This window comes from Taklimakanibacter deserti, assembly GCA_003574785.1.
In genome coordinates, this window is sequence record QORU01000029.1 from 1 (window position 1) to 48,588 (window position 48,588).

At 63.1% G+C, this 48,588-nt stretch carries 58 protein-coding genes; 44 read left to right on the forward strand and 14 right to left on the reverse strand.

Annotated elements, in window-relative coordinates; translation table 11 throughout:
• Nucleotides 1-155: 155 nt before the first annotated feature.
• Complete coding sequence (locus tag DS839_RS34970) at nt 156-1,073, forward strand: alpha/beta fold hydrolase (RefSeq protein WP_368912099.1); 918 nt, start codon at nt 156-158, stop codon at nt 1,071-1,073.
• Here DS839_RS34970 and DS839_RS34975 read toward each other — a convergent pair.
• The 3 genes from DS839_RS34975 to DS839_RS34985 all read right to left on the reverse strand — a co-directional run bounded on the left by DS839_RS34975 (nt 1,053) and on the right by DS839_RS34985 (nt 3,832).
• Nucleotides 1,053-1,763 (reverse strand): glycoside hydrolase family 25 protein, encoded by a 711-nt coding sequence (locus DS839_RS34975; protein ID WP_368912100.1) that lies wholly within the window; start codon nt 1,761-1,763, stop codon nt 1,053-1,055. The genes DS839_RS34970 and DS839_RS34975 overlap by 21 nt on opposite strands.
• Before the next feature lie 335 nt (nt 1,764-2,098).
• On the reverse strand, nt 2,099-2,416 hold the full coding sequence (locus DS839_RS34980; protein ID WP_162919009.1) for a hypothetical protein: 318 nt from the start codon (nt 2,414-2,416) through the stop codon (nt 2,099-2,101).
• A gap of 72 nt (nt 2,417-2,488) precedes the next feature.
• A complete protein-coding gene (locus DS839_RS34985; RefSeq protein ID WP_119275192.1) occupies nt 2,489-3,832 on the reverse strand; it encodes an amidohydrolase family protein in 1,344 nt (447 codons plus the stop codon).
• 1,082 nt (nt 3,833-4,914) lie between these two features.
• Between DS839_RS34985 and DS839_RS34995 the strand changes: the two genes are divergently transcribed.
• From DS839_RS34995 to DS839_RS35025, 10 genes are all read left to right on the forward strand, one after another.
• The gene (locus DS839_RS34995) at nt 4,915-5,151 is read left to right on the forward strand and encodes a hypothetical protein (RefSeq protein WP_119275194.1); all 237 of its coding nucleotides are present in this window, start codon (nt 4,915-4,917) and stop codon (nt 5,149-5,151) included.
• Nucleotides 5,152-5,252: 101 nt separating this feature from the next.
• Nucleotides 5,253-5,378 (forward strand): hypothetical protein, encoded by a 126-nt coding sequence (locus tag DS839_RS37110; protein ID WP_368912101.1) that lies wholly within the window; start codon nt 5,253-5,255, stop codon nt 5,376-5,378.
• A 132-nt stretch (nt 5,379-5,510) separates the two neighbouring features.
• On the forward strand, nt 5,511-5,756 hold the full coding sequence (locus DS839_RS36800; RefSeq protein ID WP_162919010.1) for a hypothetical protein: 246 nt from the start codon (nt 5,511-5,513) through the stop codon (nt 5,754-5,756).
• A gap of 208 nt (nt 5,757-5,964) precedes the next feature.
• Entirely contained in the window at nt 5,965-6,591 is a 627-nt protein-coding gene (locus DS839_RS35000; protein ID WP_119275195.1) for a hypothetical protein, read from the forward strand.
• A gap of 10 nt (nt 6,592-6,601) precedes the next feature.
• Nucleotides 6,602-6,733 carry a hypothetical protein gene (locus DS839_RS37115; protein ID WP_368912102.1) on the forward strand — a complete coding sequence of 44 codons (132 nt, stop codon included), beginning with the start codon at nt 6,602-6,604 and terminating at the stop codon, nt 6,731-6,733.
• Nucleotides 6,734-6,975: 242 nt separating this feature from the next.
• Nucleotides 6,976-7,236: a hypothetical protein gene (locus DS839_RS35005; protein WP_119275196.1), complete on the forward strand. Its 261-nt coding sequence runs from the start codon at nt 6,976-6,978 to the stop codon at nt 7,234-7,236.
• 62 nt (nt 7,237-7,298) lie between these two features.
• Complete coding sequence (locus tag DS839_RS35010; protein WP_119275197.1) at nt 7,299-7,487, forward strand: hypothetical protein; 189 nt, start codon at nt 7,299-7,301, stop codon at nt 7,485-7,487.
• Between the two features lie 35 nt (nt 7,488-7,522).
• Entirely contained in the window at nt 7,523-8,596 is a 1,074-nt protein-coding gene (locus DS839_RS35015) for an ROK family protein (RefSeq protein WP_119275198.1), read from the forward strand.
• Nucleotides 8,596-8,895 carry a hypothetical protein gene (locus DS839_RS35020; protein ID WP_119275199.1) on the forward strand — a complete coding sequence of 100 codons (300 nt, stop codon included), beginning with the start codon at nt 8,596-8,598 and terminating at the stop codon, nt 8,893-8,895. The genes DS839_RS35015 and DS839_RS35020 overlap by 1 nt, the downstream gene beginning before the upstream one ends.
• Before the next feature lie 78 nt (nt 8,896-8,973).
• Entirely contained in the window at nt 8,974-10,122 is a 1,149-nt protein-coding gene (locus tag DS839_RS35025; RefSeq protein WP_119275244.1) for an AAA family ATPase, read from the forward strand.
• 13 nt (nt 10,123-10,135) lie between these two features.
• On the opposite strand, the gene rnk is transcribed toward DS839_RS35025, so the two are convergent.
• Nucleotides 10,136-10,537, reverse strand: a complete 402-nt coding sequence (rnk, locus tag DS839_RS35030; RefSeq protein ID WP_119275200.1) for a nucleoside diphosphate kinase regulator — start codon at nt 10,535-10,537, stop codon at nt 10,136-10,138.
• Between the two features lie 354 nt (nt 10,538-10,891).
• Here rnk and DS839_RS35035 point away from each other — a divergent pair, with 354 nt between their 5' ends.
• From DS839_RS35035 to DS839_RS35045, 3 genes are all read left to right on the forward strand, one after another.
• A complete protein-coding gene (locus DS839_RS35035; protein ID WP_119275201.1) occupies nt 10,892-11,194 on the forward strand; it encodes a hypothetical protein in 303 nt (100 codons plus the stop codon).
• Between the two features lie 89 nt (nt 11,195-11,283).
• Nucleotides 11,284-12,150: a phosphotransferase family protein gene (locus tag DS839_RS35040; protein WP_119275202.1), complete on the forward strand. Its 867-nt coding sequence runs from the start codon at nt 11,284-11,286 to the stop codon at nt 12,148-12,150.
• A gap of 168 nt (nt 12,151-12,318) precedes the next feature.
• Nucleotides 12,319-12,981 carry an outer membrane protein gene (locus tag DS839_RS35045; RefSeq protein WP_119275203.1) on the forward strand — a complete coding sequence of 221 codons (663 nt, stop codon included), beginning with the start codon at nt 12,319-12,321 and terminating at the stop codon, nt 12,979-12,981.
• Nucleotides 12,982-13,043: 62 nt separating this feature from the next.
• Here the strand turns inward: DS839_RS35045 and DS839_RS35050 are convergent, their stop codons facing one another.
• Complete coding sequence (locus DS839_RS35050; RefSeq protein WP_162919011.1) at nt 13,044-14,072, reverse strand: tetratricopeptide repeat protein; 1,029 nt, start codon at nt 14,070-14,072, stop codon at nt 13,044-13,046.
• A gap of 126 nt (nt 14,073-14,198) precedes the next feature.
• On the opposite strand from DS839_RS35050, the gene DS839_RS35055 reads away from it, so the two are divergent.
• The 4 genes from DS839_RS35055 (at nt 14,199) to DS839_RS35070 (ending at nt 18,216) form a co-directional block, all read left to right on the forward strand.
• Nucleotides 14,199-15,407 (forward strand): lytic murein transglycosylase, encoded by a 1,209-nt coding sequence (locus tag DS839_RS35055; RefSeq protein ID WP_368912103.1) that lies wholly within the window; start codon nt 14,199-14,201, stop codon nt 15,405-15,407.
• An 18-nt stretch (nt 15,408-15,425) separates the two neighbouring features.
• Nucleotides 15,426-16,457: an Ldh family oxidoreductase gene (locus DS839_RS35060; RefSeq protein ID WP_119275206.1), complete on the forward strand. Its 1,032-nt coding sequence runs from the start codon at nt 15,426-15,428 to the stop codon at nt 16,455-16,457.
• 83 nt (nt 16,458-16,540) lie between these two features.
• Nucleotides 16,541-17,461, forward strand: a complete 921-nt coding sequence (locus DS839_RS35065; RefSeq protein WP_119275207.1) for a DMT family transporter — start codon at nt 16,541-16,543, stop codon at nt 17,459-17,461.
• Nucleotides 17,458-18,216, forward strand: coding sequence for a class II aldolase/adducin family protein (locus DS839_RS35070; RefSeq protein WP_119275208.1), 759 nt, complete (start codon nt 17,458-17,460; stop codon nt 18,214-18,216). The genes DS839_RS35065 and DS839_RS35070 overlap by 4 nt, the downstream gene beginning before the upstream one ends.
• Here DS839_RS35070 and DS839_RS35075 read toward each other — a convergent pair whose 3' ends face one another.
• Nucleotides 18,217-18,627: a DUF2000 family protein gene (locus DS839_RS35075; protein ID WP_119275209.1), complete on the reverse strand. Its 411-nt coding sequence runs from the start codon at nt 18,625-18,627 to the stop codon at nt 18,217-18,219. It lies immediately after the preceding gene.
• Here DS839_RS35075 and DS839_RS35080 point away from each other — a divergent pair.
• From DS839_RS35080 to DS839_RS35125, 10 genes are all read left to right on the forward strand, one after another.
• Entirely contained in the window at nt 18,626-19,486 is an 861-nt protein-coding gene (locus DS839_RS35080) for an AraC family transcriptional regulator (RefSeq protein ID WP_119275210.1), read from the forward strand. The genes DS839_RS35075 and DS839_RS35080 overlap by 2 nt on opposite strands.
• Nucleotides 19,487-19,552: 66 nt before the next feature.
• The gene (locus DS839_RS35085; protein WP_162919012.1) at nt 19,553-19,975 is read left to right on the forward strand and encodes a nuclear transport factor 2 family protein; all 423 of its coding nucleotides are present in this window, start codon (nt 19,553-19,555) and stop codon (nt 19,973-19,975) included.
• 74 nt (nt 19,976-20,049) lie between these two features.
• Nucleotides 20,050-21,024 carry a DMT family transporter gene (locus DS839_RS35090; protein WP_119275212.1) on the forward strand — a complete coding sequence of 325 codons (975 nt, stop codon included), beginning with the start codon at nt 20,050-20,052 and terminating at the stop codon, nt 21,022-21,024.
• Between the two features lie 66 nt (nt 21,025-21,090).
• Entirely contained in the window at nt 21,091-22,302 is a 1,212-nt protein-coding gene (locus DS839_RS35095) for an ROK family transcriptional regulator (protein ID WP_119275213.1), read from the forward strand.
• On the forward strand, nt 22,299-23,564 hold the full coding sequence (locus tag DS839_RS35100; protein WP_119275214.1) for a M20 family metallopeptidase: 1,266 nt from the start codon (nt 22,299-22,301) through the stop codon (nt 23,562-23,564). Before DS839_RS35095 ends, DS839_RS35100 begins: the two co-directional genes overlap by 4 nt.
• A gap of 39 nt (nt 23,565-23,603) precedes the next feature.
• The gene (locus DS839_RS35105; RefSeq protein WP_119275215.1) at nt 23,604-24,671 is read left to right on the forward strand and encodes a substrate-binding domain-containing protein; all 1,068 of its coding nucleotides are present in this window, start codon (nt 23,604-23,606) and stop codon (nt 24,669-24,671) included.
• A 10-nt stretch (nt 24,672-24,681) separates the two neighbouring features.
• Nucleotides 24,682-25,734, forward strand: a complete 1,053-nt coding sequence (locus tag DS839_RS35110; RefSeq protein ID WP_119275216.1) for a substrate-binding domain-containing protein — start codon at nt 24,682-24,684, stop codon at nt 25,732-25,734.
• Nucleotides 25,734-26,702, forward strand: a complete 969-nt coding sequence (locus tag DS839_RS35115; protein WP_119275217.1) for an ABC transporter permease — start codon at nt 25,734-25,736, stop codon at nt 26,700-26,702. The genes DS839_RS35110 and DS839_RS35115 overlap by 1 nt, the downstream gene beginning before the upstream one ends.
• A gap of 22 nt (nt 26,703-26,724) precedes the next feature.
• Nucleotides 26,725-27,924 carry an alanine racemase gene (locus DS839_RS35120; RefSeq protein ID WP_119275218.1) on the forward strand — a complete coding sequence of 400 codons (1,200 nt, stop codon included), beginning with the start codon at nt 26,725-26,727 and terminating at the stop codon, nt 27,922-27,924.
• Between the two features lie 5 nt (nt 27,925-27,929).
• Nucleotides 27,930-28,682 carry an ATP-binding cassette domain-containing protein gene (locus DS839_RS35125; RefSeq protein ID WP_438816562.1) on the forward strand — a complete coding sequence of 251 codons (753 nt, stop codon included), beginning with the start codon at nt 27,930-27,932 and terminating at the stop codon, nt 28,680-28,682.
• Between the two features lie 227 nt (nt 28,683-28,909).
• Here the strand turns inward: DS839_RS35125 and DS839_RS35130 are convergent, their stop codons facing one another.
• The 3 genes from DS839_RS35130 to DS839_RS35140 all read right to left on the reverse strand — a co-directional run bounded on the left by DS839_RS35130 (nt 28,910) and on the right by DS839_RS35140 (nt 30,424).
• Nucleotides 28,910-29,272 (reverse strand): nuclear transport factor 2 family protein, encoded by a 363-nt coding sequence (locus tag DS839_RS35130; RefSeq protein ID WP_119275220.1) that lies wholly within the window; start codon nt 29,270-29,272, stop codon nt 28,910-28,912.
• A 16-nt stretch (nt 29,273-29,288) separates the two neighbouring features.
• Entirely contained in the window at nt 29,289-29,759 is a 471-nt protein-coding gene (locus tag DS839_RS35135; protein ID WP_119275221.1) for an MGMT family protein, read from the reverse strand.
• Nucleotides 29,760-29,833: 74 nt separating this feature from the next.
• On the reverse strand, nt 29,834-30,424 hold the full coding sequence (locus DS839_RS35140) for a TetR/AcrR family transcriptional regulator (protein ID WP_119275222.1): 591 nt from the start codon (nt 30,422-30,424) through the stop codon (nt 29,834-29,836).
• An 89-nt stretch (nt 30,425-30,513) separates the two neighbouring features.
• Between DS839_RS35140 and DS839_RS35145 the strand changes: the two genes are divergently transcribed.
• Both DS839_RS35145 and DS839_RS35150 read left to right on the forward strand, forming a co-directional pair.
• Nucleotides 30,514-31,680: an enolase C-terminal domain-like protein gene (locus DS839_RS35145; RefSeq protein ID WP_119275223.1), complete on the forward strand. Its 1,167-nt coding sequence runs from the start codon at nt 30,514-30,516 to the stop codon at nt 31,678-31,680.
• 21 nt (nt 31,681-31,701) lie between these two features.
• Entirely contained in the window at nt 31,702-32,130 is a 429-nt protein-coding gene (locus tag DS839_RS35150; protein WP_119275224.1) for a GFA family protein, read from the forward strand.
• Nucleotides 32,131-32,135: 5 nt separating this feature from the next.
• Here DS839_RS35150 and DS839_RS35155 read toward each other — a convergent pair whose 3' ends face one another.
• Both DS839_RS35155 and DS839_RS35160 read right to left on the reverse strand, forming a co-directional pair.
• Nucleotides 32,136-32,894, reverse strand: a complete 759-nt coding sequence (locus DS839_RS35155; RefSeq protein WP_119275225.1) for a DUF2182 domain-containing protein — start codon at nt 32,892-32,894, stop codon at nt 32,136-32,138.
• Between the two features lie 9 nt (nt 32,895-32,903).
• A complete protein-coding gene (locus tag DS839_RS35160) occupies nt 32,904-33,539 on the reverse strand; it encodes a DUF1326 domain-containing protein (protein ID WP_119275226.1) in 636 nt (211 codons plus the stop codon).
• Between the two features lie 107 nt (nt 33,540-33,646).
• Here DS839_RS35160 and DS839_RS35165 point away from each other — a divergent pair, with 107 nt between their 5' ends.
• The 3 genes from DS839_RS35165 to DS839_RS35175 all read left to right on the forward strand — a co-directional run bounded on the left by DS839_RS35165 (nt 33,647) and on the right by DS839_RS35175 (nt 35,879).
• Nucleotides 33,647-33,955, forward strand: a complete 309-nt coding sequence (locus DS839_RS35165; RefSeq protein ID WP_119275227.1) for an ArsR/SmtB family transcription factor — start codon at nt 33,647-33,649, stop codon at nt 33,953-33,955.
• On the forward strand, nt 33,952-34,422 hold the full coding sequence (locus DS839_RS35170) for an SRPBCC family protein (RefSeq protein ID WP_119275228.1): 471 nt from the start codon (nt 33,952-33,954) through the stop codon (nt 34,420-34,422). The genes DS839_RS35165 and DS839_RS35170 overlap by 4 nt, the downstream gene beginning before the upstream one ends.
• An 86-nt stretch (nt 34,423-34,508) precedes the next feature.
• Complete coding sequence (locus tag DS839_RS35175) at nt 34,509-35,879, forward strand: cytochrome P450 (RefSeq protein WP_119275229.1); 1,371 nt, start codon at nt 34,509-34,511, stop codon at nt 35,877-35,879.
• Between the two features lie 8 nt (nt 35,880-35,887).
• Here the strand turns inward: DS839_RS35175 and DS839_RS35180 are convergent, their stop codons facing one another.
• A complete protein-coding gene (locus DS839_RS35180) occupies nt 35,888-36,508 on the reverse strand; it encodes a helix-turn-helix domain-containing protein (protein ID WP_119275230.1) in 621 nt (206 codons plus the stop codon).
• A 170-nt stretch (nt 36,509-36,678) separates the two neighbouring features.
• Here DS839_RS35180 and DS839_RS35185 point away from each other — a divergent pair, with 170 nt between their 5' ends.
• The 9 genes from DS839_RS35185 to DS839_RS35225 all read left to right on the forward strand — a co-directional run bounded on the left by DS839_RS35185 (nt 36,679) and on the right by DS839_RS35225 (nt 43,483).
• Nucleotides 36,679-36,993 carry a 2Fe-2S iron-sulfur cluster-binding protein gene (locus DS839_RS35185; protein WP_119275231.1) on the forward strand — a complete coding sequence of 105 codons (315 nt, stop codon included), beginning with the start codon at nt 36,679-36,681 and terminating at the stop codon, nt 36,991-36,993.
• 12 nt (nt 36,994-37,005) lie between these two features.
• A complete protein-coding gene (gene cysG, locus DS839_RS35190; RefSeq protein WP_119275232.1) occupies nt 37,006-38,421 on the forward strand; it encodes a siroheme synthase CysG in 1,416 nt (471 codons plus the stop codon).
• Nucleotides 38,418-38,762 carry a DUF2849 domain-containing protein gene (locus tag DS839_RS35195; RefSeq protein ID WP_119275233.1) on the forward strand — a complete coding sequence of 115 codons (345 nt, stop codon included), beginning with the start codon at nt 38,418-38,420 and terminating at the stop codon, nt 38,760-38,762. Before cysG ends, DS839_RS35195 begins: the two co-directional genes overlap by 4 nt.
• 2 nt (nt 38,763-38,764) lie before the next feature.
• On the forward strand, nt 38,765-40,420 hold the full coding sequence (locus DS839_RS35200) for a nitrite/sulfite reductase (RefSeq protein WP_119275234.1): 1,656 nt from the start codon (nt 38,765-38,767) through the stop codon (nt 40,418-40,420).
• Nucleotides 40,407-40,937: a DUF934 domain-containing protein gene (locus DS839_RS35205; protein ID WP_119275235.1), complete on the forward strand. Its 531-nt coding sequence runs from the start codon at nt 40,407-40,409 to the stop codon at nt 40,935-40,937. Before DS839_RS35200 ends, DS839_RS35205 begins: the two co-directional genes overlap by 14 nt.
• Nucleotides 40,938-40,945: 8 nt before the next feature.
• A complete protein-coding gene (locus tag DS839_RS35210; protein ID WP_119275236.1) occupies nt 40,946-41,653 on the forward strand; it encodes a phosphoadenylyl-sulfate reductase in 708 nt (235 codons plus the stop codon).
• A 28-nt stretch (nt 41,654-41,681) separates the two neighbouring features.
• Nucleotides 41,682-42,530, forward strand: coding sequence for a sulfite exporter TauE/SafE family protein (locus DS839_RS35215; protein ID WP_368912104.1), 849 nt, complete (start codon nt 41,682-41,684; stop codon nt 42,528-42,530).
• A 104-nt stretch (nt 42,531-42,634) separates the two neighbouring features.
• Complete coding sequence (locus DS839_RS35220; RefSeq protein ID WP_119275237.1) at nt 42,635-42,955, forward strand: hypothetical protein; 321 nt, start codon at nt 42,635-42,637, stop codon at nt 42,953-42,955.
• Between the two features lie 99 nt (nt 42,956-43,054).
• Nucleotides 43,055-43,483, forward strand: a complete 429-nt coding sequence (locus DS839_RS35225) for an anthrone oxygenase family protein (RefSeq protein ID WP_119275238.1) — start codon at nt 43,055-43,057, stop codon at nt 43,481-43,483.
• Here the strand turns inward: DS839_RS35225 and metZ are convergent, their stop codons facing one another.
• Together metZ and DS839_RS35235 are read right to left on the reverse strand one after the other, a co-directional pair.
• Nucleotides 43,484-44,683 carry an O-succinylhomoserine sulfhydrylase gene (gene metZ / locus DS839_RS35230; protein WP_119275239.1) on the reverse strand — a complete coding sequence of 400 codons (1,200 nt, stop codon included), beginning with the start codon at nt 44,681-44,683 and terminating at the stop codon, nt 43,484-43,486.
• Nucleotides 44,683-45,084, reverse strand: a complete 402-nt coding sequence (locus tag DS839_RS35235) for a rhodanese-like domain-containing protein (protein WP_119275240.1) — start codon at nt 45,082-45,084, stop codon at nt 44,683-44,685. Before DS839_RS35235 ends, metZ begins: the two co-directional genes overlap by 1 nt.
• A gap of 233 nt (nt 45,085-45,317) precedes the next feature.
• Between DS839_RS35235 and DS839_RS35240 the strand changes: the two genes are divergently transcribed.
• Both DS839_RS35240 and DS839_RS35245 read left to right on the forward strand, forming a co-directional pair.
• Nucleotides 45,318-47,777, forward strand: a complete 2,460-nt coding sequence (locus tag DS839_RS35240; protein ID WP_119275241.1) for a GcvT family protein — start codon at nt 45,318-45,320, stop codon at nt 47,775-47,777.
• Nucleotides 47,778-47,780: 3 nt separating this feature from the next.
• On the forward strand, nt 47,781-48,401 hold the full coding sequence (locus DS839_RS35245) for a class I SAM-dependent methyltransferase (RefSeq protein WP_119275242.1): 621 nt from the start codon (nt 47,781-47,783) through the stop codon (nt 48,399-48,401).
• The last annotated feature ends 187 nt before the right edge of the window (nt 48,402-48,588 follow it).

Below are 48,588 nucleotides of genomic sequence, written 5' to 3' on the forward strand. Positions count from 1 at the left end.
TGCCACGCGCTACGAAAAGACCGACAGATGCTTTGCTGGCTTCATCAATATCGTCGCAGCCTTCCTCGCATCCAGTGATTGTAAACAAGCCTTAGTCCTTTGACTTCTCGCGGAAGCGGGGCAAGGCTGAACCAGCGGAACCAGGAGATGAGCCTGTGACTGAGCCAATCGCGACAAAGACAATTGCGACCCCGGATGGCCGCGTGCTCGCCTATGTTGAAGTCGGCGTTCCCGCGGGTCCCCTCGTCATCCACAATCACGGCGGACCGAGCAGCAGGCTCGAGGCGCTGCTCTTTGCGGATGCGGCAGCGAATCATGGATTGCGGTTCGTGGGCGTCGACCGGCCCGGCATGGGGCAATCGAGCCCGCAAACAGCGCGCAGCTATGAAGGCTGGGCCGACGACATGACACGCCTTGCCGACGCGCTCGGATATGATGAATTCGGTGTGACCGGGTGGTCGGAGGGTGGCCCTTGGGCACTTGCCGCGGCAGCCTATATCGATCCGAAGCGCCTGATCCATGTGACCAGCATTGCCGGGGGAAGTTATGGCGCGTTCGGCGACAACTGGGCTGCGCAATATCTCTCCAAGGCCGATGCGCTGGGCGGATTTCTTGCCCTGCATTTCAAGCCGGGCTTCCGCCTCATGTATGAGGCCATCGGCCTGACCGCTGCACACTTCCGCAAGAGCTTCTACAGGGAATTGCAGAAGGCCGTGAACGACTATGACCGGCAGGTGCTGCTTCACAGCGGTTTCGAGGAAGCCTTTTGCGCGTCCTGTGCCGAATGCTTCGCGCAAGGCAGCGAAGGCCTGGTGCGCGACAGCGAGCTCCTCTACCGGCGCTGGGCGTTCGATGTCGCGACCATCGAGCGGCCCGTCCATATGTGGCAGGGTCTCGGCGACACGCTGGTGCCTGCTCCCATAAACAGGGAAATCGCCGACAAGATGCCGGGAGCGATATGGCACGCGGTGGAAAAGGCGGGCCACTTCGTGGCGGTTGGCGCGGTCGACCAGGTTCTCGGTATTGTCGCGAAAGACCTCGGCGCTTCGAAATTAGTCGTTCGAAGACACTGATTCTGTGGTCTTGCAAATGCAGCCCTTCTTCAGCACGCGCTGCCAATCGGCGCGCGTACCGTTGAAGCTGTTGCGGTCGACCGGGCCTGCGACGCCGTGCACCCGCCCGGTGGTGGTGAACTGCCAGAACGCCCAGTCGCGCTCCCGGTACTTCGCTTCCGGCTTCGCCGCCACCGAGCGCAGCCAGAAATCATGATCGGGAAACTCGCCTTCGAGGACCTCGCGGTGGAATTTCGGGTCGGTGTAGATGATCGGGCGCTTTCCGCTATGCGCTTCCATCGCCTCGAGCATGACTTTGATCTTGGCGATGGCGGCGTCGCGCTTGAGGCGCTTCGGGCAGGTCTTGGAGTGGAAGTTCCACTCCACATCGAGCACCGGCGGTAGCGCGTCGCCGTCTTCCGGCACGTGCCGCTTGAACCACGACGCCTGCTGACTCGCGGCCCGGCACCAATACATGAAATGATAAGCGCCGCGGGCGATGCCGGCCTTCTTTGCCGCCTGCCAATTGTCGAGAAATTTCGGGTCGACGCGATCGCCCCCTTCGGTCGCCTTGATGTAGGCGAAATGGATCCCCGAATCGCCGACCTTTTGCCAGTCGATGTCGCCCTGCCAATAGGAGACGTCGATGCCCTGGACCGGCATCTTGTGGGCCGCGGCGACACCGTTATGCGGCTTCTTGTCCGCGAGCATGCGGGAAAATGCGGCCCCCGCGCCCAAGCTTGCGGCAAATACTCCCACAGCGACGGCAATGACTGCCATGCGGCGTCGATCAAGCACCATAGGTGAAGTCCCGAATTATCCTAGCGTCAAATCTTGTCTGATCGAAGTTTAGAGCTTTCTTGCCTCAAGGCAACCCCACTGTGATGGCTCGCCGAATGGAACCCGCCGGTCGTGCGGACAGGCCTTAACCATCTCCGGTCGATTGCTGGCGCATGATCCGGAAAAGTGGATACCGGTTTTCCGAAAAGATCATGTGCAAACAGAAAGCTGAAGCGCGATGGCGCTCGATGTAAGGCCATCGCGCTTTAGCGGTATCCCGCCAGTTCGCTGACGTTCCAAGCGGCAACACAAAATACGATAAAGATGACTCCCCCAATGATGTACTGGGGAATCACTGTTTTTTCTTCCCTAAGGTTGCTTGTCCTCGCCTCTTTCTCAAGCAAGAGATCCGGCTTTGCCACGGCCGCGGCAGTCTTGATGGCCGACATGGCGATACCCAGAACGACAACCCAGAAAGTCCAGGAATAGGCATGGAGAAAGTACAAGGTCAGACTTATGGCTACGACAGCAAAGGTGGTCAAAGACGGTTCCCGGATGCGTATCCATTCTCTTCCGTAAGCCATCTGCTGCCAATCCCTAGCTGTTCAGGCGAATAACATCGGCTACCCGTCGAGCAATCGCGCTATCGACCGAACTCAATTGGGCAGCGCGTCCTTGTAGATATTGCCATCCTTCATGATGATCGGAAAGTTTTTGGGGTCGGCAACGAGCTCGATATTTTCCAGAGGATTGCCATCGACCAGCAGCAGGTCTGCAAGGGCGCCTTCTTCCACGACACCGAGCTTGCCGGGATAGGGATTGCGCTTGCCGGACAGCGCCAGCAGGTCGGCATTTGTCGATGTCGCCATGATCAGGACCTCGGCGGGTGTGTACCAGCGGGCAAGCGAGGCCAGGATGGCTCCTTGTTGCTGCGCCAGCGCTTGCGAGAACAGCACATCGGTGCCCCATGCCGTCTTGAGCTTGTATTTCTTCGCCAACTCGTAGGTCCTGGCTATGCCGGGCCAGACCTCTTCCGCCTTGGCGCGCTGGACCGAACCAACCGGAAAGCCAAGCTTCAAGGCTTCGGGGAGCGGCTGCATGCTCAGCCAAATCCCCTTCTCGGCCATCAGTTTGGCGGTTGCTTCGTCCATCAACATGCCGTGTTCGATGCATTTCACACCGGCGGCAATGGACCGCTGGATCGCAGCCGGCGTGAAGGCATGCGCGGCGACGTAAGTACCCCAGTTCTCGGCCGCTTCGACCGCGGCGCGCAGCTCGGGCTCGGTGAAGGTGCTCACGTCGATTGGACTGAAGGGTGACGACACGCCGCCGCCCGCCGTCAGCTTGACCTGGGAGGCGCCCTGCATGAGCTGTTCGCGCGTGCGCACGCGCACCTCGTCAGGGGTGTCCGCAACCATGGCGCCACCGACCACCTCCATGCGGGACAGCGTGCCGATCGCCCGCGGCAGTTCGGTCAGCTGACGGAAATCCCCGTGCCCGCTCGTGATCGTGATCACGGCGCCGGACGGATAGATGCGCGGGCCCTTGGCGATGCCCGCATCGATGGCGCGCTTGAGACCGAATACCGGCCCGCCCACGTCGCGAACGGTGGTGAAGCCGCGCATCAGGGTGTCCGCCGCTTCGGCGCCGGCCACGAGATTGTTGTAACCGACATCACCGAACGACTCTGCCGGGGTCGGGCGCACCAGCATCGCGTGCCAATGCGCATCGATGAGGCCGGGCATCAGCACGCGCCCGTCCGTCTTGATAATGCGGACGTCGGCGCCCGCCTCGACCGTGATCGGGTCCACCGAAATGCGCGCGATGGTGTTCCCTCTGACCAGCACATTGGAGGGCGGCGACAAGGCGGCGCTCTTGCCGTCGAATATGCGGACGTTCTCAAAAAGCGTCGCCGCGCCGGGCGGCGCCTCGGTTTGGGCAAGGCTCGCCTGCCCAAACCCGGCCAAGAGCAGCGCAACCACCAACGATCGACAGCGCATGAGTCTGAACGGCTGTAGCATTGTCAGACCAGTCAATTTGCTCCGCCAATCCGCTATCTGACAGCCCATCTTAAACTCCGAATATTGTCGCTGAGTTCAATCGCGTAAGCGGAATGGTCACGCCAGTCGGAGCCAACGAACATCGGCAACGCGTCCGTTGCGTGAATCGACGGCGATTTCCCAACGGCTCCCTCGACGTGTTCCCCGATATATGAAATATCGGCCACTACAATTCCGTCGGCTGACATTTCGAAAACCGCGGTCACGCAACAGTCGTTCACCCCGAGAACAGCTGATCCGGCGGCCAACGCTGATATTGGTGCCGATGTTGATATCAATACTGACCCGGGCTTCGGCTTCGGTTGGTATCGCTAGCGGACTGACCGCCAATCCAATCAAGAGACTCAAGCACGCCATCGAAGTTCTTAGCGCTCGTGCCATTCAATCCTCCTATGGTTAAATGCAATCGAAGTCACTCCCAGTCCTGGCGCTTAAAGGATCGCCAGGATGCTGTGACGACCCCACGCAAGGCTACAACGAACTGAGATTCCCATCTCAAGATTAAATTGAACGGCACTTTGGGACAGGAAATGGCCACGCGATAGTTGGACCTAGGACCATCATCGGGCCGAGTTTGCGGGCCGAATGTCCGCCAATTGGTTGATTATGCGCGGCCGCAGGGCTCCCAGAACCTCCCCGCGACGAGGAAATCGTCGTTTTCGCCTCTTGTCGGAACAAGCGATAGGAATAAGAGTTTTCGTTGCGTGAGTGGAGTTTGGAGCCGCCGGTCGGCGGCGCCCAGGAGGGCCTGCAGGATTGGGCGGCGACGGTCCTGTGGGCTCTCCGATGGTGCGGCGGTCATCATCTTGGATCTTTGCTTGAAAGCAACGGCTGCACGGTGGCGGCCGAAAAGGAACCCGCCACGGGGACGGCACTACCGTGACGGGCTCCCCGCATCCGCACACCTTGCGACAGGAGCGGATTGCAACCTGATGATTGCCCAAAAGCGTTCGGGCAACAATATCGGCACTTAAAAAAAGCTGTCCCGAAATGATGCGCCGCTGGCGAAACGGCCGCCTCGCATGTTGGAACCCTTCAAGGGAAGTGGAGCATTGATCGGCATGGTTGCCAGTATCAGCAAGCTATTGAAGAAGGTCGATGATCTGCGCGCCACTGCGCTCGCCGCCAGGGCGTTGGCCGAGCACTTCGCCGGCGATGAGAGGCAAAGCATCCTCGAGCTTGCAAAAGACTGGGACGCTCAGGCAAAGGATGAAGAAGACCGGATTAATGAGTTTTCGGCCGAAGCTGAGGGGCGATAGGAGCCCGCACGTCGCGTGCTTGTTTTGCGGAACATTTCCGGTGCATTATGGCGAATGTGTTGGATCGCCAAGCCAAGCGACCGCTACCAGGGAGAATGCCCGTGTCCAAGCCCCCGCTAAGACCAGAACACACAGCCGATGAAGATACAGAGGTTGGGAAGGCTGAAAAGCTCGGTGACGAATACAAGAAGCCGTCGGCCAAGCCGGAAAAGAAAGAGAAGGAATAAGCCCCCGCTAGGACGTAGATCGCGTCACTTCGACGACCGCTGGCAGGGCGGTTGCGCGCACGCTACAATTTTGAGTCCAAAGCAACTACCAGAGGTAATCACCGCTTAACAGCGCCGTGCTATCGTGCCTCCATGAAATTTCCCGTCTTCGGCCGCAGACCGGCGCCGGCCCGACCCACCTCCCCTTCCGCTCTTTCGGGGCACGGCGCTGTGCTCGATCATCTGCGCAGGGTCGAGACGGAGCAACCATTCGCCCGCCCATCGCTCGTCGGCCGTCTGCTGTTCGATATGACCCGCAAGATGATCGCCACCGATCGCGGCGCGCGCCTGGAAGATCTGCTTGCGATCCTCGCATCGACCGGCGGCTTCGTCAGATGAGCGCAAGCACCGGCTCCCTACCGGGAGCGCACATAGGCCCCACAATGCCGCTCACCCCTGCCGTCCAGCCCTAACGCAGTATTCTTTAAAGACGCAGTTCATTGTTCCCGGTCCGCTATCCGGCATGCTCTGTAAAAATTTGTTAGATTACTTGAGGGAACATGTGAACGAGATGCGCTTTCTCCTTTGCAAGAAAGGAGATTCTTCCATGAGAGGTATTTTTACGACAACCGCGCTCGCATCGGCACTCCTGTTGGGAACCCTTGCCACGGCGACGATCGGCAAGGCACAGGACGCCCAGCCGACAACCAAGGAATGCATGGGCGAAAACTGCCCGGGCGGCGCCATGCAGGGCGGTAGCGATCAGGCCGTTCCCAACAAGAAGCGTATGCGCCCGCCGCCGCAGGGCGACCAGCAAGATGGTCAAGCCGAGGACCAGTCGGGCGACCAGGTCATGCCGCGCAAGAAACGGATGCAGAGCCAGCAGGACACTGACGTCGATGTCGATGTCCGTACCCGCACCAAGGTCAGCGAAGGCAAGTGGCGGTTCGATTCGAGCCGGCATCAGCGTCGCAACCGCAAGAGCGCCACCTTCCGCTTCTACTATGGCGGCTACTGGTATCCCGAGCCCTATTGGGAAGTTTATAGTGTCCGGCCGCGCTATCGCATCAGTTGCGGTGAAGGCCGCAGCATCGTGGCCGAGCGCTTCAACCGCGTTCGCGTGGTCGAGTGCAATGGCGGCACCTACACCTATATAGGCCGCGCCCAGGGCGATACCTGGCGGGTCCTCTTGAACGCGCGTAACGGGCGCATTGTCGGACGCGCTCCTATCTAGGTTGGTGACTGTGTCCTTCCCTCACAAGCGCGACACCCGGCTTGATCGGTCGTTCCTGATGTGGGTGCTCGTCGGCCTGGTCGCCGCCAGCGTTGCCGCAGCCGTTGTGGCGGGCGCTGTGGTGCTGGCGATACAGGGCTGATGATAGAGATGGTCATCGGTCAAAGGAAATGACCGATGACCGCTATTTCGCCGGCGGCTTTGATGGGGGCTGCGGGCTGGGAAGCGGATCATGCGGCGGAACCGGACGCGGTTCCGGACCAGGCGGGGTGGGCGGTTCGGGTGTGGGAATGGTTGCCATGCGACATCAACACATGGCGGTGATCATTGTTCCCGCGCGAACGGGACACCGGAACATGGCGGCGAGCTGGGCGTTTTTTGCTCATGAACCGGCGTGACCAGATCAAGCTCGCCCTGGAGCGGATCAAGGTGACGAAAAGTCTTGTCGCCAACCAGGTCGAATTCATGTCCCTCGCCAAGGCGATCGGCTACGAGCCTGTCCATGCACCGGCGACGGTCCAGAGATTGCGCGCGCAATTGTCGGACGCGCGCCGGTCGCTCGTCCGTCTGACGAGGAGTGGCCAGAATAAATTCACCCGGCCGGCAAGAGCCACCCCGTTTGTCGAAGACAAGGCGGCTGCCTAAGCACGTGCCATGGAACCGGGGTGCCTTTCTCGGCGTTGCCAAGGACCCGGAAGGCATGATGCATGAAGGACAAGCGAAATCTCTCGCCGAAGACTCTCAGATCCGATTCGCGCATCGGGCGCGCCAGGAAGCTCGCGGATGCTTCTCTGCCGCTCGTGGCCGACCTCTATCTGGCCCATCTGCGGGCCTGCGCGACAAATCGGGATGACGAGACGAAGCGAAGGCGCCGCAAGAAGCCCGCTTCGCAATGATCGCCCCACAATGAACGCATAATCTCGGGACCGTCATGAGCAAGACCGATGCCGCTCAGAGCGATCTTGACCTGCCGGCGCATGGCGCAGCGACCCTGCCCGGCGTCACGGTCGACAGCTACAATATCGAGATCGAGGACGATGATGGATTCGTCGGCGATCAGGCCAGCAAGCGCGCCTTCTGGGCGCTCATGGACAAATGGCGCAAGCCATGGCGAAAAACCGGCAAGGACCCGCTGGGCAAGGAACCGAGCGAGAAGATCGGCAGGCAGAAGCTCGCCGAGCTGCTCGCCGATGGGGATCCCGAGGCGGCGGCAGTGGTGGCGAGCGCCATCGACGATTACGCCCACGGGCTCGCCAGTGTCATTCGCCGCTATTCGCGCTTGAAGGAATGGCGCAAGACTGAATACCTCGTTATCGGCGGCGGCTTCAGCGCCAGCCGTCTCGGAAAGCTCGCCATCGCCAGGACGGAGCTCTTGCTGCGCGAAGACGGCTTCAATCTCGATCTCGACATCATCCACAACGATCCCGACGAGGCAGGCCTCATCGGTGCGGTTCACCTGCTGCCGACCTGGATGCTCAGAGGGCATGATGCGATGCTGGCCATCGATATCGGCGGCACGAATATCCGCGCCGGTGTGGTCAGGTTCGGGAAGCGCCCGGCCGATCTGGCGAAAGCGCGCGTGGTCAAGGTCGAGCGGTGGCGCCACGGCGATGAGGACGTGACGCGCGATCAGGCGATCAGGAAGCTGATCGGGATGCTTCGCAAGCTCTTGCGTTGGGCCAGGAGCGAAACTATCGAGCTCGCGCCGCTCATCGGCGTGGCCTGTCCGGGTCTCATCGCGGAAGACGGAGCGATCACGCGCGGCGGACAGAACCTGCCCGGCAATTGGGAGAGCAGCCGCTTCAATTTGCCCTCCGTCATTCGCGCCGGCATTCCGCAGATCGGGAACGAGGAGAGCCTGGTGGTCATGCACAACGACGCCGTGGTGCAGGGCCTGAGCGAGCTGCCCCGCGCCCGCAACCGGAAAAGATGGGGCGTCCTCACCATCGGTACCGGTCTCGGCAATGCGCGCTACACCAACCGCAAACCGAATGGAGGCAAATGATGCCGACGACACCGGACGCAGCCGGACTTTTCGAGGAACAGGACAAAAGCTCCTGCATCGTCGTCAATGTCAAAGGCGCCGATGCCGAGATCCAGGGCACCGGCATGGTCGCCTTGCGCGCGACCATACTTGATCCCAAGAGCCTCGCGCCGAGCGGCATGGAGATCATCGTCCAGATGCTGCCGATCGACGCCGACAAATTCGCCGCGACCGTTCGCGAAGCCGCCAGGAGCGGTGCGTGGAAATTCCCCGGCGATGCCAAATTCGTCAAATGGGAGGAAGATCGCAGCAAGGAATAGCGGCGATTGGCACGGCGCCTGGACCTATCTATAGTCCGCGGGCTCGAAACCACCTTCCACTTCTGGATTGTCATTCGCGTGATCACGCGGCTTGCCATATCGGGTTACCGGTCGCTGCGCGACGTCACGCTGGCGCTCGGCCGGCTGAATATCGTCACCGGCGCCAATGGCAGCGGCAAGTCGAGCCTCTATCGCGCCTTGCGTCTGTTGTCGGATGTGGCGCAAGGGCGCGTGGTGGCCTCGCTCGCCGCCGAAGGCGGTATATCATCGACCCTGTGGGCGGGGCCGGAGAAATTCAGCCGCGAGATGAAGAGCGGCCTGCAGCCGGTCCAGGGCACGCGCCGCTCAGGGCCGATCAGCCTCAGGCTCGGCTTCGCTTCCACCGACTATGGCTATGCCATCGATCTCGGTCTGCCGCAGCCCTCCATGTCGCGCTTCTCGCTCGATCCTGTAATCAAGGTCGAGGCGGTGTGGACAGGCGAGCTTCTCGGCCGCGCCAATCTCATTGCCGAGCGCCGCGGCCCCGTTACCCGCTTGCGCCAGGCGAAGACCGGCGTTTGGCACGAGAGCGTCGATCATCTGTCGGCCTTTGACAGCGTGATGACCCATCGGGCCGATCCGGTCGATGGCTGGGAGCTGCTCCTGCTGCGCGAAAAGATGCGCCAGTGGCGCTTCTACGACAATCTGCGCACCGATCGCGAGGCGCCGGCGCGCCGGCCGCAGGTCGGAACCTTCACACCGGTCCTGGCCGGCGACGGCAGCGACATCGGTGCCGCCCTCCAGACGATCATCGAGGTCGGCGACGGACGTGCCCTCGATGATGCGGTCGCCGACGCCTTCGACGGCGCGAGCCTTGCCGTCAATGACCGTTTCGAGGTGGAGATGAAGCAGCACGGGCTGTTGCGCGAGCTGAATGTCGCGGAGCTCTCGGAAGGCACGCTCAGATACATCCTCCTCATCGCCGCTCTCCTGTCGCCGCGCCCGCCCGAGCTCATGATCCTCAACGAGCCCGAAGCGAGCCTGCACCCGGACCTTCTGGCACCCCTCGCCCGCCTGGTGACGAAGGCTGCCGAGCGTTGCCAGATCATCATCGTCTCGCATTCGCCACAGCTCGTCGCGGCCCTCGACCGGCATGCCGAAAGCTGGCTCATCCGCCTCGAAAAGGAGCTCGGCGAGACGATCGTGCGCGACCGGCCGGCGCCGCCCTGGAAATGGCCGTCGCGCTGAAGGTTCAAGATCGTCAGGTGACGGCGAGCACGGTCAGCCGGTGCTGCTGCCCGTCCCGTCCGGTCCACAGGATCGACTGCCCGACGGTAAGCCCGATGAGCGCGGTCCCGACCGGCGTCAGGATGGAAAGCCGTCCCTCGGCGATATCGGCCTCGCCTGGAAAGACCAGTGTCACGATTCTGGCGGTGCCCTTCTCATCCTCGAAGCGAACGCACGAGCCCATCCGGACGATGTCATTCGCGATCGCATTGTCCGCCACGATATTGGCACGCTCGAGCTCGCCGAACAGATCATCGGCCACCGGCGCGTTGCCCGTCGCGATCGAGTCGGCAAGCTTCATCAGGCGCGCGTGATCGCTCGCTGAAATGCTGATTACCGGCTTCTGCCAGGCTTGGCCGACGACATTTGTATCCATGATGGTCCTCCTGCCGCACTGCCGGACCGGCAATGCAGTGTTTCGATGATCGGATTGGTGAGAGAGCGTCGACGCTTCACAAACGGAAACACGGCCCCAAGCCCCGCGACCCGGGCGCTAAGGCCGAGCCGCGGCTAGGATCCCGCGATGGGACAAGTCCCGCAATGCCAGAGGGCGATCTGCTGTTTCGTCGACATGGCCTCATAGTTGGAGCCGACTCGGCCAAAGTCAACCCCGTGGGAACCGGAACTCCGATTAACACACCCACCTGACGCAGATTGACAGTGACGTTGGAGCATAGGAAAACATATTGGCGAGTTGGGCAAATCAGCCCCGGAAAGGGAGAATAACCGGATGATTAAGATGATGATGGCGGCGGCCGGCTTGTCGATCGGGCTGCTGATGACGCCAGTTGCCACGGCTCCCGCCAAGGCGGGAATCAATATCGACATCAATGTCGACGGCCAGGGCGGTCGGATCAGCTGCAATCGCGGCCGGAAGATCGTCCAGAACAGTGGTTACTGGGATGTCCGTGCGCGGAACTGCAGTGGCCGCTACTACTCGTATTTTGGCCGTCGCAAAAACGGCCGCGCATTCGTCATCACGGTGGATGCGAAACGCGCCTATATCACCGACGTTCGCCGGATATATTATTGATCGTGCACGAGCGGTCTGTGTGACCGTTTGCGACCAAGGACCTTTCATCTGCAGCGGGCGAATTTGCCCGCTGCATCCGTTTTACGCCCATGCTGGAATTCGATCTCACCTCCCTCAAGCCCATCATCGTCGCTCATTTTCCCGGTCTTGCGCCGGCTCGTTTCTCCCTCCTGCCCAAGGGCTGGCATTCGACCGCCGTCGATGTCGACAACACATGGGTTTTCAAGTTCCCGCGTGGCGCTGATGCCGAAGCCGCCTTGCGGACCGAAGCCAGCCTGCTCGCCGCTCTCCGGCCCCATGTCGCGATGCCGGTGCCCGAGCTTTCGCTCATCGAGGGGCCGCCCCTCTTCTCGAGGCACAGGAAGCTCAAGGGCGAGCAGCTGACCGCCGCGCGCTATGCGCATCTGCCCGAAGCGGCGCGCCGGCGCCTTGCCGCCGCCCTCGCCCGCTTCTATGCCGATCTGCATGCGCTCGACGAGGCACGGATGAAGGCGGCCGGTGCTGCTCCCCTCCGTCCCTGGCGCGATGCCGATGACATTGGCCGCAAGATCTGGCCGCTCTTGCCGGCGAGCTTGCGTTCCTACGCCGAGCGCACACTCATGGCCTGGCAGCGGTTGGAACCTGACCCATACGGGATCATCTACGGCTTCTTCGACGGCCATGGCTGGAACATGGCCTTCGACAACGAAGCGCAACGGCTCAACGGCGTCTATGATTTCGCCGATTCAGGCTTGGGTCAGCTGCATCAGGATTTCATCTATTCGAACTTCATCGCGCGCGACCTGACCTCGCGCGTCATTGCGGATTATGAGCGCATCACCGGCAAGCTTCTTGACCGCGAGCGTATCGCGCTGCTTACCGCAGTCCATCGCCTGTGGGAACTGGCCGAGGTCGCCGATGATCCGACGCACATAGCCTTGATGCTGAGGCATGTCGTCGAATGGGCACAGGACTGAGCACCGATTAACCGCTCATTCACGCTAACTTCGGGGAATTACCCAGAGTTATGAGTGACAAAACTGCAACAGCATGAACATATCGACATGGATTACCTTGCGTATGGCTGGTTTCGCTGGAAGGAGCTGCGCTAAAGCTTCCGCCGAAGATTTCATCGGGAGATTTCCATGTTCAAGAAAGTGTCGATCGGCCTCGCAGCGGCCTTGTCCCTTGGCGCCGCGGGCTATGCCAATGCGGCCGACTATGTCGAGCCGGAACCGACCTGCGGCAACTGGTCGGGCATCTATGTAGGTGCGCATGCGGGCTACCTGTGGGGGAATGGCAAGGGAGACTCCGACGACATCGCCGCGATCGACGCCGACGTCGATCCGGACGGCTTCATCGGCGGCGCCCTGCTCGGCGGCAATTTCCAGACTGACTGCCTGGTGTTCGGTCTCGAAGGCGATATCGGCTTCGGCGATGTCGACGGCTCCGGTGATACCGGCATAGCGGGAATCGACGCCGATGCGGATCTGAAATGGAATGGCCATGTCCGCGCCCGCCTCGGCTATTCGCTGGGCGAGGTTCTGCCCTTCATCGCCGGCGGCCTTTCCGCCGCCAAGATCGATGTCGATACCGACGGTTTCGGCGACGACAACAACACGCATTGGGGCTGGACGGTCGGCGGCGGCATCGATTGGGCCGTCTCGGAGCAGTTCATCATCCGCGCCGAATATCTCTATGACGATTACGGCTCCAAGACCTATGACTTCGACGGCGTCGATGTCGACGGCGATCTGACCGCATCGACCGTGCGCGCCGCTCTCATCTGGAACTTCGGCGGGTTGTGAACTCCTCCTTCACTCCGCCTCCCCAGAAGGGCCCGGCTTCCGGGCCCTTTTTCTTGGCGTTCTTAGCAGCCAGCTTTACTGATCTCCTGCTGCATCGCCAATCGCTCCTTCTCGTTCCGCACGATGGAATAAAGCTCCATGGCCCGGGCAAAGCTCGTGCAGGCCTCCGAATTGCGTTTCATCGCAACCAATATCCAGCCATGTGATCGATAGTTGGCTGCGGCCATGTATTCGCCTTCCGGCGGCGGCGCCAAGCTCTTTTCGGAGTAAGAAAGAGCCGCCTCGAAGCGAGACTGCGCCAGAAGTATTTGCGCTATGGTGTCATAAAGTGCCGCTCTGAGACGCTTGTCGTCCAAGAGCTCGGCAATCGCCAGCCCTTTCTCAGCGTGCCGAAGAGCCTCGTCATATTGCGCCATCCGACGATACATCCAGGCAAGATTGTTGTAGACCAGCGCCTTCCATGACGGATCGGCGGGCTCCTGTGCTTCCGCTCGCTTGCGGACTTCCTCGAGATGATATTTCCCGCGATCAAAGTCTCCGAGATGGCCATAGACGAGTCCCAGGCTCAGCAAGCTTTTCTGTTCACCCGTCGGATCGCCTATCTCCTGATAAACCCGGAGCGACTGTTGAAGATACTCCAGCGCTTCGTCATATCGCCCGCTTTCGTCCAGCAGCATGCCGAGCTCGAGAAGCAAGGCAGCTCTGATGGCGCGCAATCCAGGCGTATCGTTTTCCGGCTCGACCGCCAGGGCGGCGCGATAGTGCCTCTCCGCCACTTCCCTGTTTTTCAGGAACCGCACATTGAGGCTCGCCAGGCTCGTTTGAAGACCGACTTGGTAGAACGGCTGCGAGAGCGCCGGGTTCGGCACCGCGTCCAGAAGAACCCGTTCGGCCGCGGCATAGTCCTTGGCTTCCACATGCACAACATACTCGGCTCTGACCCGTTCGAACTCGGCGAGCGGGTCCGTCTCCACTTGCAGATATGTGTAAACCGCCAGACCGGTGGCGACCAACGTCCCCACGATGGTCGCTAAGACCGTAAGCAGTGTTCTTTTCATGCCGCCCCCGAAATCGGCCAAACGGTAGGCCATGGCGCGGCGCCGGTCGAGAGGCCTTCCGGCATGCCACGGACTGTCACCGCCGCGCCACATTGCTGAATCAATCCTGACCCGGTAAGTCTCATCTCCGCCCCTCAGCCAAGCCAAGGAGTTCTGACGGTGAAGCTCCCCCTCCTCTCTCTGTCTGCCGCCCTTTTCCTCGCCTCGTCGTCGGCTTTCGCCGCCGAATGCACGACCCCGACGAACCCGTCAAAATTCTCGAGTTGGCTTTCCGGCGTCAAGAAAGAAGCCGCCGGCATGGGCATTTCCAAACGGGCCATCTCGGTGCTCGACGGCATGACCTACGACCCCTCGGTCATCAAGCGCGATCGGGCGCAGAGCGTCTTCTCCTTGACTTTCCTCGATTTTCAGGCCCGCCTGATCTCCGCCAACCGGATGAACAAGGGCAAAGCCCTCATGCAGCAGCATGCCGGCGTCTTCAAGAAGGTGGAGAGCCGCTATGGGGTGCCAGCGGCGGTCATCACCGCTTTCTGGGGCCTGGAGACCGATTTCGGCGGCTATATGGGCGATTTCCACACCATCCGGTCGCTGGCGACGCTTTCATATGACTGCCGCCGTCCGGAGAAATTCCGGCCGCAGGTCTTCGCCGCCCTGCAGATCATCGACCGGGGCGACATGACCGAAGACGACATGGTCGGCGCCTGGGCCGGCGAGATCGGCCAAGTGCAGTTCCTGCCCGCCGATTTCCTCGAAAGCGGCGTCGATGCCGATGGCGACGGCCGTGTCGACCTCAAGCGCAGCATTCCCGACATTTTGATGTCGACGGGAAGCCTTCTGACCACGCATGGCTGGCAGGCCAATCAGCCTTGGCTGCAGGAAGTCGCCGTGCCCGAGGATATGCCCTGGGAGGAGGCCGATATCGCCATCCAGCATCCCCGCGCGCAATGGGCGAAATGGGGCGTGAAGCTCGCCTCCGGAAAGGCGCTCAAGGCCGATAAGGCGCAAGCCTCGCTGCTCTTGCCCATGGGACGCCATGGCCCCGCTTTCCTGGCCTATCCGAACTTCACCAAGGTCTATCTCAAATGGAACGAGTCGCTCATCTATTCGACGACGGCCGCCTATTTCGCCACGCGCCTTGCCGGAGCTCCCCCTGTCAGCAAGGGCAATGGCCCGGTCAACGCGCTCGACTATAACCAGATCATGGAACTGCAGAAAATCCTGACGCGCATGGGCTATGATGTCGGCAAGATCGACGGCAAGCTCGGCTCGCAGTCGCGCGCCGCGGTCAAGAGCGTACAGATCAAATTCGGCATGCCGGCCGACTCCTGGCCGACGACCGAGCTTCTCAACCGCTTGCGCAACAGCTGAACTTTCGGGCTTTCCTCCATGACTGAGCGGCGCCTATCCGCCGAGAAGCTGGCTTCGTTTTCCTTTTCCGTCCTCACCGCCGCCGGCACCGATCCGGAATCGGCCGAGGCGACGACGGGCGCCATGCTCCATGCCTCGCTCCTGGGCGTCGACAGCCACGGCATCAGGCTCCTGCCCTTCTATGCCGACTGCCTGCGCGAGGGCATTTGCAAGCCTGATCCCAAGATCACCGTCTCGCATCCGCGCCGCAGCGCCGTCCTTGTCGATGCCGATGGCGGGCTCGGCCATCTCCCGACCTATCGGGCGATGGATGAGGCCTGCGCCATTGCGCGCGATACCGGCATCGGCATGGGCGTGGTGATCAATTCGACCCATTTCGGCGCCGCCGGCGCCTATGCGCTGGCCGCCGCCAATGCCGGCTTCATCGGCTTCGTGACCTGCAATTCAGGCGCCTTCGTCGTCCCCCATGGCGGCAAGACGCCCATTCACGGCACGAGCCCGATCTCGCTCGCTGCCCCCTTGGCCGGGCGCGACGATCCCTATTTCCTCGACATGGCGACGAGTTCCATCCCGTGGAACAAGGTGATGCGCTACCGCACCGAGGGCCTGTCGCTGCCGCCCGACGCCGCGCTCGATTCGGAGGGTAGCTACACGACCGACCCGAATCAGGCGGTCTGCCTGGGCCCGCTCGGCGGCGCCGGCTTCGGCTATAAGGGGGCGGCCCTTGCCGGCCTTGCCGAGGTGCTGGGCGGCATGCTGACCGGCATGCGGCTTTCGATCGAGCAGAGCGGGATCGTGCTCGCCGACACCAAGGTCGGCCATTTCGTGATGGCCATCGACCCCGGCACTTTCGTGCCCGGCGCCACCTTCGCCGAACGTCATGCCTCCTATCTCGATGGCTTCAAGGCCCAGCCCGGCACCATGCCGGCGGGCGGTCCCGAATGGGCCTGGCGCGCCGATCGCGCGGAAAAGGGCATCCCTTTGCCCCAGGGCCTTTATGACGAGCTCTCCGCCGCGGGCCAAAAGGCAGGGGTCCCCTTTCCTCTCTGAGAGGGGCCATGCATAGGGCGCATTCATGATCGCCTGGATTGGCAATTGGCTTCATAGGTCGGCTTGCCTATAGCTCGCTATCGATGAGCGTCGCGGGAGAAGCTGTCGAGCAGCGCGAGAACAGTGCCGTCGGCATACTATGGATGCTGGCGACGGTATTATGCTTCACATCGCTCGATACGATGATGAAGGAGCTGATGCTCACCTATTCCCTGGTCCAGGTGACCTGGGCGCGCTTCTTCTTCGCCACCATCGTTGCGGCCCTTGCCGCCGGCCCGAGCCTGCCGTCGATCATCAAGAGCAAGGCGCCCGGCCTGCAGCTCTCCCGTTCCTTGCTGCTCGCCCTTACCACCGGCATCTTCAATGCCGGCGTGCGCCTGGTGCCGCTGGCGACGGCGACGACCATCATGTTCCTCTCTCCCATCCTGATCACGGTGCTTTCCGTTCCCTTGCTCAAGGAGCATGTGGGCCTGCGCCGCTGGATCGGCGTCGGAATCGGCTTCCTCGGCGCGCTGATCGTGGTGCAGCCCTGGGAGAGCGACACGGACACGTTCTTTGTGGGCGCGGTCCTTTTGCTGGTCGCCGCCCTGCTGAACGCCAATTACCAGATCATGACGCGCAAGGTTCGCCTTTATGACGAGCCGCTGACCTCCTTGTTCTACACCGCCGTGATCGGCGCCGTCGTCACCAGCCTGATCGTTCCCTGGTATTGGGAATGGCCGCAGGGGACAGATTGGTTGTTGCTGATGTCGACCGGTCTTCTGGGCGGCGTCGGGCATTTGTGCCTGATCCAGGCTTTCCGCCATGCGCCCGCGGCGGTTGTCGCCCCCTTCTCCTATTCCTCGCTGATCTGGGCTTCCCTCTTCGGCTGGCTTTTGTTCAACGAGTGGCCTCAGTTCTCGACATGGCTGGGTGCCGCCCTCATCATCGGCAGCGGCCTTTACATTTTCCATCGCGAAAGCCAGCATAGGCGCAACACGCTCATTCGGGAGAAAGCAAGATGACAGCGGTGACCAAGCTCAAGACCAGGACCTCCGAGGAAGGGCAGCTGCGCGTCGACCTCGCCGCGGCCTTCCGCCTGGCCGAGCATTTCAACTGGCACGAGGGTATCGCCAATCATTTCAGCCTCGCCGTGTCGCCCGACGGCAAGAAGTTCCTGATGAACCCGAGGTGGCGGCATTTCTCCGGCATCAAGGCCTCCGACCTCCTGTTGCTCGATGCCGATGACAAGGAGGCGATGAAGCGCCCGGACGCGCCGGACGAGACCGCCTGGTGCATCCATGGCCGCATGCACGCTTTGGTTCCGAGCGCGCGCTGCGTCCTCCATGTCCATCCGGCCTATGCGACGGCGCTTGTCGGGCTTGCCGATCCCGAGATCAAGCCGATCGACCAGAACACCGCGCGCTTCTACAAGCGCGTCGCCTATGATCTGGGCTATGAGGGCATGGCCAATTCGGATGCCGAGGGCAACCGCTTGGCCTCCCTCATCGGCAACCACAAGACCATGATGATGGGCAATCACGGCGTGCTGATCGCCGCGGCGTCGGTGGCCGAGGCCTTCGATGAGCTCTATTATCTCGAGCGCGCCTGCCAGACCCTGGTGCTGGCCTATTCCACCGGCCAGAAGCTCAATGTGATGAGCGACAAGGTCGCCGAGCAGACGGCGCGCGACTGGGATCTCTATTCCGACTCCGCCTTCGCGCATTTCGAGGAGATGAAGAAGGTCCTCGACCGCAAGGATCCCTCCTACGCGGAATGATCAAGGGTGAAGCTTGAGACCCTTGATGATCTTATCAACGAGCTTGCGTTCGGAATGGAGCGCCAGGCCCGCGAGATCTAACTTTTCGGTTGAAACAGCGGCGACCGCGGCGCGATTGTCGATATCATTGTAGGTCGTAAAAAGATCCAATGTGTAGATCGACGGCACGACGCCGCGTTCACGTGCCCGTGTGAGCGTGCGCGCAAGCTCTTCCAGTGATGCGGTGAAGACCAGGACCGGCTGGCGCACGAGCGGCCCATAAGTTCCGCCGGACGCGTCACTATAGCGCTCGCCCACGATCTCGGGATAGACTCCGGCGAGGCCACCGCTGAGAAACGCGGTGACATTCAATTTCTGCCAGGGAGCCAAATCCTCCCTGACCACGATGGCGATCTTGGTATCGAAGGTCATGGCGAAAAGCGTAAGAGAAATCAGCAAGGCCCGTCTTGAACAATCGTGCGGCAGCACATCGGGCGATTGGATCGGCCAGGCGCCGTCCGAGCCCGGCATCGAGCGCATCGAGGCCTTCTTTGCCGGCCATGCCTATGATCCTCACCGGCATGACACTTATGCGCTGGGCTTCACCGTCAGCGGCGTCCAGTCCTTCGATTATCGCGGCAGCCGCGCCGACAGCCGCTCCGGCAACGCCATCGTCCTCCATCCCGACGAGGTGCATGACGGCAGGGCCGGCGCCGAGCATGGCTTCCGCTACCGCATGCTCTATATCGAGCCGCGCCTCATCGCCGAAGCGCTTGCCGGCAAAGCGAGCGCCTTGCCTTTCCTGCGCTCGGCCGTTTCATCCGATCCGCGGCTCCTGAACGCCCTCTTCGCCGCCCTTGCCGATCTCAGTCGCCCGTTCGAGCCCTTGGAGCGCGACAAGATCGTGGCCCGGATCGCCGATGCCCTCCTCGCCCTCGACACATCGCAGAGACCGCCATCGTCTTTCGCCACATCGGCGGTCGCGGTCGATCGCGCCCGCGCCTTCCTGGATGAGAATTTCATGCGCATGGTCGCCTCCGAGGAGCTCGAGGGCGTAACCGGCCTGGACCGCTACACGCTGGCGCGCCATTTCCGCTGGCGTCTCGGCACCAGCCCTTATCGTTATCTCACCATGCGCCGCCTAGATCGCGTCAAATCGGCGATCAGCGCCGGTCACGCCCTGGCCGAAGCGGCCTTCATGGGCGGATTTGCCGATCAGAGCCATATGACGCGCCAGTTCAAGCGGGCCTTCGGCATGACGCCCGGCCACTGGCAGGCTCTTCGCAACTGACCCTTGACCTCAAGTTGAGTTGAGGTTCTATGAAGGATGCTCCCGCTGCCGACCCGAGGAGCACTCATGCCGCACGCCGCCCTAAGCGCCGCACCCGCCGATCTCGATCGCAAGGCCAGCGATCTCTTCGACCGGATCGCCATCATCGATCTCATCACCCATATCGGCCTCTCGCTCGATGAGAAGCGCTTCGACAACCTGCGGTCGATCTTCACCGCGGACGTCGTTGTGAAGCGCGGTCACTCGCAAGGACGCTTGGCAAGCACCCATCACCTCTTCACCGACTATCTGATCGAATTGTCGGGCGACAAGGCGGAAGTGCGCGCCAATCTGCGGGGCTTCCACGTCCATCGCGCCGAAGCGCCCGCGTCGCATTTCGATATCGCCGAGCGCTATCGTTTCGAGATGGTCCGCACCGCCGAAGGCTGGCGGGTGTTCCGCATGACCACGGAGCCTGTCTGGACTGCCGGCGATGCGCCAGCTGGCTGAGGCAGGCGTCGGGCCTGTTGCACCGATGTCGCGAACAGGCAGGCTGTTGCACCGGAGCCGTTTCATTCTTGGGGATGATCCGATTTGCCGGCAACCGCAACCTCATCGGCATTGCTTCGCTCTGCCTGGGCGTCTTCGTCTTCTCGACCCAGGATGCGATCATCAAGGCGGTGAGTTCCGACTATGCCGTGACCCAGGCGATCGTCACCCGTTCCATTGTGGCCTTCCCCATCCTTCTCCTCTTCATCCATTGGGAAGGTGGCCTGCGCCTCATCTTGTCGCCACGTTTCTGGGCCTTGAGCTTTCGCGGCCTCATCCTGCTCGTCGCCTATACTTCTTATTACTTGGCTTTTCCGGCCTTACCGCTCGCCGAAGCCATCGTGCTCTTCTTCACCGCCCCCTTCCTCGTCACCTTCCTCGCCGTGCCCATCCTGGGCGAGCGCATAAGGCTCAAGGCGATCGTGGCGCTCATTGTCGGCTTTGCCGGCGTGCTCGTCATCCTGAGGCCGGGTTTCGGCTTCTTCGAGCCCGCCGCCTTGCTCAGCCTGCTCAGCGCCGTCACCTACGCGCTCGCCATGCTGTTCGCCCGCAAGCTCGGCGTCTACGAGCCGGCCTCGGTCATGGCCTTCTATCAGAACGCGGTCTATCTGCTCGGCGCCGCTCTCATGGCGCTCACCTTTCATCTGGTGGGCTGGACGACGGCCGAGCATCCGAGCCTGGCCTTCCTGGTCCGGCCCTGGACCTGGCCGGACGCCAAGGGCCTGATCATGATGGGTGCTTGCGGCGTGATCGCCGCCGTCGCGATGTCGCTTCTCACCCATGCCTATCGCATGGCCGATGCCGGCCTCGTCACCGTCTTCGAATATACGGGCATGATCTGGGGGCCGCTCTGGGGCTTCCTGTTCTTCGCCGAGGTCCCGCCGGTGACGACGCTTCTCGGCATGCTGCTCATCATGGCGGCCGGGTTGATCGTGCTTCTAAGGCCCCGGCTGCCGGATCAGCCCGCCGCGATGACGGCCGGGGAGAAAGCGCCTGACCCGCGCGCTTGACTCCGGCTCCAAAACTGGCGATGATTAGTTCGGCGACTTGACGAACTAACTTGGGCGGGATCGATCGTGAAAAGCGTCCGTTCGCCTCTGGTCAGGCAGTATTCGCGCCGCCTCGCAGCAGAAGTGCTGATCAAAGAGGCGCCGATTTCGCGCGCCGATCTCGCCCGGGCGACGGGCCTCTCCAAGCAGACCATGTCGGAAGTGGTTGGCGAGCTCGTCAGCGAAGGATGGGTGAAAGCCGTCGGCTCGACGAGCGGCAGCGTCGGACGCAGCGCCGTCACCTATGAGGTCGCGCGGCAAGCCGCCTTTTCGCTCGGCATCGACCTTGGCGGCAGCAAGGTCTCGGCCGCCCTCGCCAATCTCATCGGCGAGGTGGTCGCCGAGACGACCGAGACGACCGACCCGCGCGGCGGGCGGCACATCCTCAAGCAGATACACGCGCTCGCCATCGGGCTCGCTGCCGGCAGGCGCATTCCCTTCGACGCGATCAGGAGCGTCGTCGTCGGGACGCCCGGCGTGCTCGACCCGGCGACCGGCGCGATCCGGCTCGTCCCCAACATTCAAGGCCTGTCCGAGATCGATGTCGCGGCCGAGCTCAAGCAGCTTTTCGGCCAGACCGTCACGATCGAGAACGACATCAACCTCGCAATGCTCGGCGAGACCTGGCAGGGCTGCGCGCAAGGCTGCGAGAACGCCGCTTTTCTCGCTCTTGGCACCGGCACCGGCCTCGGCCTCATCGTCAACGGCAAGCTGGCGCGCGGATCCGGCGGCGCTGCCGGCGAGATCTCCTATCTGCCGGTCGGCTCGGATCTTTATTCGCCCGAGGCGCTCGCGACCGGCGCTTTCGAGCGTGAGGTCGGAGCACGGGCGATCCTCGATCGCTATGGGGCGGCGGGCGGCACGGCAGTCGACGGCGTCCGTGACATCTTCGCCCGCCTCGAAACCGGTGACCCCCTCGCCTCTCGCGTCATCGACCAGACGGCGCAAGTCGTGGGACTGGCGATCGCCGCCATTTGCGCGATCGTCGATCCGCAGATCGTCGTCATGGGCGGCAGCATCGGCATCCGCAGCGAGCTCATCGCGCGCGTCCGTGGCGGCATGGGCAAGGTTTTCGATCGGCCGGTCAGCATCGTGCCGAGCCTGCTCGGCAGTCGCGCCGGCCTGATCGGCGCATTGTCGATGGCCGTCAACCGTCTTCACAACACGCTTTTCGGCATTGCCGGACTGCCGGGAGATCTCGGCCTGCCGGCCATATCGATCGCGAAGGCTGCCGAATGACCCAGACCCGGGACCTTGTTGCAAAATTGCGGCCCCTCCTCGACCGGGAGGCGGCGCTCGCTTTGCTGCGCCGCGCCGTCGGCATGCCGAGCATCACCGGGACGGAAGCGGCCTTCGCTCGCCTTCTGGCGGAGGAGCTCACATCGCTCGGCGCCGAGCAGGTCACGCTGACCGATTTCGCGGCCGGACGGCCGAATGTCCGCGGAGTGCTGCGCGGGTCTCGGGGCGGATCGTGTCTCTTGCTCACCGGCCATACCGACACGGTACATGTGCGCGGCTGGACGGAACGCTGGGCCGGCACGCCGCGCGAGAGCCCCTTCGCCGCCGCTTCTGTCGATGGCGCCATCTGGGGCCGCGGTGTCGGCGATCTCAAGGCCGGCATCTGCACCACGCTCGCGGCGTCGCGGCTCCTGGCCGCAGCAGGGCTCACGCCCGGATCGGATGTTCTCTTCGCTTTCATCGGCGATGAGGAGAGCGGCGAGCCCGGTACCGGCATAAGCCTGGGCATCAAGGCGCTCGTGGCGGAGATCGAAGCCGGCGCCGTGCCACGGCCCGATTTCGCCATCTATGTCGAACCGACCGAGCTCAATGTCTATCCGGCGCAAATGGGCTTCCTCATTTGCGACATCACCGTCACCGGCCGCTCGGCCTATTTCGGCGTCCCGGAGCTGGGCGTGGATGCGCTCAAGGCCGCGCATGCGGTTCTGTCGGCGATCTGGGCACATTCGGCGGCCCTCGAAGCGCGCGTACCTCATCCTCTCGTCGGCCGGCCCTTCGTCCTGGTCACCGGCATTGAGGGCGGCGGCTATATCGCGGTTCCGGGGGAATGCCGCATCAGCCTGATCCTGAAGCTGCTGCCGGGCGAGAGCCTGGACCGTGCGGTTTCAGGCCTCGAGACGGCGGTGCGCGCGGCATCTGTCGCCGACGGCATCTCGATCTCATTCGCCTATCCCGCCGGCCGCGATCATCGCTTTGGCGGCACGCCCATGGAGGCAGCACCCGATCTTGCCGCGGTCGGCCTGCTGCGCGAGGCCATTCACGCAATCCGCCCCGACCGGGGGCAGATCGAGGGCGCCCCTTACTGGTCGGAAGCGCCCTTCCTGACCAACCGGCTCGGCATCCCGACCGTCTATTGCGCGCCGGGCGACATACGCAATTGCCATACGCTCGAGGAGCATGTGGTCATCGACGACTATCTCGACGGTATCCTGGCCTTTGCGGTCTTTCTTGCAGGCTTCGATCGAAGCGCCATCAACAGCTGACGGCCCTATCCGGGCCAATAACAGGAGGAGGAAAATGCCATGAGGTTCAAAAACAGGCTGATCGGCGCCGCGATCGGCGGCGTTCTCGCTTTGACGATCGCAGGTGCGGCAATGGCGCAGACCATCGGCCCCAATGGCGAAACCGCCACGCCGTCGAGCGCCCTGACGCTCACCGATGCCGAAGTCGCCAAGGTCAAGGACGGCAAATATACCGCGGCCCTCGTCTGGCATACGTCGTCGGATTTCGTGACGGCGGTGACCGCCGGCGCCACCGATAAGTTCAAGCGTCTCGGCGTCGAGGTCGTGGCGACCACCGATGCGGGCTTCGATTCCGCCCGGCAGCTCAGCGACGTCGAGACCGTCATGGCGAAATCGCCGAGCGCCATTCTGGCTCTGCCGCTCGATCCCGTAGGCTCGGCCAAGGCCTTCCAGGCGGCAAAGGACAAGGGCGTCAAGCTCGTCTTCCTGTCCAATGTGCCCGCTGGCTACAAGCACGGCGCCGACTATGTGGCAATCGTCACCGATGATCTGTTCCAGATGGGCAAGCAGGCCGCCGATGTGCTCGCCAAGGCGCTGGGCGCCAAGGGCAAGCTCGCCTGGATCTTTCACGACGCGCAATATTACGTGACCAACCAGCGCGACAATGCGTTCAAGACGACGATCGAGAAGGACTACAAGGACATGTCGATCGTCGACAGCCAGGGCATTTCCGATCCGGCCCGCGCCGAGGAGATCGCGCAGGCGCTGTTGACCAAGACGCCCGATCTCGACGGCATCTATGTGACCTGGGCGGAGCCGGCGGAAGGCGTGCTCGCCGCTTTGCGCTCACAAGGCAACAGCAAGACGAAGATCGTGACTCTCGATCTGTCGGAGCCGATCGCCCTCGACATGGTGAAGGGCGGCAATGTCGCCGGCATCGTCGCCGACAAGGCCTATGAGCTTGGCCGCGCCATGGCCACTGCCGCCGCCTATGGGCTCCTCGGCAAGGAGGCGCCGGCCTTCGTGGTGGCGCCCGCCGTCACCGTCACCAAGGAGAATGTGAAAGAGGGTTACAGCGAGTCGCTCAACCGCGACACGCCGCAATCCGTCCTCAATGCATCGAAGTGAGGAGGAAGACATGTCGTTCAAGCAAGCACTGATAGCCACCGGAATTCTCGCGGCGCTGGCGCTGCCGGCTCTGGCCCTCGACGCCACCAAGGGCCCGCATGGCGAGGCGGCGACCCCTGCCGCCTCGGTCACGCTGACGCCCGAGCAGGAAGCCAAGGTCAAGGACGGCAAGTTCACCGCCGCCATGTCCTGGCACACGACGTCAGACTGGTCGGCGGCCGTGAGCAACGGCGCCAAGGATGAATTCACGCGCCTCGGCATCGCGGTCGTCGCCGAAACCGATGCCGGCTTCGATGCCGCGCGGCAGAAGAACGATGTCGAGACGATCCTGGCGAAGAAGCCGAGCGTCATCGTCTCGCTGCCGGTCGATCCCGACACGGCCGCCGAAGTCTACCGTCCGGCGCTCGCCGCCGGTACCAAGCTGATGTTCGTCGACAACGCGCCGAAGGGCTTTCAGCAGGGAACCGACTATGTCGCGATCTCCTCCGCCGACCTGGTGCAGATGGGCGCCAAGGCGGGCGAGGCCATGGCCCAGGCCCTCGGCGGCAAGGGCAAGATCGGCTACATCTTCCACGACGCGGCCTTCTATGTGACCAACCAGCGCGACCAGTCCTTCAAGGCCACCATCGAAGCCAAGCCCGACATGAAGATCGTCGCCGAGCAAGGTCTTGCCGATCCGGCGCGCGCCGAGGACATCGGCAATGCCTTCGTCGCCCAGAACCCTGATCTCGACGCGATCTATGTCACCTGGGCCGAGCCCGCCGAGCTGGTGCTCGCGGCGCTGCGCAATGCCGGCAACAAGCACACGAAGATCGTGACCCTCGATCTCTCCGAGCCGCTGGCGCTCGACATGGTGAAGGGCGGCAATGTCGCGGCGATCGTCGCCGATGAGGCCTATGGCATCGGCGTCACCGCGGCGCGGGCGGCGGCCCTGGGGCTCATCGGCGAGAAGGTGGCGCCCTTCCTTGCCGTCAATGCCATCGCCATCACCAAGGACACGGTCAAGGAGGGCTGGAACGCCTCCTTGCACCGCGACCCGCCGGCTTCTCTCGGAGCCAATTGATGTCGTTCTCCTCCAGCCTTCGGCGAATACCGGTCATCGGCGGGCTCGATCCCAGCGCCTATGTCGTCTATGTCGGGTTCCTGCTGATCTTCGCGCTATTCGCCGTGGTGCTGTGGGACGACGGTTTCCTCACGGCCTCCAATCTGCTCAACATCGTGCAGCAGACGGCGCCGGTCACCATCATGGCGATCGGCATGGTCTATGTGCTGACCGCAGGCGAGATCGATCTCTCGATCGGCTCGGTGGTGGCGGTCTCCGCTTTGCTGGCCGCCGTGGTGATGCGCGATCATCACTGGACGCTGGGGGTCGTGGCCGGCCTTGGCGCAGGCGTCGTCATTGGCCTCGTCAATGGCGCCCTCGTCGCCTATGTAAGGCTGCCGTCTTTCCTCGTGACCTTGGCGACCATGGGACTTCTGGCGGGCGTCGCGCGCTGGATGACCAATCTCCAGTCCGTGCCGGTGACGGACGCGACCTTCACCGGCCTGTTCGGCTCGGGCTCGCTCTTCGGCATCCCGTCTCTCGTCATCTGGACGGTGCTGGCCGTCGCCATCGGCCATTATGTCTATCGCGAGACGCCTTTTGGCGCGCATGTGCTCGCGACCGGCGACAATCCCCGCGCCGCGCGCGCCGCCGGCATCAAGGTCGATCGCTTGCGGCTCAAGATCCTCGTCCTCGGCTCGACCTGCGCCGCGCTCGCCGGCCTTCTCTATCTCGGCCGCATCCAGGGAGCGCGTTATACGCTGGGAGAGACCGATCTACTGACCGTGATCGCCGCCGTGATCGTCGGCGGCACGCGCCTCACCGGCGGCACCGGAACTGTCGTCGGCGCGCTGGTCGGCTCGCTGCTGATGGGAATCCTGAACAATGGCCTCATCCTGATGGGGCTCGCCGTCTCCCAGCAGCTGATCGTCCGCGGCCTCATCATCCTTCTCGCGGTCGCGCTCACCTTGCGCGAGCCGCAACGCTGAAATCCAAGCCGGAGCGAGGAATATGTTTCTTGATGTACTGCGCCGCCGCAATCCCCGCCTGATCGAGGCGGCTATCCGCCTGCACCAGGAAAGAGTGCTGCCGGCGAACAGCTATGTGATCGACGTCGATGCGGTCGAGGGCAACGCTCGGGCCATCCGCGCCGCCGCCGACCGTCACGGCCTCAAGGTTTTCGCGATGACCAAGCAGATGGGCCGCAACGCATCCTTCTGCCAGGCCGTCAAGCGCGGCGGCATCGGTGAGGCGGTTGTCGTCGACATGGAGTGCGCGCGCGCCTGTCATCGCGCCGGCCTCGCCATTGGACATGTCGGTCATCTGGTTCAGGTGCCGCGGGCCGAAGCCGATGCCGCCGCGCGCCTCGAGCCCCGTTATTGGACGGTCTTCAACGACGAGAAGGCCGGCGAAGCCGGCGCCGCGCTCAAGGCGGCGGCCGGCTCAGGGCGCCTCCTCGCCCGCATCCAGGCGGAAGGCGATGTCTTCTATATAGGCCATGAGGGCGGCTTTCCCGCCGCCGACATTCTTGCCGTTGCCGACCGCATCGACCGGATCGCCGACGGGCGTTTCGCCGGCATCACGACGTTTCCGGCTCAGCTTTTCGATGCGAAGACGCGCCGCATCAAGCCTACGCCCAACACCACGACGCTCAAGCGCGCCGCCGATGCGCTCGCCAAGGCCGGCCGTAAGGATATCGAGATCAATGCGCCCGGCACGACCTCGGCAGCGGTCATCCCGGCCCTTGCCGAGGTCGGCGCGACGCAATGCGAGCCCGGCCACGGCCTCACCGGCACGAGCCCGCTGCATGCCGTTGAAGACCTGCCGGAGCTGCCGAGCGTCGTCTATCTGAGCGAGGTCTCGCATCTCCATGGCGGCCGCGCTTATTGCTTCGGCGGCGGGCTTTATATCGATCCGGTCTTTCCGGACTATGACCTCAAGGCGGTCGTCGCGCGCGAGCCGACCAGTGCCGCCTCCGCCTTGCGCAGCGTCGAGATCCCGCCGCCGGCAGCCATCGACTACTACGGCATGATCGACGCATCGGGACCCGAAGCTGCGCGCCCCGGCGACAGCGTGGTATTCGGCTTCCGCCCGCAGGCCTTCGTCACCCGCGCCTATGTCGTCGGCGTCTCGGGCCTCGCCAAGGGCAAGCCGAAAGTGGAGGCCATCCACGACGCGACGGGCAGAGCCGTCGCCTGGCCGGTAGGATGAGTGCCATGAGCGCCGTGCCCGCCCTCAGCCTGCGCAATATCCACAAGAACTTCGACGGCATCATCGCCATCGAGACATTCGATCTCGACATCGCGCGCGGTGAGGTAGTGGCGCTCGTCGGCGACAACGGCGCCGGCAAGTCGACGCTGGTCAAGATCATTGCCGGCATGTATCAGCCGACCTCTGGAGAAATCCGCCTCGATGGCGAGGCCGTGCATTTCACCGACGCCAGCCAGTCGCAGGCGAAAGGCATCCAGGTCGTCTACCAGGACCTGGCGCTGGCCGACAGCCAGACGGTCTATATGAACCTGTTTCTCGGGCGCGAGAAGACGACAGGCTCCTTTGGAAAGCTCGACCGGCGCAGCATGATCGCCGAGACCGAGAAGCTGGTGCGCGATCTCGATGTCCGCATTCCCTCGGCGAAGTCGATCATCCGCTCGCTGTCGGGCGGACAGCGCCAGGGCGTGGCTATCGCGCGCGCAACCCATTGGGCAACCAACCTGGTGCTGATGGACGAGCCGACCGCAGCACTCGGCGTCGCCGAGACGGCACGCGTGGAGAGCATCATCACCGGCCTCAAGGCGCGCAACCTGGCGATCCTCATCGTCAGCCACAGCCTCGATCAAGTCTTCCGTCTGTCCGACCGCATCTGCGTGCTGCGGCGCGGCAAGCAGATCGGGATACGCAAGACCGGCGAGACGGACAAGAACGAGATCGTATCGATGATCACCGGCCTGCAGGCCGCCACACGCATATGATGGAAGGCAATCTCTTGAAAAATATGGAAGATCCGGTGCCAAGCTGACTTTCGCACAACCGCGCATTCATGCGCGCTTCAGCCGTCCTGGCCTATGCTTCGACGATGAGATGGGGGCTTGACTGCTTGAGGATGGAGGGCGCCATGCGTCCCGTCGAAGCCGTTTTGTATGGTCTTGTGATCAGTGGTGTCTTGGCCGCGGCCTTGAATGTCATGACCTTGCTGCTGTCACGGTGATCCGTGCGGCAGATCGTAGAACACGGTCGCTTTCTTCAAAAGCCCGTTGCCGTCACGCTCTCCGCAGGTCACGCCTCTCGCCACCGCATTGCTGTTGCCGTCCTGCAGCGTCCAACCGACCAGGCAGGCGTCGTGATGCTCGGCAAAGGATGTCGTGACGATGCGCAGCCCGGGAACGGTCTGCTGCAGTTCGCCGATATAGCGCGACAGCGCATCTTGGCTCTCGGTCCGCGTCACCGGATCGCTATAGACGAATGTCGCATCGAGTGTGAGGCGGAGGATCGTCGCCCGCCTGCCGGGATCGCTTTCGCTCCAGGCTTCCTCATAGGCTGCCCATGTCTCACGCAAGGCCATGCCGACGTCCTCCTTTTCAAATCGCGGCGAGCTTCTTTTCATAATCCTTCACGAAACAGCGTTGGCCTTGCCGCACCACGACATGGCCTTCCGCTTCCAGGCGCCGCTTCACATCGCTGAGCCCACCCGGATATTTGCCGTTGAGCTCGCCGCCGTTCTTGAGCACCCGCCAATAGGGCGTGACCGCCTTTCTGCCCATGAGCTCGGCCTCATGTGCCGCATGGGCGGCGATCCAGACGAAGATCCCGGTCGTCACCGGGCAGCACACGGTGGTGCCATGCCGGCGTGCGATCAGGCCGGCGATCTCGCGCGCCGTTGCGAGCTTGCGCTTCTTCACCACCTTGATCGCCGCATCGACCTCGCGCGGCGCCGGCACGACCATCGACCCCGAGCCTGAGCGCTTGACCATCTTCGGCGGGATCGGCTTGACCAAAGGCAGGTTCTTGTCGTCCGCCAGCCTTTCCGCCCATGACTTGCGCTTGCCCATGATCTCCTCCGTGACGACAATAACAGAACATATGTTCTGTTACTTGTAAAGCCGATTCAAGAACGATCGTTCCGTTATCCCTGTTTGTCCAGGGTCGCTAGCGTGACGGCGATATGGTTCGCGATTACCTTGGATCCGGCGGACGAGCGGGCCAGCAGCCACACCGTCTGCAGCGCCCCGGTGAGGAAATCGGCATGCCGTGCGGGATCGATCCCCTGCCCGATCTCGCCTTTGCGCCTTGCATTGACGAGCGCCCGGCGGAAGGCCTGCCGGGCATTGTCCTGGAAATTCCTGACCCGCGCGGCCACATCCCTATCGAACGGCGCCACCTCGCTCGCCGAATTGCACATCAAGCATCCGATCCCGCCGCCGGGCTTGCGGGCATAATGGAGGAGCACGCCGAAATAGTCGCGAATCTCGGCAAGCCCGGCATCGGGCTTGGTGACCGGCGCCAGCATGGGCTCGAAGATCGTTGCGTAATAGTGATCGAGCGCTGCCAGGAACAGGCCACGCTTGTTCTCATGGATATCGTAGAGCCCATAGCGGCTGACGCCGGTGGCGGCGACGATGTCGTCGATCGAGCTGTTGAAATAGCCCCTTTCCCAGAAGACCATCATCGCTTTCCTGAGCGTGGCGGCGGGATCGAAGGCGCGCGGTCTTGCCATTTGGCTATTTTTCCAGAATGCTTGTTCTGATATCTTCCGCGGTCTTTCCGGCCTTGTCAAATCGGCCAAGGATCGGACATGACTGCGCCATGCGCATCACCGACATTCGCGAACGCTCGACTCCGGTTTCCCGCTATGCCGATCCGGCCTTACGCTCCGGCGATCTCACCACGAGCCTCGTGATGGTGACCACGGATGCCGTCAGGGCGGGAAGGCGGGTCACCGGCTATGGCTATGCCTCGGTCGGCCGCTATGCCCAGGGTGGTCTGATGCGTGAACGCTTCATCCCGCGCCTGCTCGCGGCACAGCCGGACTCTCTTCTCGATGCGACCTCGGGCGCTCTCGATCCCCGGCGTGCTTGGGATGTGATGATGGCGGGCGAAAAGCCGGGCGGGCATGGCGAGAGATGCGTCGCCGTCGGCGCCCTCGACATGGCGCTGTGGGATATTGCCGCGAAGATGGCGGAAGAACCGCTTCACACGGTTCTCGCCCGGGGGCTCGGCCGCGGGCACGAAGTTCCGGCCCGCCTTCGCATCTATGCCGGCGGCGGCTATCGCTACCCGCATAATGACCTCGAAAGGCTGGCGGACGAGATGCGCCGTTTCGTCGACCAGGGTTTTACCCATGCCAAGATGAAGATCGGCGGCGTTCCGATTGAAAGTGATCTGAACCGGATCGAAGCGGCCATGCGGCAGCTCCCTGCCGCCGCTCATCTCGCCGTCGATGCGATGAATGCTTATGACGTCGAGATGGGCCTCACGGCCGCCGCGCGTCTTGCACCTCTCGGCCTCTGGTGGTTCGAGGATATTTGCGACCCGCATGACTTTGCGGCACAGGCGCGCGTGGCTTCAACCTATGCACGTCCGGTCGCTGCCGGCGAGGCCCTGTTCTCGCTTCCCGAGGCGAGGCTCCTCGATACCCATGGCGGGCTCCGCCGCGACCGCGATTTTCTCCTCTTCGATCCCGTCCATTGCTATGGGCTCACCGGCTATTTGCGCATCATCGAGCATCTCACTCAACAAGGATGGCCGCGCTCCGCGTTCTGGCCGCATGGCGGACATCTCTTCAGCCTGCATATCGCCGCGGCATTGGGCCTCGGCGGCGCCGAGGTGACGCCTTTCGCTTTCCACCCGTTTTCGCAACTGTCGGACCGATTGCGCATCTCGGAAGGGCATGTTGATCTGCCGCAACAGTCGGGTATAGGCTTCGAGCTCAATCCGGATATCATGCAGGCCTTCGCCGCCGCTTTTGCCTGACATACACCAGGAGACCGGAACATGCTGGACGCGCAAGCCCGACCACCGCTCACCGGCGGCTGCCAATGCGGCAAGGTGCGCTATGAGATTGCCGGGCCTTTGCGCCGTCTCTTCATCTGCCACTGCCGCGAATGCCAGAAGCAGTCGGCCTCGGCCTTCGCCATATCGGCGATGTTCGGCTCGGCCGGCATGCGGCATCTCACCGGTGAGGTCCGCCAATGGTCGCGCCGGACGGAGTCCGGCTGGACTCTCGTCTCCTCCTTTTGTCCCGCTTGCGGGTCGCGGCTGTGGGATGGCGACAAGGACCAGGAAGAAGAAGTCTGCATCAAGGGCGGCTCGCTCGATGCGCCGCTCGATCTGACGGATGCCGTTCACATCTGGACCTGCCGCAAGCTTCGGGGCGTGATCATCCCCGATGCGGCCCGGCAATATGCGAAGGAACCGGAATAGCCCTTTTATGCGCGCAACAGCGACACGGCCAGGACTGCGGACCAGATCAGCAGCAGCACGCCGGTGAACTGAGAGAGGCGCCACTGCGCCGGGATCAGCTTCTCCGCCAGCACATAGAGTGCCAGGCCCCCGATCCAATTGGCTTCCATCACGCCGCCATAGAACAGGAGCAGCATCAGCATGCCGCAGCAGCCGGTGCAGTAAAGCCCGTGCCGCAGCCCGCGCTCGAAGGCGGCCGCGGCGCCCGGGCGCCATTGTCCAGGAATGAAGGCGAAGGGGGACTGGCACTTGGTGAGACAGGCCTGCTTCGCCGGCGTCAGCTGATAGAGGCCGGCTATGGCGAGAAGTGCGACGCCGACGAGCTGGCTGGTGATCGCCATCATCGGCGTCATCTGGATGACGGTTCCGAGGAGGATATTGACCAGCGTCGCGGCCAGCGCGAAGGCCGACCAGACGGCCACATAGCCCGCGGCGAAGGCGGCCTGCGTCCAGGCCGGATCCTTTGCCGGTGAAAACTTGCGGACGATCGCCGCATCGGTCAGCAAAGCCGGCACGGCGGTGGGCAGCATCATCGCCATCATCATCGTCCACCACATGAGGAAGACGAAGGCGGCATAGAGGACGGCGCCGCTCGTCAGATCGATCATCATCAGCCGGTCGCCCGACCATTGCATGAGCGACGCGCAGAGCGCGACGACGACCGCAAGGCTCGCGATCGTGACAAGCCGGCGATAGTGAAACAGAGATGCGAAGAAACTGCCCATCAGGCCAGCTTAGCGCACAACCCCCTCGCCGGTGATATGGATCATCGCCAGATGCCCATGCCGCCCCGACCAGTCGAGGGCGATCTTGCCTTTCGCCTTGGTCGTGCTCGAGGCGAATTCGGCGGACAGGAATTCAAAGCCCTTGCGCAGCGAGAGCTTGGCGTGATGCGGCTCGCCCGTCACCGGATTGCGGATGGGCTCGGCTTTCGATTCGATGACGCCGTCGACCTTGAAATGCCCGGTGGCCTTGTCGATGTCGGCCGTGAAGGCGATCGGCTTGAACAGCGGATCATGCACCTTGTCGATCATCGTGCTGAAAACCTGGAAATAGGTGGCGCCAGGTACACTCTCCTGGCCCGACATGATCTTGAGCAGAGCCTCGCGCTGCTCCGGGCTCGCCCGCTCATCGACGATCGGCTGTGCCTGGCCATGGCCCTCATGGATGGGTCCGGGCCAGGCGAAGACTCCGGCCCAATGCAGCCCGTCGAGCTTCGTCTTGCCGAAATGGCCCTTGTCGATGCGCATGGCGACGCTGGCGGTGCAATTGCCATGGGTGGGCAGCGCGTTGAACTGGCACGGACAGCCATAGGCGCAGTTGCAGGTCGCGATCTCGGGACCGCGGATCATCCAATCGATCATGGTCATGGCGATATCCCCTTTCGGATCCGCGCCCGGGCCGATTTTACCAGACTCCGTCCCGCTGCGTAAACCTAACTTATTGACAGATTGTAAGTATAAACTTACAGTAAGCAATGGCTTACCAAATTACCGCCCTTGCCGATCCCACCCGACAGTTGATTTTCGAGCGCCTCGCCCGCGGTCCGCAAGCCGTCAGCGAACTCGCCCGCGGCCTGCCGGTCAGCCGGCCCGCCGTGTCTCAGCATCTGGCGTCCCTCAAGGCCGCCGGCCTGGTTCGCGATCATGCGCAAGGGACACGACGGATCTATCGCATCGATCCCGACGGCCTCGCCGCCATCAGGGTGTGGCTCGACCAATTCTGGGCGGCGGCCCTTGAAAACTATGCCGAAGACATCGCCCGCCATGAGGAAGGCTCGCCATGAACCGGCAAATCTCCCCTGCTCCCGTCCGCAAGACCGTGACCGTCAAAGCAGGAATCGAGCGCGCCTTCGCGATCTTCACCCAGGATATGGGACGCTGGTGGCTGAAGAGCCATTCACTCAACCCGGCGACAACGCAAAAGGATGTCGTCATCGAGCCCCGGCCTCAGGGCCGCTGGTATGAGATCGGCGCCGATGGAACCGAGTGCCAATGGGGCCATGTCATCGACTGGGATCCGCCGCGTCGCCTGCTGCTGGCGTGGCAGCTCAGTCCGGACTGGCAATTCGATCCGGCGCTGATCACCGAGGTCGAGGTCCGCTTCACGAGCGAAGGCGCCGATACGACCCGTGTCGATCTCGAGCACCGCCTGCTCGAGCGTTTCGGCGAACGCGCCGAGAAAATGCGGCAATCCTTCGACGACAAGCAGGGTTGGCCCGGCCTTCTCGAGGCCTATGCCATGGCGATCTGACTCGTCCGACAGGTTCGTTCATTTGACAAGCGAGGCTATTTTTGTCACGCGCCTCTGAGGCAGAGCAGGATAAAGTGCGAGCTGCCATGGACACCAAGCCCGTACCATTCGTCCCTCCCGCGCCCAAACCTCGCGCCAGGCCGGCGTCGAAGCTGGCGACGATCGCCATTGTCTACCGCAACTCGCTCGAGCTGTGGGCCGAGCCTGCCTATAACGAGCCATGGATTTTGTTCCCGGGTGTCAGCAGCGCGATCGTCGTCGCCAATGATCCCGGCCTCGTCCGCCATGTGCTCGTCGACAATGCCGCCAATTACCGGCTGGCGACCGGGCGCCAACTAATCCTGCGCCCCATCCTGCGCGACGGACTCCTGACCTCGGAAGGCGACGTCTGGAAACGCTCGCGCAAGGCGATGGCGCCGGTCTTCACGCCGCGCCACATCCAGGGCTTCGCGCCAAAGATGCATGAGAGGACGGTCAAGTTCGCAGCGCGCTATGAACGGGCGGAAGAGCCGGCCGATATCGCCAAGGACATGACCATGCTCACTTTCGACATCCTTGTCGAAACGCTGTTCTCGGGCGAGGTCGCGATCGAGCCCGAGGTGTTCCTCGATCATGTCGAGCGCCTGCTCGAGACGATGGGGCGCATGGATCCGCTCGATCTCCTGCGCGCCCCGCAATGGCTGCCGCGTATCACGCATCTTCGCGGGCGCCGGCCCTTGGCGCATCTTCGCAAGATCGTCGCCGAAACCATTGCCCTGCGCGAAAAGCGGCTCCGCGCGGATCCGGGAAACGCACCACGCGACTTCCTCGCCCTTCTGCTCGAGGCCGAAGGACCAGGCGGGCTCACGCGGGCCGAGGTCGAGGACAATCTCATCACCTTCTTTGGCGCCGGCCACGAGACGACGGCGCGGGCCCTCGGCTGGACGATCTACTTGCTGGCCAAGGCGCCCTGGGAGCGCGAGCGGGTCGAGGCCGAGATCGACCGCGTCGTCGCGCGCGAGCCCGATCCCCTGAAATGGGTGGACGCCATGCCCTTCACGCGTGCTGCCTTGGAGGAAGCGCTCAGGCTTTATCCGCCTGCCCCCGCCATCAATCGCGAGCCGATCGAGGATGATGTCTACGGTGGCTTTTTCCTGCCGAAAGGAGCCCAGGTTTTTGTCATGCCCTGGACCATCCATCGCAACCGCAGGCTCTGGGAAGAGCCCGATGCCTTCCTGCCGGAGCGTTTCCATCCGGGCAATCGCGAGAAGATCGATCGCTATCAATATCTGCCGTTCGGCGCCGGCGCCCGGATCTGTATCGGCGCAAGCTTCGCCATGCAGGAGGCGATGATTGCGCTCGGCGTTCTTCTTTCGCGTTTCCGCTTCGATGCGATCGCGGCGACGCAGCCATGGCCGGTTCAGAGGCTCACGACCCAGCCGCGCGGCGGACTGCCCATGCGGATTTCGCGGCGATAAGAGAGGGATTACGACGCGTCGGACGAGGCCATCTGGCGCAGGACCAGGACCATCGTGGCATGGGCATAGTCCGTGCCCGGATTAAAGAGCCGGTGCGGCCGGTCGCCGCGGAAGCGGACCGACTCGCCGGTCCTGAGCAGGCGCGTTTCGCCATCGCAGGTGACTTCGAGCTCGCCCTTGAGCAGATAGAGATGCTCGACCGTGCCCGGCGGATGCGGATCGGATTCGAGCGCCCCGCCCGGTCGCGCCTGGAAATCATACCATTGCAGCTGATCGACCAGGTTGAGGGGCCCGGCGATCGCCAGCCGGCACAGCCCATCCTGGCTTTCGAGGATGGGGACGCCCGATTTGGTCTGGACCTCGACGAAATTGGGGTCGTCGTCGTGCTTCAGCACCTCGTCGATCGTCGTGTCGAGCGCCCGCGACAACCGGTAGACGGTACCGATCGTGGGGTTCGTCTCATTGCGCTCGATCTGCGAAATGATCGACTTGGCGACACCCGATTGCTCGGAAAGCTCGCCCAGCGACATATTGTAAGCCTTACGCAACCTCTGGATGGTCTTGCCGAGCGCCGGGGTCATATCGATCGCCTGGGCGTCGCCTGATTTGCGCCCGCGGCGCGTTGACATTCCGGCGTTCCTTCTATAGAACAGCTGTTCGTAATAACGAACGTTCGGATTGTCGAACAGCGTATTTGCTCTTCTACCGCCAGATTCCCTTGCAAATCAACAGGAATCTAAAGGCTTGAAGGGGGAGCGCCGCCGGATCCGACCGTGCTGATGGACGAACGGTTAAGCCAATGGGCATCATTCACGTAACGGACCTGGACGGGAATCACCACGATCTCGATGCCGTGGAAGGCTGGCGGATCATGGAGATCATCCGCGAGCATGGTTTCGAGGTCGGGGGCCTGTGCGGCGGCGCCTGCGCCTGCGCCACCTGCCATGTCGAGGTCTGCGCCAACTGGGCGCCGAAGCTCCATCCCGCCCGCGACGATGAAGAAGCGATGCTGGACGAGGTGCCGGTGCTGACGCCGACCTCCAGGCTCTCTTGCCAGATCATCTACACGCCCGAGCTCAATGGGCTCGCGGTCAAGCTTGTGCCCCAGGCTTGAGAAGGAAAAGTCATGCGTTATTTCCCTCTCTTTCTCGATCTCGACAACCGCAAGGTCGTCATCGTCGGTGGCGGCGAAGAGGCATTGCGCAAGGTCCGTCTCCTCTTGAAGACGAAGGCCCGCATCAATGTCGTCGCTCCGGCTTTGCATGAAGAGCTCGCAGCCTATCGGAACGACGGCCGCATCGTCTGGCTCGCCAAGAGCTTCGCCGCTCCCCTTCTCGATGACGCCGCCCTCGTCTATTCGGCCGATGACGATCTGCATCATGACGTCGCCGTTGCCGCCGGCGACCGGGGCATACCCGTCAATGCCGTCGATGATGCCGCTCTCTCGACTTTCATCACGCCCTCGATCGTCGATCGCGATCCCGTCGTGGTGGCGATCGGCACCGAAGGCACCTCCCCGGTGCTGGGCATGGGGCTGCGCAGCCGGATCGAGGCGCTGCTGCCGCAAGCTCTGGGCTCGCTCGCCGAAGCCGCGAGCCATTTGCGCCAGAGCGTCGCCGAGCGTGTGCCGCAGGGCAATCGCCGCCGCTCCTTCTGGCAGCGTTATTTCTTCGGCTCGATTCGCGACTCTTTCCTGGCCGGCGATGCCCGATCCTATACCCGCGAGCTCGAGGCTGCGCTCATCGATGTTACCTCCCCGTCGGTGGGCCGCGTCTCGCTCGTGGGTGCAGGACCTGGCGATCCTGAGCTCCTGACGCTCAAGGCGCAGCGCAAGCTTCAGGAAGCCGACGTCATCGTCCATGACCGTCTGATCGGCCCCGGCATTCTCGAGCTCGCCCGCCGCGACGCGATCCGCATTCCGGTCGGCAAGACGCCTTTCGCCGCATCGCCCAAGCAGTCCGAGATCAATGCCATCCTGATCCGCGAGGCCAAAGCCGGCCGCCATGTCGTGCGCCTCAAGGGCGGCGATCCTTATGTGTTCGGCCGCGGCGGCGAGGAACAGGCAGCGCTTGCCGATCAAGGCATTCCGGTCGATGTCGTTCCCGGCATCACCGCGGCCTTGGGCTGCGCCGCCTCCGTCGGCCTGCCGCTCACCCAGCGCGGCCAGAACCGCAGCATCACGCTGTTGACCGGCGCTTCCGAAGACGGGCTCGCCCAGCATGACTGGGCAGCGCTTGCCAAGCCCGGCCAGGCTTTCGCCATCTATATGGGCGTCAATGCCGCCGGCGATATTTCGGCGGAGCTCCTCGATGCCGGCATCGATCACCGCACGCCGGTCACTGTCGTCGAGAACGGCACGCTCGCCAATGAACGGGTGATGATGTGTAGCATCGGCTCGCTTTGGGAAACCCTCGCCCTCAACGGGGTCGAAGGTCCCGCCATCATCTATGTCGGCCTCAAACCCGCAACGACCTCCGCCGACATTCTCACCTTCCCTGCCCGCGAAGCAACCGGGCACCAAGTTTTGAGAGCAGCGTCATGACCACCGCCACTGAAAAGGGCAAGATCCTCACCGCCAACCGTCTGCAGGACGGCGAAGTCGTCTTCCTCACCCATTCGGGCCAATGGAGCGAGAATATCGACGGCGCGGTGCTCGCCACCGAACCCCAGGCACAGGCCGCATTGGAAGCGCGCGGCAAGGAGCAAGAGCGCGTCAATGTGGTGACTGGCGTCTATCTCTTCGACGCCGAGCGCCGCGACGGCCATGTCTTCGCCAGCCATATCAAGGAGCGCATCCGCTCGCTCGGGCCCACGGTGCGCATCGACCTCGGCAAGCAGGCCGAGGGCAAGGGCGGCCACTTCGCCGCCTTGCAAGGAGTTTGACCATGTATCGCTATGATGAGTTCGACCGTCAATTCGTCCATGATCGCGCAGCGCAGTTCCGCGACCAGACCCGCCGCCGCCTTTCGGGCGAGCTGACCGAGGACGAGTTCCGCCCCTTGCGCCTGATGAACGGCCTCTATCTGCAGCTCCACGCCTATATGTTCCGGATCGCCATTCCCTACGGCACGCTCGACTCGCGCAAGCTCAACCAGCTGGCGATGATCGCCGAGAAATGGGACCGCGGCTACGGCCATTTCACCACGCGCCAGAACATCCAGTTCAACTGGATCAAGCTCGAAGACACGCCCGACATTATCGATGCGCTGGCCGAGGTCGAGATGCATGCCATCCAGACCTCCGGCAATTGCATCCGCAATGTGACGACCGATCAGTGGGCGGGTGCGGCGGCCGACGAGCTGGCGGATCCCCGCCCCGTGGGCGAGCTCGTGCGCCAGTGGTCGAGCCTCCATCCCGAATTCTCCTACTTGCCGCGCAAGTTCAAGATCGCCGTCACTGGCGCTCCCAATGACCGCGCCGCGGTGAAAGTGCATGACATTGGCCTCAGGCTCCATCTCAACGACAAGGGCGAGCGCGGCTGGGAAGTCCTGGTCGGCGGCGGCCTCGGCCGCACCCCGGTGATCGCCGTCACGGTGCGCGACTTCCTGCCCGAGCATGAGCTCATCGCCTATCTCGAGGCGATCATGCGCGTCTACAATCTCTATGGGCGGCGCGACAACAAATACAAGGCGCGCATCAAGATCCTGGTCCACGAGCTTGGGCCGGAAAAGTTCCGCGCCGAGGTCGAGGCCGAATATGCCAGGCGCCCGCATGCCGACACCAAGGTCGAGGAGCGCGAGCTGCAACGCATCAGCGTCTACTTCGCCCCGCCCAAATTCGAGAAGCTGCCGCGCTGGTCGCCCGGCTTCGAGGAAGCGCGCGCCAGGAACAAGGATTTCGCCCAATGGGTGCGCACCAATGTCGCCGCCCATCGCGTCGACGGCTATTCCATCGTCAACATCTCGCTCAAGCCCGAAGGCGGCATCCCGGGCGATGCGACGGCCGATCAGATGCGCACCGTCGCCGATCTGGCGTTGCGCTATTCCTTCGACGAGATCCGCGTCAGCCACCATCAGAACCTCGTGCTGCCGCATGTGAAGCGTGACGATCTCTTCGCCATCTGGAAGATTCTCGGCGCTTCGGAGCTGGCCGCCGCCAATCTCGGTCTTGCCGGCGACATCATCGCCTGCCCCGGCCTCGATTACTGCTCGCTGGCGACCGCCCGCTCGATCCCGATCGCGCAATCGATCTCGCGCCGCTTCGCCGATCTGAACCGCCAGCATGAGATCGGCCCGCTGCGCATCAACATCTCGGGCTGCATCAATGCCTGCGGCCATCACCATGTCGGCCATATCGGCATCCTCGGCCTCGATAAGAAGGGCGAGGAATATTACCAGATCACGCTCGGCGGCTCGTCCTCGGAGACGGCCTCGATCGGCACCATCTTAGGCCCGGGCTTCGCCGGCGAGGACGTTCCCGACGCCATCGAGAAGATCGTCAACACCTATCTGGCCCACCGCCAGCCGGGCGAGGAATTCCTCGCCGCCTATCGCAGGCTCGGGCCTCAGCCTTTCAAGGAGGCGCTCTATGCCGCTGCTTAAGAACGGTTCCATCGTCGCCGATGATTGGATCATTCTGGGTACGGATGATCCGAAGCCCGAAAGTGGCGACATCGTCCTCCCCTATGCCCGCCTCCTGAAGGAGTGGGAAAGCCTCGCCGACCATGACGGGCGCCTCGGCGTCGTCTTCACCAATATCGATCGGGCCGAGGCGCTGTCTCTGTTCCTGCCGCGCCTTGCCTTGATCATTCTGCCCTTCCCGTCCTTCACCGATGGGCGCGCCTACTCGCTGGCACGCCAGATCCGCGAAGTGGGCTATGCGCGCGAACTGCGCGCCGCCGGCAATGTGCTGCCCGATCAGGTGCAGTTCATGCTGCAGGTCGGCTTCGACTCGTTCGAGATCGGCGACCGCTTCTCGGCCGATGTCTGGCTCAAGGCCTCGCGCCGCATGTCGCTGGCCTATCAGCGCGGCCTCTATCGGCCGGGCGGCCAGCAGGAAGTGTGGAGCGAGCGCCATCGCGAAGCCGAGCCCTGGCTCGAGCAGCCGCATGCCGGGTGATGTGATCCGTGTACGAACATCTCATCAAGCGCCTGAGCTTCTTTGACGGCATCGACATCCTCGAGCCCTTGGTCAAGCACGTCTTCCGCGACCGCATCGCGCTCGTCTCTTCCTTCGGCGCCGAGTCGGCCGTGCTGCTGCATATGGCGGCGCAGGTCGACCGCAACATCCCGGTGATCTTTCTCGATACTCAGAAGCTCTTCTGGGAGACCATCGCCTATCGTTCCAAGCTCGTCGATCTCTTGGGGCTCACCAATATCCGCATCTTCAAGCCTGACGAGGACAATGTCCGCCTCCTCGATCCCAGAGGCGAATTGCACCAGAGCGATCCCGACATGTGCTGCAACATCAGGAAGACGCAGCCCTTGCAGGAGGCGCTTTCGGGCTACGATGCCTGGATTTCCGGACGCAAGCGCTATCATGGCGGCGGCCGCACCAATCTCCCGACGCTCGAAGAGGCTGATGGGCGCCTCAAGGTCGAGCCCCTGGCGCGCTTCACGGCAGCGGACCTCAAGGCCTATATGAGCCATTTCGGCTTGCCGGCGCATCCGCTCGTTGCCGAGGGTTATCATTCGATCGGCTGCGTGCCCTGCACGGTCAAGGGCGGCTCGAGCGATAATCCCCGCGCCGGCCGCTGGGCTGGTCAATCAAAAGAAGAATGCGGCATTCACTGGACGGTGAACGGCCAGCCGGTTCGTCTCGCCAAAGCGAGCTGATCCGCGCTGATTTGCTTGAGGGGGGCCTATGCCTGAACTGGGTGAGTTCTGGATCTTTCTATGTGTCGGTTTCGCAGCACAGCTCATCGATGGCGCGCTCGGCATGGGCTATGGCGTCATCTCCTCGGTCGTGCTGCTGGCGAGCGGCGTGCCGCCGGCCCATACATCGGCAAGCGTCCACTCGGCCAAGCTCTTCACCACCGCGGCTTCTGGCACGTCCCATCTCCTGCATGGCAATGTCGATCGCCGGCTGTTCTGGCTCCTGTCCCTTACCGGCGTCATGGGCGGCGTTGCGGGAGCGCTGTTTCTCACCCAGGTGCCGGGCAAGGTGATCCGGCCCTATGTCTTCGGCTATCTCCTGATCATGGGCCTGCTCATTCTCTGGCGCTGCTGGCGCGAGGGAAAGGAACGCCATGTCCTGCCGGGCGGATTTGTCGGCCCGCTCGGCGGCGTCGGTGGCTTCCTCGATGCGGTCGGCGGAGGCGGCTGGGGCCCGGTCGTTACCTCGAGCCTCATCGGGGCCGGTGCCAGGCCGCGTCAGGTCGTCGGCACGGTCAACGCGGCGGAGTTCGTGGTGACCTGCGCCGTCGTCGCGGCCTTCGCCACGACGCTGCTGACCGGCTTCTGGAGCGAGGGCGAAGGCCTCTTGGATCACCTGTTGCCGATTGCCGGCCTCGTCCTCGGCGGTCTGCCGGCCGCGGCCGTCGCCGGCTTCCTCGTCAAGCGCGCGCCGCGCCGGGCGATGACTTTCGCGGTGGCGTTTCTGGTGATCGTGCTGTCGTCCTATGAGCTCCTGCGCCTGGGCGACATCTTCACGACCCCGAGCGCCGCCCAGCCGACCGTGAGCACGCCCTTTATCGCCGGCATGGCGAAATAACGGATCTGTTTCAGCTGTAACCGTGTTCCAGGTCCCGGAAATCACCCTGTAACGCCGCTCTTCGACGATATGCGCGTCGTCAAGCCGACTACAGGAGAACGATCATGAACACGACAACCCGTGCAAAGCGCGCAGCGATGGCGGCCTCACTGGCCATGCTGACGGCCGGCGGCGTGCTCGCGATGGGAAACGAGCCCGCCGCAGCAGCATGCCCGCACAAGTTCGATAGGCTGGGCGGATATCACCGCGTCCACTTCTGGTGCGCGAACACCTATGTGAAGGTCTCGGTCGCGTGCCGGATCGGCACGGTTCACACCAGCAGCTACTACCGGTGGGGCTACAACAAGGCTCAATGTCACGAAGGCAGCGAGGGCATCATCGTCTCCAAGAGATACCACACCTGCAAGAGCTGCAAGCGAGGCTGAGGCCCCGTGGCCGGGTTTAACCCGGCCACCCAGCTCGACGCCGAACATTGAATATTCGGGTTATTGAGCGCAAACTTGCCGCATCGAAGGACTGAAGCGATGCTCGCTGGTCAACTGGCGCTCATTCTTGCCGCCGCCTTTGCCGGAGCCGCCTTCTATGTCGGCTTTGCCGAGCATCCGGCGCGCATGGGATTGGACGACCGCAGCGCCCTCGAGCAATGGAAACCGAGCTACGATGCCGGCTACATGATGCAAGCAAGTCTCGCCGCCGCTTCAGCAGTGCTCGGCTTCTTCGCCGCGTGGAGCACCGGCGATTGGCGCTGGATCGTCGGTGCGGCTCTCATTCTCGCCAACTGGCCCTATACGCTTCTCGGCATCATGCCGACAAATCGGAAACTCAAGGACATTGCGGAAGGCGATGCAGGTCCGGCATCTCGCGCCCTGCTCGCCTCATGGGCAAGGCTGCACGCCGTCAGAACGGTGCTAGGCGCCCTCGCGACGCTGGCCTATCTCTGGGCTCTCAACTGATCAGGCGGCGATCGCCTGCTTGACGTCGGCGATCACGTCGTCCGTATCCTCGAGCCCGACCGAGAGCCTGAGCATGCCGTCGCTGATGCCCATGGCCGCACGCGCTTCGGCGCCGATATTGCGATGAGTGGTCGTCGCCGGATGGGTGATCAGCGATTTCGCATCGCCGAGATTGTTGGAGATGTCGACGAGCTCGAGACGGCGCAGCACGTCGAAGGCCTTTTCCTTGCCGCCCTCGACCTCGAAGGTCACCATCGTACCGCCGGCGCCCATCTGCTGCCGGCATAGAGCCGCCTGCGGATGACAATCGAGATGCGGATAGATCACGCGGCTGACGCCCTTGAGGCCGAGCAGCGTCTCGGCGACGCTCTTGGCCGACTGCGACTGGTGCAGCACCCGGAGCTTCAGCGTCTCGAGGCCCTTGAGCAGGATCCAGGCATTGAAGGGCGAGATCGAGGGGCCGGTATGGCGCAGGAACGGCTTCAAAAGCTCTTCCTTGAACTTGCGCGTCGACAGGATGGCGCCGCCCAGCACCCTGCCCTGCCCGTCGAAATGCTTGGTGCCGGAATAGACGACGACATCGGCGCCATAGCTCAGAGGTTTCTGCAGGATGGGTGTGGCGAAGACATTGTCGACCACGATCGAAGCGCCCGCCGTCTTGGCGATGTCGCAGACGGCGGCAAGATCGATCACATCGAGGGTCGGATTGGACGGCGTCTCCAGGAACACGCATTTGGTGTCCTTGGTGATCGCTTGTCTCCAGGCATCGATATCGGAGCCATCGACCAGCGTCGAGCGGATGCCGAAGCGCGGCAGGATGCTGGTGACGATCTGGTAGCACGAGCCGAACAGCGCCTTGGACGAGACCAGGTGGTCGCCGGCCTTGAGCTGGCAGGCGAGCGCGCCGAAGACGGACGCCATGCCGGACGCTAGCGCATAGCAGGATTCCGCTCCTTCGAGCAGCCTGAGGCGCTCTTCGAACATGGTGACGGTCGGGTTGCCGTAGCGGCCATAGACATAGCCGTCATCTTCGCCGGCGAAGCGCTTCTCGGCCGTTTCCGGCTCGTCATAGACGAAGCCCGAATTGAGGAAGAGCGCTTCCGAGGTCTCGCCATGGGGCGAGCGGTCGAGCCCGCCGCGCACCAGCTTGGTGTTCTCGCCCCAGCGGGCGGGTGAGGAGGATTTGACGTCTTTCTTCATCAGCTTTGGATCCAGGGAAGCCCGGCGGCCTTCCAGCCGCCCGCCGTGCCGCGATGACCTTGCCCGTCGCGGTCGCCTTCGAAACCTTGCGCCACATTCCAGCAATTGGTGAAGCCGGCCTTGGTCAGGGCCGCCGCCGCATTGGCCGAACGGGCGCCCGAGCGGCAGATGCACAGGATCTCTGAGTCCTTGGGCAGGCCCGAATCCTCGACCTGCTTCACGAAATCGGCGTTCACTTGCATCTGCGGATAGGACTGCCAGGAAAGCCGGATCAGCCGGTCGACCGCCGGCACGCCGACAAACGCCCATTCGGGCTCCGTCCTGACGTCGATCAGCACCGCCTGTGGGTTTTTCGTCAGCCTTTCATGCGCCTCGGCCGGTAAAATATCGCCCTTGTACATGCTGAAAACCAATCCGTTCTGAATTCCGAACACTTCATAGGGGAAAGCCCGGCGACGGGAAAGCGGAAAAGTAGGCCCGATTGTCACCTGACATTGCGGCTGTCGGACCTGCCAAATGGCTCGACTGGTGAGATTCTGCCGCAGCAGGCACAAAAGGACTAACCTTCAATTTCGATGGTCCTCCCGTTAGGGTGCGCCCCCGAGTCCAGCCTCCTTTCTGCAAGGTTTCTCTCATGTCAAAGTCCCTGCCCGCCCGCGCCGATGTCGTCATTGTCGGGGGTGGTATCGTCGGCACCTCCATCGCCTATCATCTGGCCAAGCTCGGCATTAGGAACACGGTCCTTCTCGAGCGCAAGCAGCTCACTTGCGGCACCACCTGGCATGCGGCGGGACTGGTCGGCCAGCTGCGCGCCTCGCGCAACCTGACCGAGCTCGCCAAATACACGACGGGCCTGTTCGAGGGGCTGGAGAAGGAGACGGGCCAGGCGACCGGCTTCAAGCAGAACGGCTCGATCTCCGTCGCCTTGACCGAAGGCCGGCTCGAGGAATTGAAGCGCGGCGCCTCCATGGCCAAGAGCTTCGGCCTCGAGGTGAATGTCGTCTCGGTCGGCGAGATCCAGGAGCGCCTGCCCCATTACAATCTCAAAGGCGCGGTGGGTGGCGTATTCCTGCCCAAGGACGGCCAGGTCAATCCGATCGACGTCACCCAGGCGCTGGCCGCAGGCGCCCGCATGAACGGCGCCAAGATCTTCGAGAACAGCAAGGTCAGCCGCATCCTGGTGAAGGACGGCAAGGTCATGGGCGTCGAGACGACGGACGGCACCATTCATGCCGACAAGGTCGTCATCGCCGCCGGCATGTGGTCGCGCGAATTGGGCCGCTCCATCGGCGTCAATATCCCGCTCCATGCGGCGGAGCATTTCTACATCGTGACCGAGCCGATCGAGGAATTGCCGCGCAACATGCCGGTGGTGCGCGTGCCCGATGAATGCACCTATTACAAGGAGGATGCGGGCAAGCTGCTCATCGGCGCCTTCGAGCCCGTGGCCAAGCCCTGGGGCAGCGACGGCATCGCCGAGGACCATGCCTTCGAGACGCTGCCCGAGGACATGGACCACTTCGAGCCCATCCTCAATGATGCGGTTCAGCGCCTGCCGATGCTGGAGAAAGCCGGCATCGCCCTCTTCTTCAACGGCCCTGAAAGCTTCACGCCGGACGATCGCTACTATCTGGGCGAGGCGCCGGAGGTGAAGGACCTCTATGTCGCGACCGGCTTCAACTCGATCGGCATCCAGTCATCGGGCGGCGCCGGCCTCGTCCTCTCGCAATGGATCAAGAACGGCCATCCGCCGATGGATGTGAATGGCGTCGATATCCGCCGCATCCACCCCTTCCAGTCGGTGCGCGAATATGTGCATGACCGCACCGTCGAGAGCCTGGGGCTTCTCTATGCCATGCACTGGCCCTATCGCCAGGTCGAGACCGCGCGCGGCGTCAGGCGTTCCGCCATTCATGACAAGCTCGTTGCAGCTGGCGCCTGCATGGGCGAGGTCAATGGCTGGGAGCGGCCCAACTGGTATGCGCCGCGCGGCGTCGAGCCCCGATACGAATATTCTTACGGCCGACAGAACTGGTTTCCCTATGCCGATGCCGAGGCCAAGGCGCTCCAGTCCAAGGTCGCCTTCTTCGACCAGTCGAGCTTTTCGAAATATCTCGTCCAGGGCAAGGACGCGGTGAAGGTCCTGAACAGGATCTCGGCCAATGACGTCGATGTCGAGGATGGGCGCATCGTCTATACCCAATGGTGCAACGAGCGCGGCGGCATCGAGGCCGATCTGACCGTCACCCGCCTCGCGCCAGACAAGTTCATGGTGGTGACCGGCTCAGCGCCGCAGACGCGCGATTTCGCCTGGCTCAAGACGAACACGCCGGATGACGCGCACTGCATCGCGACCGACATTTCCTCAGGGCTTCCGATGTTCGCGCTGATGGGCCCGAACAGCCGGCCGCTCTTGCAGAAGCTCTCAGGGCTCGACCTTTCCAATGAAGCCTTTGCCTTCGGAACCTCGAAGGAGATGGAGATCGGCTACGCCCGTGTGCGCGCGAGCCGCATCACCTATGTCGGCGAGCTCGGCTGGGAGCTGTATATCCCGACCGAATTCGCCGCCCATGTCTTCGAGCGCATCCTTGAGGCCGGCGCCGATTTCGGCCTCAAGCTTGCCGGCATGCATACGATGAACAACTGCCGCGTCGAGAAGGCCTACCGCCATTGGGGCCACGATATTTCCGACGAGGACACGCCGGTCGAAGCGGGCCTGGGCTTCGTCGTCGCCTGGGAAAAGAAATCGGGCTTCATCGGCAAGAAGGCGCTGGTCAAGCAGCGCGAGCGCAATGTGCAACCGAAGCGAATGATCTGCCTGGCGCTGGCCGATGGCGGCGACAAGGCGCCCCTGATGTATCACGAGGAGCCGATCTATCGCGACGGCGTCATCGTCGGCTCGACCACCTCCGGCGCCTGGGGCCACCGCATCAACGCCTCCTTGGGCATGGGCTATGTGAAGAATGAGGATGGCGTCAGCAAGGACTGGCTCCAATCCGGCAAATGGGAAGTCGAGATCGCCTGGCAGCGCTATCCCGCCAATGTGCAACTGCAGGGCTTCTATGATCCGAAGGGGGAAAGGATCAAGGCGTAGGCCATGCCGAAAGACCGTCCATCATCCGACGACAAGACGACGTTGCGCTTCTATGCGGAGAAGGCGGAAATCTATGTGGCGAGTGGTCGCGGCGTGAGCCCGCATCTCCATGGTTTCCTGAAGAAGCTCACGCCCGGCGCTCGCATTCTCGAACTGGGCTGCGGCAGCGGGCGTGATGCCGAGGCCATGATCAAGGCCGGCTTCGACGTCGAGCCGACCGACGGCACGCCGGAGATCGCGCGTGAGGCCGAGGAGCGTCTTTCACGCAAGGTGCGTGTCATGCGCTTCGATGAATTGGATGCCAGCGAGGAATATGACGCCGTCTGGGCCGCTGCCAGCCTGCTGCATGTGCCGCGTCCCGCTTTGCCGCGTGTTCTGGGCCTCATCTACAAGGCGCTGAAGCCGGGGGGCTTGCACTTCGCCAGCTACAAGGCCGGCGGTGTTGAAGGCCGCGACGATCATGGTCGCTATTTCAACTATCTCGCGCGCGCCGAGGTGCTCGAACTCTATCGCACCGCGGCACCCTGGGAGGTGGAGGAAGTCTTCGACACTGTTGCGGACGGCTATCTGGGCAAGCGAAGCCCCTGGGTGGCGATCACAGTCCGCAAGGCGGATCGCCGATGAGCGGATCGACATGCCGCAATGCGCAATCGCAGGGCTCCTGTGATCCCAAGCGCGGGCGGATTCGCGCCAATTCTCCCTCCGCCGCGCGAAGCGCGGGGAGCGACTATCTGGGGTGTCAAGTTGCATTTGCATATTGCGCTCGCGCATCGCGTGCTTTGGCATTGAGGCGGACGAGAAGCTTGTGAGC

Bases quoted from the DNA above. Each gene is read 5' to 3' on its own strand.
- DS839_RS35145 (WP_119275223.1), top strand. From the start codon at position 30,514: ATGCGCATCACCGACATTCGCGAACGCTCGACTCCGGTTTCCCGCTAT.
- DS839_RS35050 (WP_162919011.1), bottom strand. From the start codon at position 14,072: ATGGCCTACCGTTTGGCCGATTTCGGGGGCGGCATGAAAAGAACACTG.
- DS839_RS35170 (WP_119275228.1), top strand. From the start codon at position 33,952: ATGAACCGGCAAATCTCCCCTGCTCCCGTCCGCAAGACCGTGACCGTC.
- DS839_RS35035 (WP_119275201.1), top strand. From the start codon at position 10,892: ATGATTAAGATGATGATGGCGGCGGCCGGCTTGTCGATCGGGCTGCTG.
- DS839_RS35225 (WP_119275238.1), top strand. From the start codon at position 43,055: ATGCTCGCTGGTCAACTGGCGCTCATTCTTGCCGCCGCCTTTGCCGGA.
- DS839_RS35215 (WP_368912104.1), top strand. From the start codon at position 41,682: ATGCCTGAACTGGGTGAGTTCTGGATCTTTCTATGTGTCGGTTTCGCA.
- DS839_RS34980 (WP_162919009.1), bottom strand. From the start codon at position 2,416: ATGGCTTACGGAAGAGAATGGATACGCATCCGGGAACCGTCTTTGACC.
- DS839_RS35080 (WP_119275210.1), top strand. From the start codon at position 18,626: ATGGCGAAAAGCGTAAGAGAAATCAGCAAGGCCCGTCTTGAACAATCG.
- DS839_RS35155 (WP_119275225.1), bottom strand. From the start codon at position 32,894: ATGGGCAGTTTCTTCGCATCTCTGTTTCACTATCGCCGGCTTGTCACG.
- metZ (WP_119275239.1), bottom strand. From the start codon at position 44,683: ATGAAGAAAGACGTCAAATCCTCCTCACCCGCCCGCTGGGGCGAGAAC.
- DS839_RS34995 (WP_119275194.1), top strand. From the start codon at position 4,915: ATGTTGGAACCCTTCAAGGGAAGTGGAGCATTGATCGGCATGGTTGCC.
- DS839_RS35130 (WP_119275220.1), bottom strand. From the start codon at position 29,272: ATGGCCTTGCGTGAGACATGGGCAGCCTATGAGGAAGCCTGGAGCGAA.
- DS839_RS35105 (WP_119275215.1), top strand. From the start codon at position 23,604: ATGAGGTTCAAAAACAGGCTGATCGGCGCCGCGATCGGCGGCGTTCTC.
- DS839_RS35010 (WP_119275197.1), top strand. From the start codon at position 7,299: ATGAAGGACAAGCGAAATCTCTCGCCGAAGACTCTCAGATCCGATTCG.
- DS839_RS35185 (WP_119275231.1), top strand. From the start codon at position 36,679: ATGGGCATCATTCACGTAACGGACCTGGACGGGAATCACCACGATCTC.
- rnk (WP_119275200.1), bottom strand. From the start codon at position 10,537: ATGGATACAAATGTCGTCGGCCAAGCCTGGCAGAAGCCGGTAATCAGC.
- DS839_RS35120 (WP_119275218.1), top strand. From the start codon at position 26,725: ATGTTTCTTGATGTACTGCGCCGCCGCAATCCCCGCCTGATCGAGGCG.
- DS839_RS35175 (WP_119275229.1), top strand. From the start codon at position 34,509: ATGGACACCAAGCCCGTACCATTCGTCCCTCCCGCGCCCAAACCTCGC.
- cysG (WP_119275232.1), top strand. From the start codon at position 37,006: ATGCGTTATTTCCCTCTCTTTCTCGATCTCGACAACCGCAAGGTCGTC.
- DS839_RS34975 (WP_368912100.1), bottom strand. From the start codon at position 1,763: ATGCTCGCGGACAAGAAGCCGCATAACGGTGTCGCCGCGGCCCACAAG.
- DS839_RS35180 (WP_119275230.1), bottom strand. From the start codon at position 36,508: ATGTCAACGCGCCGCGGGCGCAAATCAGGCGACGCCCAGGCGATCGAT.
- DS839_RS35100 (WP_119275214.1), top strand. From the start codon at position 22,299: ATGACCCAGACCCGGGACCTTGTTGCAAAATTGCGGCCCCTCCTCGAC.
- DS839_RS35020 (WP_119275199.1), top strand. From the start codon at position 8,596: ATGCCGACGACACCGGACGCAGCCGGACTTTTCGAGGAACAGGACAAA.
- DS839_RS35165 (WP_119275227.1), top strand. From the start codon at position 33,647: ATGGCTTACCAAATTACCGCCCTTGCCGATCCCACCCGACAGTTGATT.
- DS839_RS35205 (WP_119275235.1), top strand. From the start codon at position 40,407: ATGCCGCTGCTTAAGAACGGTTCCATCGTCGCCGATGATTGGATCATT.
- DS839_RS35000 (WP_119275195.1), top strand. From the start codon at position 5,965: ATGAGAGGTATTTTTACGACAACCGCGCTCGCATCGGCACTCCTGTTG.
- DS839_RS34985 (WP_119275192.1), bottom strand. From the start codon at position 3,832: ATGCGCTGTCGATCGTTGGTGGTTGCGCTGCTCTTGGCCGGGTTTGGG.
- DS839_RS35015 (WP_119275198.1), top strand. From the start codon at position 7,523: ATGAGCAAGACCGATGCCGCTCAGAGCGATCTTGACCTGCCGGCGCAT.
- DS839_RS35125 (WP_438816562.1), top strand. From the start codon at position 27,930: ATGAGCGCCGTGCCCGCCCTCAGCCTGCGCAATATCCACAAGAACTTC.
- DS839_RS35240 (WP_119275241.1), top strand. From the start codon at position 45,318: ATGTCAAAGTCCCTGCCCGCCCGCGCCGATGTCGTCATTGTCGGGGGT.
- DS839_RS35245 (WP_119275242.1), top strand. From the start codon at position 47,781: ATGCCGAAAGACCGTCCATCATCCGACGACAAGACGACGTTGCGCTTC.
- DS839_RS35065 (WP_119275207.1), top strand. From the start codon at position 16,541: ATGAGCGTCGCGGGAGAAGCTGTCGAGCAGCGCGAGAACAGTGCCGTC.
- DS839_RS35200 (WP_119275234.1), top strand. From the start codon at position 38,765: ATGTATCGCTATGATGAGTTCGACCGTCAATTCGTCCATGATCGCGCA.
- DS839_RS35005 (WP_119275196.1), top strand. From the start codon at position 6,976: ATGAACCGGCGTGACCAGATCAAGCTCGCCCTGGAGCGGATCAAGGTG.
- DS839_RS35235 (WP_119275240.1), bottom strand. From the start codon at position 45,084: ATGTACAAGGGCGATATTTTACCGGCCGAGGCGCATGAAAGGCTGACG.
- DS839_RS35110 (WP_119275216.1), top strand. From the start codon at position 24,682: ATGTCGTTCAAGCAAGCACTGATAGCCACCGGAATTCTCGCGGCGCTG.
- DS839_RS35140 (WP_119275222.1), bottom strand. From the start codon at position 30,424: ATGGCAAGACCGCGCGCCTTCGATCCCGCCGCCACGCTCAGGAAAGCG.
- DS839_RS35085 (WP_162919012.1), top strand. From the start codon at position 19,553: ATGCCGCACGCCGCCCTAAGCGCCGCACCCGCCGATCTCGATCGCAAG.
- DS839_RS35115 (WP_119275217.1), top strand. From the start codon at position 25,734: ATGTCGTTCTCCTCCAGCCTTCGGCGAATACCGGTCATCGGCGGGCTC.
- DS839_RS35070 (WP_119275208.1), top strand. From the start codon at position 17,458: ATGACAGCGGTGACCAAGCTCAAGACCAGGACCTCCGAGGAAGGGCAG.
- DS839_RS36800 (WP_162919010.1), top strand. From the start codon at position 5,511: ATGAAATTTCCCGTCTTCGGCCGCAGACCGGCGCCGGCCCGACCCACC.
- DS839_RS35150 (WP_119275224.1), top strand. From the start codon at position 31,702: ATGCTGGACGCGCAAGCCCGACCACCGCTCACCGGCGGCTGCCAATGC.
- DS839_RS35220 (WP_119275237.1), top strand. From the start codon at position 42,635: ATGAACACGACAACCCGTGCAAAGCGCGCAGCGATGGCGGCCTCACTG.
- DS839_RS35090 (WP_119275212.1), top strand. From the start codon at position 20,050: ATGATCCGATTTGCCGGCAACCGCAACCTCATCGGCATTGCTTCGCTC.
- DS839_RS35160 (WP_119275226.1), bottom strand. From the start codon at position 33,539: ATGACCATGATCGATTGGATGATCCGCGGTCCCGAGATCGCGACCTGC.
- DS839_RS35195 (WP_119275233.1), top strand. From the start codon at position 38,418: ATGACCACCGCCACTGAAAAGGGCAAGATCCTCACCGCCAACCGTCTG.
- DS839_RS35135 (WP_119275221.1), bottom strand. From the start codon at position 29,759: ATGGGCAAGCGCAAGTCATGGGCGGAAAGGCTGGCGGACGACAAGAAC.
- DS839_RS35060 (WP_119275206.1), top strand. From the start codon at position 15,426: ATGACTGAGCGGCGCCTATCCGCCGAGAAGCTGGCTTCGTTTTCCTTT.
- DS839_RS35040 (WP_119275202.1), top strand. From the start codon at position 11,284: ATGCTGGAATTCGATCTCACCTCCCTCAAGCCCATCATCGTCGCTCAT.
- DS839_RS35075 (WP_119275209.1), bottom strand. From the start codon at position 18,627: ATGACCTTCGATACCAAGATCGCCATCGTGGTCAGGGAGGATTTGGCT.
- DS839_RS35045 (WP_119275203.1), top strand. From the start codon at position 12,319: ATGTTCAAGAAAGTGTCGATCGGCCTCGCAGCGGCCTTGTCCCTTGGC.